The sequence below is a fragment of the uncultured Lacinutrix sp. genome (genome assembly GCF_947500325.1).
Lineage (GTDB): Bacteria > Bacteroidota > Bacteroidia > Flavobacteriales > Flavobacteriaceae > Lacinutrix.
Genome location: NZ_CANMRQ010000020.1, coordinates 1 through 57671, shown reverse-complemented (window position 1 = coordinate 57671; position 57671 = coordinate 1). Strand labels below are relative to the sequence as shown.

At 31.2% G+C, this 57671-nt stretch carries 38 protein-coding genes (1 of these 38 running past the window's edge); 14 read left to right on the top strand and 24 right to left on the bottom strand.

Features of this window, described 5'->3' with window-relative positions:
• From Q0997_RS17135 to Q0997_RS17055, 17 genes are all read right to left on the bottom strand, one after another.
• On the bottom strand, nucleotides 1–6781 hold the 5' portion of the coding sequence (locus Q0997_RS17135; protein ID WP_299891005.1) for a BspA family leucine-rich repeat surface protein. The gene continues 1928 nt to the left of window position 1, outside the view; only the first 6781 of its 8709 coding nucleotides appear in the window; it begins with the start codon at nucleotides 6779–6781; its stop codon lies beyond the left edge, outside the window.
• A 345-nt stretch (nucleotides 6782–7126) separates the two neighbouring features.
• Nucleotides 7127–7900: a T9SS type A sorting domain-containing protein gene (locus tag Q0997_RS17130; RefSeq protein WP_299891003.1), complete on the bottom strand. Its 774-nt coding sequence runs from the start codon at nucleotides 7898–7900 to the stop codon at nucleotides 7127–7129.
• A gap of 37 nt (nucleotides 7901–7937) precedes the next feature.
• Complete coding sequence (locus Q0997_RS17125; protein ID WP_299891001.1) at nucleotides 7938–15953, bottom strand: BspA family leucine-rich repeat surface protein; 8016 nt, start codon at nucleotides 15951–15953, stop codon at nucleotides 7938–7940.
• A 571-nt stretch (nucleotides 15954–16524) separates the two neighbouring features.
• Nucleotides 16525–17172 carry a response regulator transcription factor gene (locus Q0997_RS17120; protein WP_299890999.1) on the bottom strand — a complete coding sequence of 216 codons (648 nt, stop codon included), beginning with the start codon at nucleotides 17170–17172 and terminating at the stop codon, nucleotides 16525–16527.
• Between the two features lies 1 nt (nucleotide 17173).
• Entirely contained in the window at nucleotides 17174–18940 is a 1767-nt protein-coding gene (locus Q0997_RS17115; protein ID WP_299890997.1) for a sensor histidine kinase, read from the bottom strand.
• A gap of 17 nt (nucleotides 18941–18957) precedes the next feature.
• Nucleotides 18958–20796, bottom strand: coding sequence for a sensor histidine kinase (locus tag Q0997_RS17110; RefSeq protein WP_299890996.1), 1839 nt, complete (start codon nucleotides 20794–20796; stop codon nucleotides 18958–18960).
• Nucleotides 20797–21169: 373 nt separating this feature from the next.
• Nucleotides 21170–21760 carry a hypothetical protein gene (locus Q0997_RS17105; protein ID WP_299890994.1) on the bottom strand — a complete coding sequence of 197 codons (591 nt, stop codon included), beginning with the start codon at nucleotides 21758–21760 and terminating at the stop codon, nucleotides 21170–21172.
• A gap of 236 nt (nucleotides 21761–21996) precedes the next feature.
• Complete coding sequence (locus Q0997_RS17100) at nucleotides 21997–23418, bottom strand: TolC family protein (protein WP_299890992.1); 1422 nt, start codon at nucleotides 23416–23418, stop codon at nucleotides 21997–21999.
• Nucleotides 23419–23427: 9 nt separating this feature from the next.
• Nucleotides 23428–24096 (bottom strand): ABC transporter ATP-binding protein, encoded by a 669-nt coding sequence (locus Q0997_RS17095; protein ID WP_299890990.1) that lies wholly within the window; start codon nucleotides 24094–24096, stop codon nucleotides 23428–23430.
• A 46-nt stretch (nucleotides 24097–24142) separates the two neighbouring features.
• Entirely contained in the window at nucleotides 24143–24886 is a 744-nt protein-coding gene (locus Q0997_RS17090; RefSeq protein ID WP_299890988.1) for a DUF2807 domain-containing protein, read from the bottom strand.
• Between the two features lie 44 nt (nucleotides 24887–24930).
• Entirely contained in the window at nucleotides 24931–27288 is a 2358-nt protein-coding gene (locus tag Q0997_RS17085; protein ID WP_299890986.1) for an ABC transporter permease, read from the bottom strand.
• A gap of 48 nt (nucleotides 27289–27336) precedes the next feature.
• Entirely contained in the window at nucleotides 27337–29685 is a 2349-nt protein-coding gene (locus tag Q0997_RS17080; protein WP_299890984.1) for an ABC transporter permease, read from the bottom strand.
• Nucleotides 29686–29748: 63 nt separating this feature from the next.
• Nucleotides 29749–32175 (bottom strand): FtsX-like permease family protein, encoded by a 2427-nt coding sequence (locus Q0997_RS17075; protein ID WP_299890982.1) that lies wholly within the window; start codon nucleotides 32173–32175, stop codon nucleotides 29749–29751.
• Nucleotides 32176–32208: 33 nt separating this feature from the next.
• Entirely contained in the window at nucleotides 32209–34623 is a 2415-nt protein-coding gene (locus Q0997_RS17070; RefSeq protein WP_299890981.1) for an ABC transporter permease, read from the bottom strand.
• A 31-nt stretch (nucleotides 34624–34654) separates the two neighbouring features.
• A complete protein-coding gene (locus Q0997_RS17065; protein ID WP_299890979.1) occupies nucleotides 34655–37060 on the bottom strand; it encodes an ABC transporter permease in 2406 nt (801 codons plus the stop codon).
• A 43-nt stretch (nucleotides 37061–37103) separates the two neighbouring features.
• Nucleotides 37104–37781: an ABC transporter ATP-binding protein gene (locus tag Q0997_RS17060; RefSeq protein WP_299890977.1), complete on the bottom strand. Its 678-nt coding sequence runs from the start codon at nucleotides 37779–37781 to the stop codon at nucleotides 37104–37106.
• Between the two features lie 28 nt (nucleotides 37782–37809).
• On the bottom strand, nucleotides 37810–39060 hold the full coding sequence (locus Q0997_RS17055) for an efflux RND transporter periplasmic adaptor subunit (RefSeq protein ID WP_299890975.1): 1251 nt from the start codon (nucleotides 39058–39060) through the stop codon (nucleotides 37810–37812).
• Between the two features lie 208 nt (nucleotides 39061–39268).
• Here Q0997_RS17055 and Q0997_RS17050 point away from each other — a divergent pair, with 208 nt between their 5' ends.
• Nucleotides 39269–40618, top strand: a complete 1350-nt coding sequence (locus Q0997_RS17050; protein WP_299890974.1) for a sigma-54 dependent transcriptional regulator — start codon at nucleotides 39269–39271, stop codon at nucleotides 40616–40618.
• Complete coding sequence (locus Q0997_RS17045) at nucleotides 40608–41951, top strand: HAMP domain-containing sensor histidine kinase (RefSeq protein ID WP_299890973.1); 1344 nt, start codon at nucleotides 40608–40610, stop codon at nucleotides 41949–41951. Before Q0997_RS17050 ends, Q0997_RS17045 begins: the two co-directional genes overlap by 11 nt.
• 36 nt (nucleotides 41952–41987) lie before the next feature.
• Here the strand turns inward: Q0997_RS17045 and Q0997_RS17040 are convergent, their stop codons facing one another.
• The 4 genes from Q0997_RS17040 to Q0997_RS17025 all read right to left on the bottom strand — a co-directional run bounded on the left by Q0997_RS17040 (nucleotide 41988) and on the right by Q0997_RS17025 (nucleotide 43979).
• On the bottom strand, nucleotides 41988–42386 hold the full coding sequence (locus tag Q0997_RS17040; protein WP_299890971.1) for a rhodanese-like domain-containing protein: 399 nt from the start codon (nucleotides 42384–42386) through the stop codon (nucleotides 41988–41990).
• 32 nt (nucleotides 42387–42418) lie between these two features.
• Nucleotides 42419–42730, bottom strand: coding sequence for a rhodanese-like domain-containing protein (locus tag Q0997_RS17035; protein WP_299890969.1), 312 nt, complete (start codon nucleotides 42728–42730; stop codon nucleotides 42419–42421).
• Nucleotides 42731–42842: 112 nt separating this feature from the next.
• A complete protein-coding gene (locus Q0997_RS17030; RefSeq protein WP_299890968.1) occupies nucleotides 42843–43463 on the bottom strand; it encodes a thioredoxin family protein in 621 nt (206 codons plus the stop codon).
• Nucleotides 43464–43469: 6 nt separating this feature from the next.
• Nucleotides 43470–43979 (bottom strand): TlpA disulfide reductase family protein, encoded by a 510-nt coding sequence (locus Q0997_RS17025; RefSeq protein ID WP_299890967.1) that lies wholly within the window; start codon nucleotides 43977–43979, stop codon nucleotides 43470–43472.
• A 245-nt stretch (nucleotides 43980–44224) separates the two neighbouring features.
• On the opposite strand from Q0997_RS17025, the gene Q0997_RS17020 reads away from it, so the two are divergent.
• The 11 genes from Q0997_RS17020 (at nucleotide 44225) to Q0997_RS16970 (ending at nucleotide 54253) form a co-directional block, all read left to right on the top strand.
• Entirely contained in the window at nucleotides 44225–45622 is a 1398-nt protein-coding gene (locus Q0997_RS17020; RefSeq protein WP_299890966.1) for an anthranilate synthase component I family protein, read from the top strand.
• A 4-nt stretch (nucleotides 45623–45626) separates the two neighbouring features.
• Nucleotides 45627–46193, top strand: coding sequence for an aminodeoxychorismate/anthranilate synthase component II (locus tag Q0997_RS17015; RefSeq protein WP_299890964.1), 567 nt, complete (start codon nucleotides 45627–45629; stop codon nucleotides 46191–46193).
• A gap of 1 nt (nucleotide 46194) precedes the next feature.
• Nucleotides 46195–47187, top strand: a complete 993-nt coding sequence (gene trpD, locus Q0997_RS17010; RefSeq protein ID WP_299890962.1) for an anthranilate phosphoribosyltransferase — start codon at nucleotides 46195–46197, stop codon at nucleotides 47185–47187.
• Complete coding sequence (gene trpC / locus Q0997_RS17005) at nucleotides 47187–47972, top strand: indole-3-glycerol phosphate synthase TrpC (RefSeq protein ID WP_299890961.1); 786 nt, start codon at nucleotides 47187–47189, stop codon at nucleotides 47970–47972. The genes trpD and trpC overlap by 1 nt, the downstream gene beginning before the upstream one ends.
• Nucleotides 47969–48604 (top strand): phosphoribosylanthranilate isomerase, encoded by a 636-nt coding sequence (locus Q0997_RS17000; RefSeq protein WP_299890959.1) that lies wholly within the window; start codon nucleotides 47969–47971, stop codon nucleotides 48602–48604. Before trpC ends, Q0997_RS17000 begins: the two co-directional genes overlap by 4 nt.
• On the top strand, nucleotides 48594–49775 hold the full coding sequence (gene trpB / locus Q0997_RS16995; protein ID WP_299890957.1) for a tryptophan synthase subunit beta: 1182 nt from the start codon (nucleotides 48594–48596) through the stop codon (nucleotides 49773–49775). Before Q0997_RS17000 ends, trpB begins: the two co-directional genes overlap by 11 nt.
• 2 nt (nucleotides 49776–49777) lie before the next feature.
• Entirely contained in the window at nucleotides 49778–50545 is a 768-nt protein-coding gene (trpA, locus tag Q0997_RS16990) for a tryptophan synthase subunit alpha (RefSeq protein ID WP_299890956.1), read from the top strand.
• A 76-nt stretch (nucleotides 50546–50621) separates the two neighbouring features.
• Entirely contained in the window at nucleotides 50622–51812 is a 1191-nt protein-coding gene (locus tag Q0997_RS16985; RefSeq protein WP_299890955.1) for a glycosyl hydrolase family 8, read from the top strand.
• Between the two features lie 6 nt (nucleotides 51813–51818).
• Nucleotides 51819–52271 carry a tRNA (cytidine(34)-2'-O)-methyltransferase gene (locus Q0997_RS16980; RefSeq protein ID WP_299890953.1) on the top strand — a complete coding sequence of 151 codons (453 nt, stop codon included), beginning with the start codon at nucleotides 51819–51821 and terminating at the stop codon, nucleotides 52269–52271.
• A 6-nt stretch (nucleotides 52272–52277) separates the two neighbouring features.
• Nucleotides 52278–52946, top strand: a complete 669-nt coding sequence (locus tag Q0997_RS16975) for a DNA alkylation repair protein (RefSeq protein ID WP_299890951.1) — start codon at nucleotides 52278–52280, stop codon at nucleotides 52944–52946.
• Between the two features lie 47 nt (nucleotides 52947–52993).
• Nucleotides 52994–54253 (top strand): hypothetical protein, encoded by a 1260-nt coding sequence (locus Q0997_RS16970; protein WP_299890949.1) that lies wholly within the window; start codon nucleotides 52994–52996, stop codon nucleotides 54251–54253.
• A 1-nt stretch (nucleotide 54254) separates the two neighbouring features.
• Here the strand turns inward: Q0997_RS16970 and Q0997_RS16965 are convergent, their stop codons facing one another.
• From Q0997_RS16965 to Q0997_RS16955, 3 genes are read right to left on the bottom strand one after another with little or no spacing between them, the layout of a single operon-like run.
• Nucleotides 54255–54479: a VF530 family protein gene (locus Q0997_RS16965; protein ID WP_299890948.1), complete on the bottom strand. Its 225-nt coding sequence runs from the start codon at nucleotides 54477–54479 to the stop codon at nucleotides 54255–54257.
• A 2-nt stretch (nucleotides 54480–54481) separates the two neighbouring features.
• Nucleotides 54482–54691 (bottom strand): DUF6500 family protein, encoded by a 210-nt coding sequence (locus tag Q0997_RS16960; protein ID WP_299890946.1) that lies wholly within the window; start codon nucleotides 54689–54691, stop codon nucleotides 54482–54484.
• Between the two features lie 8 nt (nucleotides 54692–54699).
• On the bottom strand, nucleotides 54700–56004 hold the full coding sequence (locus tag Q0997_RS16955) for a DEAD/DEAH box helicase (RefSeq protein ID WP_299890945.1): 1305 nt from the start codon (nucleotides 56002–56004) through the stop codon (nucleotides 54700–54702).
• 286 nt (nucleotides 56005–56290) lie between these two features.
• On the opposite strand from Q0997_RS16955, the gene Q0997_RS16950 reads away from it, so the two are divergent.
• Nucleotides 56291–56995: a hypothetical protein gene (locus tag Q0997_RS16950; RefSeq protein ID WP_299890943.1), complete on the top strand. Its 705-nt coding sequence runs from the start codon at nucleotides 56291–56293 to the stop codon at nucleotides 56993–56995.
• Nucleotides 56996–57671 lie beyond the last annotated feature (676 nt).

Sequence of the window (57671 nt, the reverse complement as noted above, 5' to 3'; positions counted from 1 at the left end):
TATTGAATAATAGTGCTTCTTCAAACATACTCGTCATGTTCGTAACATTTGACAAATCTGGAACATCTGTTGCTGTGATATGCATGTTTTCACAACCCATAAATGCATTTCCCATAGATGACCACACATTTGTTCCCCATTGTTGAACGGTTTGTATTTTTAATTTGTCTCCTGTATTATTAAAATAAATTCTTGGGAAATTTCCAGTGATTAAAACTTCATGGTTTCCAGCAACGGTATAAGTGTGCGTAGCATCGCCAGTAAGTCCACTTTCAATAGTTCCATCTCCCCAATTTATACCATAATTATAGGTTTCTCCAGAGAACGTAGGAATTGTGATTGTTTCGTTATCTGTTGTCGTTTCCCAAGTCGTAATAAATCTGTTTGTACAATTAGCATTCAATCCATCATCTGTGAATGACCAATTAAACGTATCTATAATGTATTGTTTTGCTTCGGCTCCTAAACAATATTCTGAAGAAATACCAAATTGAAGGTTGTTTAATAGTGGTAGATTTGCCCAAGCAATTAATAAACGATCATAGTTATCAACAGACATGGAAGTATTCAATAACATTTCATCAAATGTTTGGTTAAGTGACACATCCCAATTGCTCAAGTCTTGATTAAAATTAGTTGCATTATAAAACATACGATACATGAATGACACATTAGATACATTCCAGTTGTCTAATGGTTGATTGAAAGATGAAGCGCCATTAAAGGTTTCTAGCATGTTTGTTACATTGGATACATTCCAATTATTTAAATCCGTATTAAAACTTGTAGCTCCGCTGAATGTATTCTGTAAAGACTGTATGTTTGAAACATTCCACTGACTTAAGTCACCATTAAAATTGGTAGCTTCTCGAAATAGATGATCTAAGTTTGTTAAACTTGTAATATTCCAATTACTTATATTTCCATTAAAAGCAGATGCGCCCCAAAATATAGACGTCATATCATTTACGTTAGCAACATTCCAGTTATTCAAATCTTGGTTGAATGCTTCTGCAAATCTAAACATGCCTCCCATTTTTTCAACCTTACTTACATTCCAATTGTTAAGTCCGCCTATTCCTTCAAATGCAGTAGCACTTGCAAACATGGAGAGCATGTTTATTACTTCTCCAGTATTCCAAGTACTAATATTTCCATTGAAAAGGTTTGCTGAATTAAATAAACCAGCCATATTAGTTACATTGGCTACGTTCCAATTATTTAGATCTGTGTTGAAATTCCTTGCTGCAGAAAACATATAACTCACAGTCTGTATAGTAGACATATCCCAAGTATTGAATACCGCATTTCCAAGTAAACTTGTGCAATTTGCAAACATACGACTCGTATCTGTCACATTAGATAAATCTGGTGCATCTGTAGCCGTAACATTTAAGTTTAAACAACCATTAAAAGCTCCTTCCATACTGCTCCATTGGATAGTACCCCATTGTGTAATTTCTTGAATTTTTTCAGCATTACCAGATTCATCAGAATTAAAATAAATTCTAGGGAAGTTTCCTGTAATTGACACTGTGTATGTTCCAGCAGTAGCGTAGGTATGTGTTGCATCTCCTGTCATTACTATTTCTAGAGTACCATCGCCCCAATCTACTAGATAATGATAACCAGCACCTATGGTAGGAATGGTAATACTTTCATTATCAGTTGTTGTTTGCCAAGTAGTTATAAATGGCGAAAAATCATTGAAATCCGAACAATTAGATTCTGCTCCAGCATCATTAATAGTCCAGGTATATAAATCTATTAATAGTTGTCGCTCTAATACCGCATCACAAAACTGGCTATTCCCTCCCGAAAAATTGATAGTAGTTGGTATATCATCACTATCATCATTAGGGGCACCACTTGTGTCTGTAGCCCAACCAATTAATGTAGCATCATAGTTTGCAGTTGATAGTGTCACATCATTAAACATATTCTGCATATTTGTTACACTACTTATATCCCAACTACCAAGATTTTGATCAAAATTAGTAGCTCCTCGAAACATACTACTCATGTTCTGAACTTTTGCTACATTCCAGTTACTGATATCTATATTAAAACTTGAGTTATTGAGAAACATATTCGCCATATTGAATACGTTGCTTACATCCCAATTACTTATATCGCCGTTAAAATTAGAGTCTCTAAACATACCCTGCATTTCCATAATGCTATTTGTATTCCAGTGCAAAATATTTTGTGTTGGAGCTAACGTACCTCTAAACATATTTCTAAAGCTTGTTAGAATTGTATAATCTGGCTCATCTATAGCAGTTACCACTAAATTTTCACATCCATAAAAAGCATTTTGAAAGGTCATCCAAGACGTTGGTCCCCATTGCATAATTTCTAAAATATTGAGTCTGTTTCCTCCATTGTTAAAACGGATTGACTCTATGTCTCCAGTAGCTGTTATTATATATTCACCAGCAGTTGCATAGGTATGCGAAGGATTATCTCCTCCAAAGGTACCAGTAGTACCATCACCCCAATTAATAGCTATTATACCATCTGCATTAGCGAAAGGGACCACAATAGTTTCATTGTTCGTAGTTGTTTCCCATTTTGTAATGAATTCATTTGGATTGAATCCATCAGAAATCACCAAGTTAATCGCAGTGCCTGGTTGCATAAAGTTACCAGCATCAGGATTTTGATCAATTACACTTCCTTCTGGAACTGTATTGCTATACATAGTTGTTATGGTACCTACGGTAAATCCAGTTGTTGTTATAGTTGTTTCTGCATTTGCCTGAAGTTCTCCAATAACCTGAGGGACTTCAATAGCAGGGATGAGTGCAGGATTAATTTGTCCAAACGTATTTGTACTTGAAGAAGGGACAGAAGTAAAGTTAGCTGAGGGAATTATATTTCCAGAAAGATCATAGATTTGATCTGTAGCATTGATTGCATAAAAATCTCCAGTACTTGCATCTCTAAATACTAAACGAGGACGGTCATCAATATTAGGTAAGTCAGTTCCGCCTAATGCTGAGGCATATCTTCGATTTTCATCAAAACTTTCATCAAGTACAGATATTGCATCAAATAGAATCCCAAGCGAACTTATATTTTCGGCAATTCCATCATCGTTTTCATCAATATTGGTAGTTCCAATAGTTCCGCTAAAAGAACTCGATAAAACTATTGTATGACTTGGCCCTACAAGGTTTGGTACTGTTGCAGTTAGTAAACCATTGGCATCAAAAGTTCCTGAGATAGGATAGCTATTCAAAACCAAACCAGGTTGCCCACTATCTATATCTCCTTCAATAATGGTAATAGCGCCGCCAAAAATTTCACCGGCACCACCAAAAATTTCTATAGTTTGTGTCGGGTCACCTTCATTTTGTAATTCAGGTTGATATTCACTTATTAAAATAGGAAATGTAGCATTTGAGGTGATTGTTATTGTAGCGTTGCATTGCGCCATATTTCCTGCTAAATCAAGTACGGTTAATGTTACCTCATTATCTCCTAAATTATCATATGTAAATGTAAGATCATTAGGTTCTTCATTTAGTAAATATGCACCTATCTGTACATTGTCTGAAGAACCGTTATCTATTTGACTTGCTGAGACCTGAACAAACTCGCCAGGGTTTAATGTAAATGTTAGGTTTTGACAGATAGCAATAGGGTTGATATTGTCATGAATTAAGGAAACATCATTACCATCTCCACCAGTGTAGGTGATTATTCCTGAAAATTGCCCAAAAGTAATACCACTTCCTTCAGGAAGATTATCAAACATTCCTTGTATAGCATCAGTTCCATCATTATCGATCAATATAACTTCATCACCTGTTTGTATTGTATAACCACCTATAGGGGCTAATACAGCGTCTGTTAATGTAACCGTGCCATTTACAGATAATCGATCATGATCAGAGGCTCCCGTTCCTTCTACTAGTGGCGCAAAAGTGGCCCCAGTATTCATTACTAGATCATTAAAAACATAAGCCAATCCAGAACCTGATACTCCACCACTTGGTGTAATGGTAGCATTATTTTGGATAACTGTTGGTCCACCCGTAATAAAAGGGAACCCTGTTAATAAAGTAGATGCACCAGAAAAATTAACGCCATCCAAAATGTTAAGTTGTATATCACCAATATCAATAGCGCCAACAGCATTTAAGATGCCAAATGTAAAACTTCTATCAGGCCCTCCTTGTGGGAAATTTGTAGTAGTACTATTAATATTTGTGGTGGTACCTGCTACGCCATTGTAGGTCAATTGACTTTTAAAATCATTAACCTGACCATTAAAGTTAATGATACCTGCATTGTGATTAATTAGAATCGTTCCACTACCATTATTTACATCCATATCAGCATTAAAACTACTTGTCCCAGTCCCTTCTTTTGTTATAACAGTGAAACTAGGTTCCAAATCGAATTGTGGTGCTGTAAGTGAAAATTCATTCACATGAATAACTTCCAAAAACATATTATTTACATTGGTAAAAGACAAAGATGCTAAGTCTACAGCATTGACATCGAATGGATTTGATGTACCTAATCCCTGAATGTTATTATCATTATCTAACGATACCGTCGTATTTCCATTTCCTCTTAGAATAAGGAAGGGTACTTGAATGATACCTGAAGTTTGAGAAATATTAGAATTTCCATAGATATACAGATTCGAGTTACTACCAGAAATAGAGACATTTCCGTCAAAAATGATATTACCTGGAGCTACAGTAAGTGAATGAGGAAAACTACTCCCAGAGTTAGTTGCTGTTAGATCTCCAAAAGTGGTATTTGCTCCTGCTGAGAAAATTAATTCATGAGATGTTAAACTTACTTCACCGCCAAAAGCGTGTCTTGATTGACCATTATTTATATCAATTGTGCCTACAGCTTGCAATTGTGTGACTCCCATTATAGTTATTGCCAATTCTTGATCAAGAATTTTGTCTACTCCGTTTATTGTAAAATTATTTGCAGTAATTTCACCTAAGGTCAAGTCAAAACCAAAACCAGATATCGTTAAATCACCTTCAGTATTAATGCTACCATTTTGTATATAGTTTTTTAAACCTAAAAGTGTAATATCATTATCAACACCAGTTAGTGTTAAATCATTGGCAAAAGTAATGGTATTGAATCCATTACCGCCAATGAATTCTATTCCATTAGTGATGTTTGCTAGCGGCACAGTTACGGTTGTTAAATCTGTCAATATAGGTCCGCCAACAACCGTTGGCAATACTAAATTGCTAATGGTTAATGTTGTTCCGTCATTTGATAACGTAATTTGATCGTCAGAATCTGTTTCAATATCAGTAATGGTTAGTTTTCCATTAGATAATTCAACCGATGTTTCATCTGGGTTTTCAAGTACCGTAACCGTAAAATAACAGAATCCTGTATTTCCAAATGCATCCGTAGCAGAAAAGGTGTTTACCGTTGTTCCTAACGGGAAAGTTCCTCCTGAGGGAATACCAAAAAAGTTTATAGTAGGTTCCGATTTTTCTAATATATAATTTCTTGCGGTATTGTTATTTATATCATTCCAAGTTCCATTAATTCTTAACTGGGTATAATCTTCATTTCCTCCAGAGTTATTTGGTTCACCAGTATTCCAATTTTCGTAGGTAGAAGTTGTATTGGGATTGTGCCATTCAAAAGTACCTTCATTGGCCACATCATTATATCCAATCATTACCGTTTCTGTAACACCTAAATTTTCTAATGCTCCCCTAAGCATTTCATTCTGTTCGGCATCAATAACAGTGGCTACATACCCTCCAAGAGATTCTGCATTTACAAAAGCCTCACTTGGTACTAAAGGGTTTTGTGATACAAAATAACTTTTACCATCGTGAGTACCTAAAAAATCAAAGCCATCGATCCATTCAAAAGTACAATCATCATAAAGAGGCTCATCAAAGTTTACTACTGCGTTAGCGTTCCCTGCAATATCAGCATATACGGTGATATTCTCTGGACACGTTAATATAGGAGCATTACCATCAGTAATCATTACTACAGATTGACAAGAACTTGAATTTCCATTTTGATCTGTTAAAAATAATGTCACCGAATTGTAACCAACATCATTACAATCAAAGGTGTTTTTTGAGATTCCAAAAAATGAAATACCAGAATCTGCATCCGTAGAGTTGTTATTGATATTTGCAACTGAGATACTCACGGTTCCGTCTGCTCCCAATGCACGTGTAATATTTCTACAGTTGGCTACTGGCGCTACATTGTCTTCATAATGAATTTGAAATCGTAAATCTCTTGTTGACCACGGACTGCTTTGATCAAAATTATTTACAAACATATTTCCGCCTGCCAATAGATTTCCTGTATGCAAATCCAGATCAATTAGCTGACCTGGTTCATTATTGATGAATCGCACACCGTATACAGTTCCAGCGACTAATGATGGTAAATTTTGAAATTCAAAGTATCGTTCAACCGATCCTTCGCTTTGAAATGAAATATCGGTTGTCACAGAAGACATCAATACGCGGCTGTTGCTAAAAGGATTTCTGTATAATTCTATCGTAACTGACGTTTGACCAATATTACCTGGAACATTATAAGTCCAAAAAGAAACACCTTCTATAACGCCTGAACAGGTAGCTGTAAACGAATTCCCCATTCCTACATTAATATTTGTAGTAGTCGTTAGTTCTAGGTTTCTACTATTCTGTATAATATCACTGGTTCCGTCACATTGTCCTAATGTGTGTTGTAGTCCAAAAAACAGAAAGGATACAATGATTAATATGTTCGTTGTTAGTTTCATTCGATTTTCATTTTTTAAATCGATTGCAAGATAGTTTGGGTATTAGCTTTATAAAATAAGAGACGGCTCGTAAATATTACGTACCAGTACGTAGATTGTATTTTTATATAAAAAACCTCCTAATCTTTTGATTAGAAGGTTTAAATGACTGTTTATTTGACCCCTTTACAAATAAAATATAACAGTCATATTTAATTGCTATTAATACTTAGATTTATATTTTTTTCTTTTTCATAGTTAGTTTAGATTATTCAAAAAATGTAAACCACTATTAATACAATAATCGTATAGAAGACACATAAAAAAACGTCTAGCATATTGTTTTTTTTTAAAATTGTATCATTTCTAATTCTTTATCAATCGTATTGTTTTTTCTGCATTTTCTGCAGATAGCTTCACTAAATACACAGCCGATTCTAATTGACTAATATCTATACGATCAAAACCACTATTTTGTACTAAGACAAGTTGTCCTGCAATATTGTATATCTCAACACGATTGAGTTTAGAGGTATCACCTTTTAAATACACCATATCTTTAGCTGGATTAGGATATATTGAAACACCAGTTAATTCTTCACTAGTTGTACTTAGTGTTGAAAAACTATAAGATATTATTCCTGTTTGACCTGCATAGTTATCTGTTGCTGAATCTATAAGATTCCCTGATAATGTTCCTATAAAAAAAGAACTAAAAATACTTGGTGCTGCCATTACTAATCCTGAAGTATTATCTAATAGACTTATTGCCCCAGATGTTGGTGAACCATCAACACTAAAGGTCGTTAATACAATTGGACTTCCTATTGTATGTACTGGCAACACTACATCTTGTACTAAATTAAATGCAATAGCATCTTCACCTGGATTAAATGCATCTATATCTGTAAATATTGGCACAGCATAACCTCCTGAAACTCCAGATACTGTAACTCCATCTGGTATTGTTATTGTAAAGTTTTGATCATTAATATAAGGATGCGGCGCTGTTGAATTAAAATCTGGAATAGCAACTACAGAATAATTATATGCACTATTTTGAATAAGAGTTAATTGGTAGGTTTGAGCTTGCAATGCACAACTCAAGACTAAAGCTAGTAATACTAATTTTGTTTTCATTTTTATATTATTTTATCTTAATAGTGTTAAACCAGTTTTAATTTGCCCCTTCCGGTAATTGTTGAATAAAGATATAAGTAGATGTTGGTGGGCCTCCAAAAACGGAATTAGATGAGTTATTAAAAATATTATTTCTAACATGTAATACGTCACTTGATCCTCCAGAATACACACTAACACCATCCATATTAATATCTGTTGAGTTATATCCTTCTGATGGATAACTAGCTACTGGCGGACCGCCAAATACAGAGTTATTAGGGTCATTAAACACCTGAGCTCTTATTCCTGACACATCTGATAAGGCACCTGAGTAATTTAAACGTCCATCGCCATTACTATCTCCGGCCCACATCCCAAGGATTCCGCTTGGCATTCCAAATGAAGTTTGGGCATTAGTACCATAAGTAGACACGCTACCATCTGTAAAATCTACTACTGTTGATGTGCTTGATAATGAAATAGCAGAAGCGCTCATTATTCCTAAATGGTTACGATGCTTAATAGCTACATAATAACCATCAAATAGTTGGCTAAAACTCAAAGCAGAGATTCCATCAACATCTACAACATCACCATCACGCTGTAATAAGGCAGATTGGCTATCTATAACTATTGTATTATCATTCTTATCTCTTAGTTCTACCCATACCCAATCTACGATATCATTATCAATAACACCAGAACCAGAAGTTCCTCCATCATTAAATACCGAAGCTTCACAAGTTAAAGCATCTGCATACGGGCTTGTAGTAGGTATTAATCCAGCAACGCGTAAATCATCACGCATTAAGTGTTCTTCTCCTGCATTTGGATTTAAACTTGCGCCTTGTAAATATACTTTTGGGGAAAGTTTAATAGGTTCTTCTACAGTAACATTAGACAAACAACTAGAAGAATTACCATTATCTTCATATGCAAATACATTAATTGGAATTGTAGTACCAACATCAGAGGAATCTACTGTTAATGAAGGTTTATTTATATAAATCATTTCGGAACTAAAAGTTAGCGTTCCATCAAGAAAACTATTTGAAACTGTATTAGCAGCAGTTAAATAATATGTTTTATCACTCTCTAAAGTAAATGTATTTGAACCTGGTCCGTTAGAAACAGTTCCATCCTGATTAAAAATAGCAATACCTAAATAACCAGGACGCGTATCAAAATTACCCCCATTTTCATTAAACTCTCCTTCCCAAATAATAACAAATGATTGACCAAATTCTGATATTATATTGAATGTATGGTCTCCTGTAGTAGGTGGTTTTAACTCAAACAACTCGTAAAAGTAAGATGAGCCAGCAGTAAGAGCATCACTTGGGTTTTCATCATCAATATTAACAGGAATTTCTAAACCTGTACCAAAAGCAAGGGTAGGTGTTGATAAATCACTAGTAGCACTTGCAAGTTCAGCAGGTGTTAAATCATATGTACCATCAGCAGATAAGGTAACTGTTGGCGATTCACATGTTATTACAATTGTATTACAAAGACTATCTCCATTAATTGTCCAACCATGGTCATCTATAAGTGTTTGTCTATCATTTTCTGATAAACAGTATATTAAACCATTTGCGCCCAAAGTAACACCTGATGGGATATCATCAATTCCATCATCTATTAAAGGACTAGTATCGTCTGCCCAACCTATGAGCAGAGCGTCATAATTTTCTATAGAAAGTGCTGCATTTTTGAACATATCAGTAGCAAAATCTAAACTTGTAATATCCCAATTACTTAAATCTTGGTCAAATGGTAATATAACAGAAGTATATTGACTATAAAACATCTTACCCATGTTTGTAACATTAGAGACATCCCAATTACCTATATCTTGATTAAAATTATAAGCATCAAAAAACATAAAGGCCATATTGGTAACATTAGAAACATTCCAATTACCTATATCTTGATTGAATATATCTGTAGCAGCAAACATACCTTCCATATTGGTAATGTTAGACACATCCCAATTGTTAAACGAACTATTTCCTGTGAGTGACCTACAAGTAGCAAACATACCATAAGCATTAGTTACTTGAGATAAATCTGGAATATCTGTTGCTGTTACATTTAAATGAGTACAACCCAAAAAAGCTTGCTCCATAGATGTCCACTCTATATCTCCCCATTGTGTAATCTCTCTTATCATTTGTCTATCACTAACTGAGCCCAAGTTCCCAAAAGTAATTCTTGGGAAGTCTCCATAGATTTTCACTTCATATTCCCCTGCATTGGCATAGGCATGAGAAGCATCACCTGTTAAGTTTTCTTCAATGTTACCATCTCCCCAATCTATATAATAATTATAGCCAGTTCCGGTAGTAGGTATGATTATACTTTGACCATTTTCTACAATCCATTTGGTAATAAAAGGTGAAAAATTACAACTAAAATAGAGACCATCATCATTAATACCCCAACCGTATGTGCTCATTAATTCGGTTCTTGCAGCTTCTCCATCACAATATCTGCTACCACCACCATCGAAATTTAAACCACTTGGTATTGGTCCTTCTCCTGTTTCTTGAGTTGCCCAGCCTATTAATAAAGCATCATAGTTTTCTGTAGAGAGTGTTACACCAGTGAACATATTATTTATAATATCTAAACTTGTAATATCCCAATCGCCTAGATTTTGATCAAAAGAAGTAGCGCCAGAAAACATATAACTCATATTGGTTACATTAGATACATCCCAAGAATTAATATCTTGATTAAATAATTCTGCTTCAAAAAACATTACACTCATATGGGTTACATTAGACACATCCCAAGAACTAATATCTTGATTAAATGATCTTGCTCCTAAAAACACTCCATCCATATAGGTTACATTAGAGACATCCCATGAATTGATATCAGTATTAAATAATTCGGCTTCATTGAACATATAAGACATGTTATCAACGTTAGATAAATCTGGTACATCTGTTGCGTTTACTGTTAAGTTTTTACATTTAGAAAAAGCATAATGCATAGAAGACCACTGTATATTTCCCCATTGGTTCACCTCAAGTATTTTTTCTGGACCTGATGGATCGATAAAAGCCTCAAAATAAATTCTAGGAAAATCACCATAAATTTTCACTTCGTAAACACCTGGTGTAGTATAATCATGAAAGGCGTTACCTGTTAAGCCTTCATCTAAGGTACCGTCTCCCCAAAGAACCGTATAATTATATACTTCTCCAGGAAATGTTGGTATTAGAATTGTAGAAGTGTTAGATGTTCCAGAAACATCTGTATTCCAAGTTGTTATAAAGGGTTCAGGATTAACACATGTTGGGTCTTGTTGACCATCATCAATAGACCAACTAAAATTTGTCATTAAACGAGCCCTTTCAATTTCTCCATTACAATAACGACTATTCCCCGCATTGAAATTAACGTTACTTGGTATTGGGCCTTCTCCTACTTCTTGAGTAGACCAACCTATTAACAAAGCATCGTAATTTTCTGTTGAAAGTGTTACACCTCCAAACATACTAGAAGCATTATCTAAACTTGTGATATCCCAATTATCTATATTTTGGTTAAAAGAGAATGCATTATTAAACATGTTTATCATATTAGAGACATTTGAGACATCCCAATTGTTAAACGAATCATTTCCTACTAGAAATGTGCATGAATTAAACATGCCTTGTAGGCTGGTTACATTAGACAAATCTGGCGTGTCAGAAGCGGTTATACTTAAATTATTACACTCTGTAAAAGCATTTAGCATAGTAGACCACTGTATATCTCCCCATTGGGTAACTTTTCTTATTTTACTTTTATTTACTCCAGTAGAACTACTGAAATCTATTCTTGGAAAATCGCCATAAATTTTAATTACGTATGTACCGGGTATGTCATACTGATGAGAAGCATCACCCGTTTGATCATATTCTACAGTAGCACCTTCAAAATCACTACCATCTCCCCAATCTATTACATAATCATATCCGCTACCAGTTGTTGGTATTTCTATAGTTTGGAAATCACCTGTAAGTTGCCATTCGGTAATAAAAGGCCTTCCTAAACCACAAAACTGATCTGGACCATCACCAAAAATGTTCCAAAAATTATTAAACAATAAATTTAATCTAGCATTTTCACCATTACAATATGTATAGCCATTGGCATTGAATGAAACGCTATTTGGTATTGAACCTTCTCCTGCTTCTTGTGTTGACCAACCAATTAAGAGCGCATCATAATTATCAGTAGAGAGTGCTGTATCTGTAAACATATTATTGGCGGTAACTAAACTTGCAATATTCCAATTACCAACGTTTTGATCGAGATTAGTTGCTGATTCAAACATATTATTCATGTTTGAAACATTAGACATATCCCAATTATTAAACATATCATTTTCTGTTAAAGAAGTACAATCTTTAAACATAGATGACGTATTTGTAACATTAGATAAATTTGGTATGTCAGTAGCTGTAACTTTTAAACTACTACATTCTATAAAAGCACCTTCCATTGAAGACCACTCTATAGCGCCCCATTGTTTAACTTCTCTTATTTTAGTTTTATTTGTAGATGTTGAGCTTCCAAAATGAATTCTTGGGAAATCTCCATATATTTTCACATCATATTGTCCAGTAGACGTATACTCATGAGAAACATTACCTGTTTGATTATAACTAAAAGTACCGTCACCCCAATCTATACTATAATTATAGCCATTTCCATTTGTAGGTATTTCTATAATTCTATTACCATTTGCATTCCATTCGGTAATAAATAATTCTTCTTCAGAAACACCACAAAATTGATCTCGGCCACCATCGCTAATAGCCCAACCGTATGTGCTCATTAATTCGGTTCTTGCAGCTTCTCCATTACAATAGCGACTCTGAGGTGCATCAAAAGCTAAACCTGTAGGTATCTGCGTTTCTCCTGCATCTAAATTTGCCCAACCTATTAATAAATTATCATAATTAGTAGTTGATAAGCTAGTATTACTAAACATTGCAAAAGCATTATTTAATAAGCTTATATCCCAAGTTCCAAGATTCTGATTAAATGATGATGCACTAGCAAACATACCATTAGCCCTAACTAAATTTGATGTATTCCAAGTAGTAATATCTCCATTAAACGCATATGCATCTAAAAACATTCCATCCATGTTAATTACATTAGATACATTCCAGTTATTAAGAGGTTGATTAAATTCTGTGGCGGATAAAAACATTCCTTCCATAGTAGTTACATTAGATACATTCCAGCCATTTAAGGGTTGATTAAATATTGTGGCAGCAAAAGTCCCTTCCATATCAGTCACATTAGATACATCCCAGTTACTTATATCTTGATTGAATATACTTGCCCTAGCGAACATATGATTCATATTTGTAACGTTAGACAAGTTTGGTGGCGTGACTGGCAAAGATTCTAGGTTACTACATCCATTAAATGCTTCGAGCATGGTTTCCCAAACATTATCTCCCCAACTTACTACACTTTTTAATATTGGAGCATTTGCATCATTTAGATCTACATCTGAGAATCTGAAATAGGAAATATTTCCATATACTTTTATAGTATACTCTGCTGCAAGAGCGTAAGTGTGGTTAGTATATCCTGTATGTCCTGTTGTAGATGTTCCATCGCCCCAATCTACAGTATATGTTTCACCTGTATATGGCATAAATGGCAACTGAAAATCCTGGTTTGCTGTAGGTAATATAATTAATTCTATTGGGCAACTAATATTAGATACTGATACTGATGCTGTACAAGTATCTGTATTACCTACTCCATCAATAGCAGTAATTGTAACATCATCAATATTTACAGTACTACAATCAATAAACATTGGTAAAGACGAACTTATGCTTGTATCTACAGACATTACTCCTGTTAAACTCTCAAAAGTTGCACCTGTACTTGTTGACTGATATACATGCATATAGTATTTTACACCTGCACTTAAGGTTGTGGTTGTATTTCCACTTACAACTTGACCTGTAGTAATATCAATTGTTGTATTGGCAATAAGACCATCTCCATTTTCTGTTGGCGGAATATTCCATATACTATAGCTAAATTGTGAAACTACATCGTTTGGAGTAAGGTCAAAATCAAACGTATACGCTCCATTAGATGGCACCATGAAAATTGAAGATTGATGGTGTAAATTTAAATGTACAGGACTTGTATTGTCTATATTGATGTAAAATTGATCATACTCTGCTAAAAAATCTAATTGACTAGAATTATCGGTAGAGCCATTGTCAAAATCTGAAGGTAAAATGGTATATCCAATATCTATTGTTGGAAGTTGTGGAACAGTAACATCTTGACAACTAATAATTGGTACCTCTGTATCTTCTACAGTTATAGTAAATGTACACTCATCTGTATTTCCACTAGCATCTGTAACTATAAACGTTTGGATGGTCTCACCAGTTGGGAACAATTCTCCACTACCCAATCCACTGGTTTGAGAAATTTGTAAATCTTGTGTCGCTGTACAATTATCAGTAGCGTTAAGCGTAAAATTAACGATAGCACCTGCACTGTTTGGATCTATATCAACAGTAATATCTGTTGGGCAATCTATAAATACTGGTGCTACATTCTCGGTAGCATTTATACTTGGTACACAACTAGTATTTTGCCCATTATCTTCATATGCATATACTCTATTAGTTGATATAATAGTTCCGGCGTCAGAACAATCTAAATCTAAGGTAATTGAAGAAGCCCCATTTACATAAATTAATTCTGAACTAAAAGCTAGTGTTCCTGTAAAAAATAGATCTTCTCCATCTTCTATCACAGACATGTAATAGGTTTTATCTCGTTGTAAGGTAAAGGTATTGTTGTTACTTCCTTGAGCTAGTGATCCATTTGCATTAAAACTTGCAAACCCCACATAGCCTGGTCTTGCAGCAAAATCTCCTGTGTTTGGATTAAAACTATCTTCCCAAATAAATAAATTACTCGAATTATTACCAGACAAAGTAAACGTATAACTTCCTGTAGTTGGCGGTATTAGCTCAAATAACTGATAATGAAAACCTGTTGGTATATTAAGAATTTGATCTGTAGGGCTATTATTATCTAATACAACCGAAACTTCTGTTCCTGTACCAAAAGCAAGATTAGCAGTTGCTGATAAATCGTTGGTAGCATTTGCAAGTTCATTTAGTGTAAACTCATATGTGCTTGTACTCTCATCAACTATAACAGAAGGCGATTGACAAGTAATTACGGGTACGTTGTCGATAACCACATTATAACTACAAATACTACTTTCATTTCCGCTAGTATCTACAATACGATACTGTACTGTAAAATCTGAAGTAGGTACTGTACCAAAAGCAGGACCAGCATCTAATCGTTCTATAACCAATTGACTGTTAGCATCATAATTATCACTACTACCTGTAAGACTAGGTTCTTGTAATGTTTCGCCTTCTAGTAACACAACATCTGTTGTTGGACATCCACCAAGTACAGGTGCTTCTGTATCATTTACAATGACATTGAAAGTGCACAATTGTTCTTCTCCGTAATTATTGGTATACGTATAAGTAACTTCTCTTGGTTGACCTATAAAATATGTAAAACCAAAACCAGAGGCACTATATGAACCTGTGAATGTATCAGTAGGGCAAGGCGCATTATCATTAATGGTTATGTTACTCCCATCAAAGTCTGCTGGAAGAATAGTGGTAAAACTCTGACCAGGATCGTTACCAATAATATAGTCGCTACATTGAAGGTCTGCATAATTACCGCTAATAACAGTTACTATAGCATTACAACTACTACTATTTCCTCCACCACTAACCGTAAGTTGTACAGTATTCTCTCCTAGATTAGAACAGTCAAAAGTACTCACATCTATAGAGTAAGTAATAGCAACTCCACCACTTGAGGAATTATCATTTATATCTTGCGCGTCTATAGAAGCTTGGCCGTTTATGTCAAGTGCAACAGTGATATCTTTGCATCGTGCAGTTTGTGCCTCGACACTTTGCAGACTAAAAAAGAAAATGAATAGTAATAGGGCAATTAAAGGGGTTTTTGCTTTCATGATTATTTAATTTTTAAATCATGTGCAAGGTAGTTTGGGTATTAGCTTTATAAAATAAGAGACGGCTCGTAAATATTACGTACTGGTACGTAGGTTTCTAGGTAATTGGAAGATTTAGCCAATGGAGTTAATGTCATTTACTAAAAAATTAAGAGCTAGCAATAAAATGTGCCTTTTAGGTGTATTGCCCTTTTTAATTATTAGATCTTCAATTTCATCGAAATTAAAGCTCTTATCTTTTATAATCACTAGTCTGGATTTTATGCCTTTGAAGATCAACGCTTTTTTTATATCAGAAGCATTTAAATTAGGAAGATTCTCCTCTATTATTATGAGCTTGCTGTGGTTCTTAATTATATGTGCCAGAGCATCGAAACCCTCATTAAACATATAAATGTTATTTAAATGCTTGTCAGTGAACTTCTCTTTTATCTTAAGTCTATATTTTTTGTCGCTGTCGCTAATACTATTTGCAATCGCTTAGGTCTTTTAGGAATTATTGCAATATCAAAATATTACCTTAACCTTGAAATAAGAACTAACACGTATTTATTACGTAGTGATACTTAGGCTATTGAGATAAAATGACACTTCTATTGACCAAAGCCCAATTGGTAAGTGTATTGTTTTCTTTTTTAAGGTTCAATTTATCTATAATATTACTGCGATGCTTTTCTATAGTTCTTATAGATAATGATAGAGAGTCTGCTATATCTTGATTAGAAATCTCTTGAGCAATAAGTTTTAGTATTTTCGCTTCAGAAAGCGTTAATAATTTTAAGCGTCTGAGTTCTTCAGTTGCTAAATTAATAGGCTGATCATCAATAGATTTACTGAAATATACATGACCACTTAAGACTTCTTTTATACAGTTTTCAATTTCAAAAAACGTATCTTCTTTAAGCAAATACCCATCAATTTGAAATGTTTTTGCTTGAACAATATAATAAGACTCTTTATGAAATGACAAAATAATAAATTTTGTTTTAGAGCCTTTTTCTCTAGCCATTTTGATGACTTCAAATCCTGTAAGCAAAGGCATATCAATATCTAACAGTGCTATTTGAGGCTGTAGCTTCAGAACAATTTCTAATGCTTGAATACCATCATTAGCTTGCCCAATTATACTATATCCATTTGATTGTAACTCATCATTCAATCCTTTTAACAGCATAGGGTGATCATCTGCGATAACCAGAGTAATGTTTTTTTTATTCATATTAAATGGGGATGGTTAATGTCATTTTTGTGCCTTTACTAATTTCACTATCTAAATTCATTTTAGCACCAATAATTTTAGCACGTTCAAATAAGGTTTTTAAGCCTAAACTTATATTTTTTTGTTTGGTTTCAAAGTCAAAACCTTTACCATTGTCACTAATAACTACACTTATTTCTTTTGATGTTTTATTAATGTACATTTTTACAGCCATTGCTTCAGAGTGCTTTACAATATTACTTAAAGTTTCTTGTATAATCCTATACAAATGTAATTCAGATTCTTTAGATAATATATTATCTAGGTTTTCTATCTCGTCTGTGAAAAACACATCTGTATTAGCATTAATACTATACACTAATACATTAATGGCTTGAGTCAATCCTAATCGTTCAAGGTTTGAAGGATGTAAGCCTCTAGAAATTGAACGAACTTCTTCTAAGGTATTGCTTGCCAACTTTTCTGCATTTTCATCACCCGAATTTTTAGTTGTTTTAGAAAGCAGCATCAATTTTTGGCCTACACTATCATGTAAATCTCTAGCCAAGCGAGAGCGTTCTTTTTCTTGTTGATTGATAAGCTCTTGTGAAAACTGTTCTTGCAGTGCTTGTTTTGACATAGCAAATTTTCGAGTCCGCGTTAAATAAATAATTAGAAATAGCGCCAATAAGCCTATTCCACCAAATAATATCCAATATTTTTTTATTCTATTCTGCACAGATAAAGTTTCTATTTTCGCTTCTGACAGTTTTTTTTCTTGTACAAATAATAAACTATCTTTTAATTTTTCTTTTTTATATTGATACTTGATATCTAATTCTGCAAATTCTCGGATACTCTTTACATTTAAATCTTTTATTTGCTGTCGTTTATATAACCTATAATATGAGAAGGCAGTTTCATGCTGTTTTAAATCACTATAAGCGTTACTTAAAGCCAAATATCTATTGGCTAACCTACCTGTTATTTCCATTTCCTGTAATAAATCCAAAGATTTTTTATAATAATAAATTGCAGTTTTTGGATTATTTAATTTTCTATACGCATACCCAGAATTTTTATAACTTCTTTCCATGCCTATTTTATCATTTATTAAACTGGAAACCTGCAAATTCTTTAATGAATAGCTTAAAGACTTTTTGTAGTTCTTTTTAGCTCTTTCATAGCGTGCCAAAAAAGATAAGGCATTTGCTTTACCTTTCAGATAATGAATTGAATCTGCATATGATAGTGCTTGTTCTGCATATAGTTTGGATAACTCATTATCTTTATAAACATTATAAAAACTACTATAATTATTAAGTAGATTTATTTTTTCTTTATCATTTGGATATATAGCTAATAAAGCGAAAGCTTTGTCATAATATTTTTTAGCTTTCAAACTATCTCGTTTACTTTGAAACAACCTTCCAAATTGGTTATAGCTAGTTATTAATGAACTTGAATCTTTTAAAATTTCTCCTATTCGTAAGTTTTCTTGTATGGCTTTTAAACCTGATACATACTCTTTATCTAGCCTATATTGTTCACATAAATGCTGTAAAATAGAAGCCTTTTTTAGTAAGAAGTACGAATTAGCGGGCTTTTTATTTAAAATAGTATTAACAATATCTAATGCTTCTATAAAATTTGATTGTGATGTATTAGGTTTAATAGATACATATTTGATTCCATTCTTATATAAGTTTTCAAGTTGAAGGCTGTCATTTTGAGCAAAAGTTGTACTCAAAAATAGTAAGCCAATGAAATATGATATGAAATTTTTCATTATCGTTTTTTATAAGTTTAATGTGTTATAGTTAGTGTTACTTTGGTTCCTTGATTTACAACACTATCTAAATTCATTTTAGCACCTAAAATTTTGGCGCGTTCAAAAAGTGTTTTTAAGCCTAAACTCATATTTTTATATTGCGATTCAAGATCAAAACCCTTTCCATTGTCGCTAATCATTACTTGAATGTCATTGGCTGTTTTTTGAATTTTCATTTTTACAGCTTTTGCTTCAGAATGTTTTACAATATTACTCAAACTTTCCTGAACAATTCTATAGAGATGTAGTTCAGATTCTTTAGATAATATATTATCAATATTATCAATATCATCTGTAAAGAACAAATCTGTATTTGCATTGATATCGTACACCAAGGCATTTATAGCTTCGGTTAGCCCTAGTCGCTCAAGGTTTGAAGGATGTAAGCCTCTTGAGATACTTCGTATTTCTTCTAATGTTGAACTTGCTAAGTTTTCTGCCTCAGAACTGCCAAGGTTTTTGGAGGTCTTAGATAGTAGCATTAATTTTTGCCCAACACTATCGTGTAATTCTCGTGCCAATCGTGAACGTTCATTTTCTTGTTCGTTTAAAATATCTTGAGTAAACTGTTCTTGTAATTCTTGTTTTGAAACTGCAAATTTACGAGAGCGGGTTAAATAGACCATTGAAAACAACGCCAGTAATCCTATTCCACCAAATAACATCCATTGTGATTTAATTTTGCTTTCCGACTTCAATAATTGAGCTTTAGTTTCAGCAATTTCCTTCTGCTTGACCAATTGCATACTATCTTTCACCTTTTCTTTTCGAAACTGATAGGTTAACTCCAATTCCTGGATTTTCTTGACGTTTTTTTTATTGAAAATGGAATCTGAAAATTGTTTATGAAGTCGTGCACTTTTATAGGCTTCTTTATAATTCCCCAAAGCCTCTTCTATTTCACTTTTTTGTAAATATCCATTTACAATCCATTGTTTATGATCATCCCTAAGTGCTAAGTCCAGTGATTGGTTATTATATTTTAAGGCATTTTTATATTCCTTAGCTTCCTTATATGCCCAAGCTAGTTTATTGGTATAAATAATTTGATAAACAATAAAATCATTTTTAATACCAAAATCAACACACTCTTTAAATAGAATAATACTTTTTTTATAATCTCCTATACCCAAATAAAATTTAGCTAAATGAGATTTTAAATTATTTAATCCATTTTGATCATTCAATGCTGTAAATAATACTTTTGATTTATTAAAAAATAACATTGCTGAATCTGGTTTTTCAACCATACCATAATGCTCTCCAAGAGTTGAATAATTATGAGCCAAACTAAGTGTATCTTTATAAATAGTATTAATATGAATGGCTTTATGTAATTTTTTTTTAGCTAATTCAAAATCTCCTTGAAAATTGTGAAGTATTGCCATATTATAAAACAAATTAGCAATTCGTAGCGAGTCGTTTACTATTTCAAATTCTTGTTTAGATTTTATAAACTGCGCCATTGCTTTGGGATAGTTTCCCTGATCGTTATTTATGGCTGCTAGATATTGGTATATTTTCCCTCTTAAACTATTATTATATGATGCTTCCGGCAATAATTCGACAGCTTCATTTAAAAGTTTTTTAGCACGTGTATTATCTTTTCCAAATAATCGACTTCCAATATTAAATAGAATACCTGCTCTTGCGGTATCAATTTTAATTTCTTTTAACTTCTTTTCTAAGCGCAGTATAGTTGTATCTTTTGCTTTTATTTCCTTTATAATATTATCTTGCTTTTGTATCGAATCTTCTTGTGACCAAGCGAAAACAGAAAACACTAAAAAAACACAAACTATAATTTTATTCATTATATACTTAAATTATACTACTTAATTTCCTTACTGTAAATTTAAAATAAACCTTATAAGTAGCCTATAAGAGCCAGTACTCATTTTATACGTACTACCACTTAGCTTATTTTAAAGTAACACCAATATGGAAATGCAAAGTTGGGTAACATTTTAAATAAGTAAGGTGATAAAGAATAGCTACTAAGTTAAAAACTTAAAATACATTTTAAATCTTTACTTATTCATTTGTTACGAAAAACACTAAATAATCGCCTCTAAAAATTTTATAATCTATAAAATTACGCATTAAAAACCTTGTTTTTTGTCTCGCTATTATCCAAACAAAAAAGCCCATTACATAATGAGCTTTTTTATTATAGATATGATAATACTAATTATTACAATTTGAGACATCTAATATTTGTATTCTAGGTTCATTTGAATTAATTGTAGGAATAGAAGTTGTATTATTTGAAAAATCGTTTGTAGCAGTTTCTAAAACTAATGCAGATCCAGCTCCGCTTACTTCAAAGGCTAATATTTGTGCCGTTTTAGGTTCATCGAAGGTTACCGAGATTCTTACATCGTTGGCATTACGTATTATATTAGGTGTTACATTAGATGTATTTAATATGCGAATATTATCTACTTGATTATGTAATATATTAACAAACATATATTTTACGCCGCCTTGGTCACTTGCAGTAATCCTAAAATCTACAGTGTTGTTTACAATATTGGTAACATAACTAACACGAGAATCTCCTGCATTATCTGTTCCAGAAGGACAAACAAAATCTGCTAAACTAATACTTGGATCTGTAGAAGCTATAACTTTACTGCCAGAATTTGGTTCTATAACAGAAACTAAAATTTCTGGATTAATATTATCATTTAATGGTACTATAGTTTTACAAGCGACTAATAAAAATAGAAAAGAAAAAAGTAAATAGACTGGTTTAGAAAGTTTTAAATAATTCATAGTTTAATGGTTTAAAAATTTCCTCAAAAGTAAATTGCTTTATTTTGAAGTAACCTATGAAAAACCTCCTTATTACATAGGTAAAACACCCTAAATCATTTTATTTTAGTTATAACAACTATGTACTATGAAGTTATACAACTCTAATACTTAAGAAAAATTAAATTTTTTGTTTTTTGTTAAGAAACAAATTCATAATAACTTTAAGATTTAAACAATATATATTTATGAAGTTACTAAAAAATATTGCCTCTATAAAATTCTAAAACCTTAACTCTCAACAAGTATTCATATTTAGCGTTAGTCAGATTAGTTTTAGCATTTTCAAGATTGTTTTTACTAGTTATATATGCTAAAAAATTTGAAGCACCATTATTGAATCGTATTTCGTTTACGCGAAATGATTCTTGAAAAGCGTCTACTTGATTTTTTAAACTAATATGCCTCTTATAGGCCGTTTCCATGTCAAAATGTACTTGTTCAATCGCGTTTTTAATTTGCTGCTCTGTACGCTCTAATTCAATTATAGATTCCTTAACCTTAATTTTTTCTAATGCTACATTATTTTTTGCTCTAAAACCATTAAATAATGGAATTTGAACAGATAATCCTACTACTGTATTTAAATTATTATCAAATTGATCTGCAAAATCAATACGTTTACCTTCAAATTGTGCTTGATTAGTTAAAACAGGACTATTTTGCCCATTAATGGTGACAAAATCACCCGTTTCTATAATACTTGTGCCTGTGGCTGTAAAAGTTTCTGCTATACTAGAATAGTTGGTATTTAATTGACCAAAAAAAGAAATCTCTGGAGTAAATTGAGCTTTAGCAATACTTATTCCTTTTTTTGAAGCTTCAAGTCTTAATTCTTTTGCTTTAAAAGTTGCTAAATTTTTTATGGCATCGTTAAACACCTCTTTTGAAGATAATTTATAACTTTCAAAATCTAACAGAATATCTGTAGTCTCAATATCAATATCTTCTTTTAAGTTAAGTAATTGAATTAAGTTTAATTTTGCGTTTTTTAATGCACTTTCAGACATTAAAATAGCGGTTTCGTCCATTGTCTTTTGCCCTTTTATATCAGCAAAATCTGCAGGATTACCTACTTCTTCTTTAAATAGGTCTTCTTGTCTTTTATATTGTTTATTTGTTGTTTCTATTCTTTTTTTTGCTAGCGCAAGCACATCTTGACTATTTAAAACTTGCAAATACGCTAAAGTAACATTTAAAGTTAATGTTTGTTTAGCATCTTCTATTTCCATTTCTGAAGCTTGTTTATTTAAACGTTGTTGCTTAGCTGTATTTAACATTCTAAAACCATTAAAAATAGTAGCATCTAAATTTAATCGTGCATTAGAGAATGTTAGTTCTTGATTAATAAAATCATTAGTAAATGGATCAATACTTCTTCCATTGTTTACACCAATATTATAATTACCATTTAAAGAAGGTAAAATATTTGCTTTAGATTGTTGATAGTTAACCTTTGCTGTTTTAGCATTTAATATTGAAGATTTTAAATCTAAATTATTTTCTAAAGCGATCGTAATACAATCATCTAAAGTATAACTTTTTAAAGTTTTAGATTGTGAAAAAGCTAATGAAAACAGTAAATAAAAACCGATATATAGAGTTGCTTTTATAGACATAATAACAAATTATTCAACGACAATATTGCCATCTAAAAGGTTAATAATTCTTGAACCGTAGCTTGCATTTTTCTCGGAATGTGTGGCTTGAATAATGGTAACTCCTTCTTTATTTAACGCTGTAAATAACTCCATAATTTCTTCGCTTTGCTTAGAGTTTAAATTGCCTGTAGGCTCATCTGCTAAAATTAGTTTTGGGCTACCTATTAAAGCTCTTGCTATACCAACCAATTGCTGTTGTCCACCGCTTAACTGTACTGGAAACAGATCTTTTTTCCCAACTATGTTAAAACGATCTAAAATATCTGCTACTAGCGCTTTTCTTTCTGAAGACTTCACGTTTTTATATAATAATGGTGTTTCTATATTTTCGTAAACTGTTAATTCATCAATTAAATGATAAGCTTGAAAAACAAAGCCGATGTATTCTTTATACAACTTAGATCTTTGTCTTTCTTTCATTGTATGCACTGACTCATCTAAAAAAGCATAGGTGCCTTCGGTAAAATTATCTAGCATACCAATACAATTTAAAAGTGTCGATTTACCAGATCCTGAAGGTCCCATTAATGAAATAAATTCACCTTCTTCAACATTTAAATTAATATTATCTAATAATGCTATTTTGTTGCTACCTGAGTTAACTATTTTAGATGCGTTGTTAAGTTTTAGTATCATATATGATTTGTTTTATTTGATGATTGACAATTGATTATATCTTGAATTAATCTATTTGAGAAATATCAATATCGCCTATAGCAATTCCTCTTTTTATAGATGCATTCCCTTTATGTTCTAATGTTGCATCACCATAAGCTGTTATTTTTATTTCTTCTGAAGCATTTATTTTAAATTCTGCTTCACCATATGCTCTTAATTTTGATGTTTTATTTTCTACATTTAATAGATTGACATTACTTTCTCCATAGGCTATTATTTTTTGCTTATTAGTAGTTCCTTTTTTAATCATCAATTGACTTTCGCCATAAATAACTATATCTAAATCACTTAATACTACATCATCTAATACAACTTGAGATTCGCCATAAATTTTAAGGCTAAAATCGTCTTGCTTTATAGAACTTTTACATTGTGTTTTTTGCTCTCCTCTAATTGATAAAACTTCTAACGTTTTATATGTTATTTCAACTGTTAACACTTTATTTTTATAAATAGGAACTTGCTGTTTAATTCCATTTTTTATAACTGTTTCTGTTTTAGTAACTTCTTTTGCATCATCTAGATATACTCTTAATGTCTTTCCTTTTACTTCAATATTTACTATATCGTCTGTTAGTGTATTATCTTTTATTAAAACAGATTCTGTATTACCTTCAACTAGAACTGCTTCTATATGTGGACTAATAACAACTTTATTAAAAGAGTTTACAGCTTTTTCTGTTTGAGAAGCAACTAGTTGCATAGCACTTATTAAAAAAGCTACTAAACAGTATTTTAAATTTTTCATGATTTCTTATTTTTTAATTAATGATGCTTTTTATGTATTTAATTTTATTCTGTTTTTAAGCTATTAACTGGGTTTGCAATTGCAGATTTAATTGCCTGAAAACTAACTGTAGCCATTGCAATTAATATTGCTATAGTACCAGCAATAACAAAAATCCACCAATTAATTTCTATACGATAGGCGAAATCTTGGAGCCAGTTACTCATTAATAGCCAAGCTATTGGAACTGCTATTATTATTGATATAACTACCAGTCTTAAAAAATCTTTAGATAACAGTTTAACAATCCCTGAAATACTTGAACCTAATACCTTACGTACTCCTATTTCTTTTCGGCGTTGCTCTGCAGTATAAGCAGATAAACCAAACAAACCTAAACAAGAAATTAAAATAGCTAACAGTGCAAATATTTGAGAAAGTTCACCTACTAACTGTTCATTTTTAAACTTTGCGTTAAAACCTTCATCTACAAATGCATATTCAAAAGGATAAGCTGGGTTATGCTTTTTAAAAACACTTTCTATTTTAGAAAGCACTTCGTTTACAGGTTTCCCTGCTATAGTTTTAATAAACATAAAACGTGCAAAATTGGGGTTATTAATAAACATAACAGGGTCACTGGTTTTACTATACATATTTCCATATTGATAATCATTTGTAACTCCTATTACAGTGTAATTTTCGTTTCCTCTAGAAATCGTTTTTCCAATAACATTATCTTTTCCCATAAGATTAGCTAAAGATTGAGATATTATAAGACTAATACTATCTAGATCTACATTCTCCTTAAAATTCCGTCCTTCTTTTAGCTTAATTCCTGTAGTTTCAAAAAAGGATGAATTAATATTCCTAAATGAAATTAAAATATCTTCTGTATTTGTGCCTCCATCCCATTCAAAGCCAGAACCATTATTACCTCCATCTAATAGTCTAGAATTACTTAAAGCACTATTAACAACCATTCCTGTATTTTTTAAATCTTGAGAAATAACATTAAACTTATCTTTTATTTCTTCATTAGCTCTAATTCTTATAAGTTGCTCTTTATTATACCCAAGATCTCGGTTTTTAGCGTATTGAATTTGCTGATATACTATAATAGTACTTATAATAAATACAATAGAAACGGTAAATTGCCCAACCACTAATCCTTTACGAATAAAAGACGCCGAAGTATTTGTTGATTTAATTCCTTTTAAAACATCAACAGGCTTAAAAGATGACAAATAAAAAGCAGGATATAAACCAGCAAACAAACCACAAAACACTGTAATTGTTAATAAAAGGCCTAAATGAAGTGGTTCTGTTAAGCCTAACGTTAAATCTTTACCAATTAATAAATTAAATTGTGGCAACAAAATAAATAAGAATAAGACACTTACTATTGACGCTATAAAAGACATTATTAAGGCTTCTGCTACAAACTGAAACATTAATCGAGGGCGACTAGAACCCATAGCTTTTCTTACTCCAACTTCGTTCGCCCGTTTTTCACTTCTAGCAGTAGACAGGTTCATAAAATTAATGCATGCAATAAATAAAATTATCAATGCAATTATGGTAAATAGCCGTACGTATGTTATACGACCTCCAACAATTTTACCGCCTTCAAAACGCGAACGCAAATGCCAATCTTTAACACTATGTAGCCATGCATAAGTGTCTGGACTTTCAGCTTTTTCAGGAATTATTGCGCGAACACGCTCATCTACAGTCTCAAAATTTGCTTCAGGAGATAACTCTACAAAAGTATCTGAGAAATTACTACCATATTCGGTCATCCATTCTGCACCATCACTATAACGTTCAAATGGTGCTATCCAATTAAATGGAAACGATACATTTTTTGGTAAATTTTCAATAACTCCTGTAATTAAATAAGTATCTTTATTACTCATTTTTATTGTTTTACCAAGCACTTTTTCATTTTTCCCAAAAAGTTCTTCTGCAGTATCTTGGGTTAATACAATAGCCTCAGGATTATTAAAAGCTTCTTCCCTATTTCCTTCAATAAACTTTAAGTTAAAAATGTGTAAAAAATCCACATCTGCATAACGACCTCTTCTACTTATAGCATTATCACCTACCGTAAACAAACGTTCTTCATTACTAGATCTTGTAGCTCTTATAATGCCTGGGACTTCATTTTTCATATCCTGAGCCAATGGTCCTGGAGTTGAATAGAATGTTCGCCACTCGCCTTCATAATTTTGATTAGTTGGTAAATAAAAGACTTGGTCTTGGTTTTCAAAAGATGAATTAAAACTCATTTCATCTTCTACCCATAAAAAAATTAAACTAGCACAAGTAATACCTATAGCTAAGCCAAAAATATTTAAAAAACTGTAGCCTTTATTTTTACGTAAACTACGGAAGGCTATTTTTATATAATTTAAAATCATAATATTCGATTTTTTGATTGATATTTCTTTTTTACTTTAATGACAGCTTTACTCAGTCTTCAAACTTTTAGTTGGGTTAACAGTTGCCGATTTTAATGCTTGAATTCCTACAGTAAAAGATGCTATAAGTAGAGCTATGAATCCACTAAGTCCAAACATCCACCATTTTAGAGAAATACTATAAGCAAAATCCATTAACCAAGCATTCATAGAATACCATGCTATTGGAAAAGCTATAACAGAAGCTATACCAACAAGTAAAATGTAATCTTTAGATAGTAGTATTACAATTTTTACAACGCCTGCACCTAGAACTTTTCGAATTCCTATTTCTTTTATACGTCGTTTAGCCATAAAAGAAATAAGACCAAACATACCCAAACACGAAATAAATATTGTTAAAAGTGCTACCACATTTACCGTTTTCAACATGCCTTCAATTAATCGATATTGAGCACTAACCTTATCTGTTAAATATTGCTGTTCATATTGCCTTCTGGAACTTATATTATCAAATCTATTGGCAATAAATTCTTGAACATCACTCTCATGTCCTTTTGTAACTCTTACCGAAAGAAATTTATGGTAAGCTAAAGCATCTTTACCTCTATAAAAATGTATTAATGGTTCTATTTCATTTTGCATATCCTGATAATGAAAATCATCCATTACTCCAACTACAGAATAACCTACACCACTACTACCTTTCCCTTTTAATCGTTTTCCTTCAATAGATTCCCACCCTAAAACTTTCAACGCTGTCTTATTGATTATTACTGGGTAACTATCTGCTTTATCCAGATTTTCATCAAAATCTCTTCCCATTACCAATGGAATTTCTAAGGTTTTTAAATACCCATCGTCTGTACGTGCATACCTAGTACGCATTTCTGTATCTGTTTCAGGATCATAAAACTGAGTATAGGAAAAATTATAATTAGAAGGAACTACTTCACTAATCGAGTAATTTTTAACGTAAGGGTTTGATTCGAGTTTACTATATAGGTCATTAAGCTTTGATGTAGCAAATGCTTCATTTTTAAATTCTAAATCAATGTTTCCCACAATAACATTTTCTTTATTAAAACCTAAAGAAGCATTTTTCATAAAACCGATTTGGTTATTTAATATAATCGCAACACATATGAATAGAATAGCTATAGAGAACTGCAGAACAATAAATGAATTACGAACTAAAAAATTACTTTTAATTGTATTTAGCTTCCCTTTAATTCCAGTAGATATTGGTATTGAGATAAGCCTTAGTGTCGGAAGTATACCAACTATTAAAGTAACTACTATTCCCAACAAAACAGTAAATAAAATTACAGGATAATCATTTATTATATTAAAAGAAATTTTACCAAAATCTGCACCGTATATATTGTTCAGTTTGGGTAACAAAAAGCCTAAAAACAATAGTCCTGAAATAAAGATAGATACCAATACCAAGATTCCATTTTCAATACAAAATTGTACTATTATATGTTTCTTACTACTACCCAATATTTTGCGAACACTTATATCTTTAGTACGACGATGCATTGTAGAAGTATTTAAGTTGAGTAAATTGATAAGCACAATAAGTAATATAAATACCGATGCGGCAATACATCCGCTAATAATGGTATCAACTACCGGAATAGAATCGGTTCTCATACCTGCAAATGGCATTAGTTTTATCGATGCTATTAGATCTGGATCTTTATAATTTTTTTTGATTAATTCTTCGACACGACTTTCAAACTGTTCTATATTAGTGGTAGATCTTAGGTGTAAATAATTAAGTGAAAAACTATCGTTCCAGTTAGCTCGGGCTACGAAATCTGGATTATCTTCCAACAGTTCTGTAGGCATAAGAACACCAAGACGAAATGCAGAATAAGGACTTATAGACTCTAGAACTCCTGTCACATTTAGATTTAAACTATCATTTACCTTAAGGGTTTTTCCAACAGGATTTTTGTCTCCAAATATTTTCTGACTAACGTTATTTGTAAGGACTATAGAATACTTTTCTTTCAAAGCTGTCTGTGGATTACCATGTTTTAATGGCAAAGAAAAAACTTGAAAAAACTCAGGTTCTACATAATTTGTCCTTTCTTGAAATTCAGATTCATTATATTCTAGCCAAGGTTGGTTCCAGTTTTGCAAATGAGTAGCAGCAATAACTTCTGGTGATGATTTAATTATTTCTTTTAGCAACGGATATGGCGTTTGCTTATAGGCATCACCTGCAGTGGTTGTTGTTTTCAGGTAGTATATATTTTCTTGATCCTCAATATTAGAGTCTGCATTATAATATGCATATACCGAAAAAAACAAAGTTAAAACACTACCTATTCCTATACTTAAACCCAAGAGATTAAGTGTAGATAGCAGTTTGTTCTTTGACAAATTACGAAGGGATATTTTTATGTGGTTTTTAATCATTATGTTTTGATTGATTGATTGATTGATCTATTCTGTGCGTAAAGAATTTACAGGATTAGCTGTTGAAGCTTTAAAAGCCTGAATACTTACTGTTAGCATTGTTATAAACATAGTTAGTAAACCTGCTATTATAAAAACCCACCAGTTAATAGATATTCTATAAGTGTAGTTTGCCAACCAATTATCCATTAAATAATACGCTAATGGTGTTGCTATTATTAACGCTACAATTAGAAGAATAAAAAAATCTTTAGTTAGCATTTTCATAACGGTACTTACTTTAGCTCCCAACACTTTTCGAATGCCTATTTCTTTCTTTTTTTGTTCTGCCATAAAAGAAATTAACCCAAATAAACCTAGGCAGCTAATTAATATTGCTAGCGTTGTAAATACAACCGAAATATTTGCTAAACGTTTCTCTTCTGCGATTAGTTTTTCTGTTTCTTTATCTACAAATGTGTGTACAAAAGGCGTTGTTTTATTAGTTTGTTTCCAAACAGTTTCCATTTGATTAAGAATATTTTCAAAATCTTTGGTTTCTGTTTTAACTACTAACCATTCTAAGCTATTATCTAAATACATCATTAATGGCTCTACCGCTTCTTTTAAAGAAGCAAAATGAAAGTTTTCTGTTACTCCTACAATTTCATAGGTATCAGTTTCATTTTCATAAGCAGATAAAATATTAGATCCAATAGCATTTTCTAGTTTAATACCCAAAGCATCTAATGTTGCTTTATTAACTATTATCTGATTTGTATCTTCACTCTTTAATTCTCTCCCTGCTAAAAGTTTAGTCCCTACAGTTTTTAGATAATCTGAATTAACACCATTGTGTTTTACTAAGATTTGATTCTTAGAATCTCCTCCTGGCAAATGCGCTCCTAAATCGCCTCGAACAAATTGAGAAGGATATAAATTACAACCAGACACCGATTTTACTCCAGAAATCTGACTAATATTTGCTTTTAAAGTTTCGTATTGCGTAAAAGCTTCTTCTGTTCCTAAACGAATTGCTATTAAATTGTCTTTATTATAACCCATATCTTTATTTTGAGCAAAACGTACTTGCTCCGTAATAATAGATACAGTAGCTATTAAACCAATAGAAATAATAAACTGAAAAACAACTAATGCTTTACGAAATAATGTTCCGCCTGGTTTAAAAGCCATAGAACTTTTTAATATTCGTATTGGTTTTATTGAAGATAAAATTAATGCTGGATATATACCTGCTATTAATCCAGTAACCACGCCTAGAATCAATAAAATAACTAAAATTCTCCAATCTAATAATGCCGTATAATTTACATTACCCTGAGTTAATTGATTTACCAAAGGCAATAATAATACTGTAACTGGAATACTTATAAGTGTTGCAAATAGTGATAATAATACAGATTCTCCTAAAAACTGACCTATTAATGACTTTTTATCTGCTCCTATAGTTTTTCTAACACCTATTTCTTTAGCGCGTTTATTGGCTCTTGCTGTACTTAAATTAATAAAATTCACACAAGCTACCAGTTGTATAAATAAGGCTAGTGTAATTAATAAATATAAATAACTAATATCTGAAACCGGACCAATTTGTCTTGATATTCCTTTTGAATGCAAGTGAATGTCACTAACTTTTTGTAAAACAAGTTGTTTTTTAAAACCAACTGTAGCAAAATCTTTAGCACCTCTAGTATTTAAAAATGCTGGTAATTTACGCTCTACTAATGTCTCATTATCTGCTGTATTTAGCTTAACATAGCTATAAATAAAATTTTGAGTTGCAAAATTTTGATTTGTCCTAACAAATTCAGCTAGACCAGGAGTGTTCATTGTCACTAAATAGTTTGGGTTTATATGTGACTTTTCATGATTATCATCATCAAAAACACCTGTAACAGTTAATGTTAATTGTGCCTCACCACTACCTGAGATAATAGTCTTGTTTAAAGCAGGGACACTACCAAAGAGTTTTTTTGCTAAAGAAGAAGACAAAACTACTGTATTAGGCTTTACTAAAGCATTACTAGAGTTGCCTTCAATAAAATTGAACTTAAAGATATTGAAAACTGTAGCATCGGCTAAATAGCCTCTTGGTTCATAAAAACCATTGTTACTATCTGTTGCTCTAATTAATTCTTCTGTCCCTTCACCCATGTATACAAGTCTTGCAGCCTCTACCACCTCTGGAAAATCTTCTTTCATTGCAAACGCAATTGGTGGTCCACTTGATGCTGCATTAAATTGAGGTGTACTAGGATCGTCGATAATAGTTCTTACTCTATATATAGTATCTGCATTATCATGATGATTATCATAACCCAATTGTGCAAAAACATATATTAGAATACTCAAACAACATACAGTACCAATAGTTAATCCTAATAGATTAATTCCAGTTTGGAGTTTGTTTTTTTGAAGACTTCTCCAAGCAATTTTTAAATAATTCCTGATCATAATGCTTCGTTTTTTGATTGATTTTTGATTGATTTATTCTACTCTTAATGATTCTACTGGGTTTTGTAATGCGGCTCTTATAGTTTTATACCCTATAGTAAGTAAAGCTATAACTAAAGTGATTAGGCCAGCAGTTATAAAAAAACCTATATTAAGTGAAATTTTAAAGGAATATTCCTCTAACCATTTAGAGCTTGTCCACCATGCAATTGGTGTAGCAATTAAGAAAGCTAATAGTACAAGCTTTATAAAATCTGAAAGTAATAGTTTTAATAAACCAGTAACACTAGCGCCTACTATTTTTCGTACACCTATCTCTTTAGTTCTTTGATTTACCATAATCATAGAAATAGCAAATAAGCCTATACAACTAAGAATTATTGCGACAATTGAACCACTAGTTATAATAGTTGTTAATATTTTCTCTCTTTTTAATGTTCTATCTATATTTTCATTTAAAAAAGAGCCTAAAAATGGAGCATTAGGTTCTAAGTTTTTCCATACTTTTTCAATTTTATCAAAAGCAGAAACGGCATTAGCTGGATCAACCTCGACAAAAGCATAATAGTAATCAAATTTATTATCCATAAACATGGTTATAGGTTCAACCTGTCTTTTTAATCCTCTAAAATTGTAATCTTTTACAACTCCAATAACACTGTAATGTATACTATCATCAAAGGTTATTCTAACGTCTAAAGGGTTCTCTTTTCCGTATTCTTTAGCCATAGTTTCATTAATAACCATTGAAAGACTATCCATAGAAAAATTTCTATTAAAATCTCTACCAGCAACTAACTCCATTCCTAATGTTTTGGTATAATCATAGTCTACTGTTAAGTGATGTGTTTTAATTCTTTTACCTTCATAATCAAAACCAGAAATACTTGTATAGCCACTTCCATCTCTACCATAACCAAGATTATTATCGGCAGCGGTTATATTCAAAATTTCAGGGTCGTCTAATAAACTATTTCGTAATCTATTTAAAGCTGCATGACTATTTAAACTTCCATTGAATGGAAATGAGATAACATTATTTTTATCAAACCCTAAATCTTTATGCCTTAAAAAATCAAGTTGACTACTAAGTACTAATGTTCCACTTATTAGAAGTATTGCAATACTAAATTGTACTACCATTAAGGTATTTCGAAGACGATTGCCAGATCTAGCTTCCATTTTCCCTTTCAAAGCTTTTAAAGTTCCTAGCTTGCTTAATAATAATGCAGGATAACCACCAGCAATAATTGTAATTAATAAAATAACTGCTGATAGTAGGAAAAGTGTTTCTACCTTCATTATTGTATCAAATGATCCTGTAGTTCTAAAAAGAGTTTGAAAATCTCCCAGTAGCCCATAACTAATTAATAATCCTAATATTAAAGACACTGAAAATATAAAAACACTTTCTATCCATAATTGTATAAAAAGCTGAGATTTTGAAGCACCTAATGTCTTTCGCATACCTATTTCTCGAAGGCGTTGTGCGCTTTTAGCAATACTCATATTTATAAAATTAACACAGGCGATAAATAAAATTAGAAATGCAATACCTAAAATCATATATGGCATTGTATGCGAAACTTTTGCAAGTCCACCTTTAAAGGTTACAAATGCTTTATCTGAATATGGATATAATCTAAATTGGTAATACTGTCCATTTATATCTTCTTTAAGCCCGTCTCGTTTTGCATCGTCTATAGTTTCTTTATAATGAGTAGATACATAAGCCCTTGTACGTTCTTCAAATTGTTTTACTGTAACACCTTCTGCAAGCTCTAAGTACACATTATGATCGCGACTATTCCAAGAATCTATACTTTCCAGATAATCAGGTTTATTCTCAAAAGGTAATAGCATATTAAAGTTCATTGAACTCCCTTTAGGTATATCTTTCAAGATTGCTGTAATAGTAAATGGTTCTTTAACTTCAGTGTTTTGAATCATTATTGTCTTACCGACAACATCGTCTGTTCCAAATAGCATATTTGCTGATTCTTTAGTCAATACTACTGATGCTTTTTTTGCTAAAGGAGATTTAAATTCCCCTTTTAAAACAGGATATGTAAATAGTTTCAAAAAATCTTGATCTACATATGACACGTCTAATACAAGCTCTTTATTTTCTACAGCAACCAAAGTATTTGTTTCTAAATGCCTTGTAATTTTATTTATGCCTGGCACTTCGCTTTTTAAAGTATTAGCAAACGGTGTAGGATGAGATAGAGATGCTTTTGCTCCTTTAGAAGTTTGCTCTGTTGCATATACATGGTAAAGGTTATCCTTATTTTCATGAAATTGATCTTGTCCTAAATCATCAAGAGAAGCAATTGTTAAAAGTATTGCTACACAAAACGCCACTAAAAGACCTAAAACATTAAGAAATGTAAACACTTTATCTTTCCAAAGATTACGTATCGCTATTTTAATATATGTATTTATCATAATATTTGTTTTTCGATTGATGAGATGATGATTATTCTGTTCTTAATGAATTTGTGGGATTAGACATTGCAGCTTTAATTGCTTGAAAACTTACTGTAATTAATGTTACTATTAATGCTCCAAAACAAGCAATTGCAATAACATCCCAAGACACAGAAGTTCTATAACTAAACTTCTGCAACCATTGTCCCATTACATAATATGCTATAGGAGATGCTATAATAAGTGCTATAACTACAAGCTTAATAAAATCTTTAGATAGTAAACCCCATAATTGACTAATTGATGCTCCAAGTACTTTTCTAACACCTATTTCCTTTGTACGTTGTTCTGCAACAAATGATGCCAATCCAAAAAGGCCTAAACAACTTATAAAAATTGCCAAAGCTGTAAATACTTTAGCTAAACTAGCAATACGCTCTTCTGACCTAAACTTTGCATCATACTCAGCATCGACAAATTGATAATCAAATGGTGTTTCAGGAAAATTCTTATTAAAGACACTTTCAATACGTTCTAAATTTTCGCTAATACTATTTTGTGGATTTAATCTTAAATTATAGAATGCAATATTTCCATATTTTTCAAAGACATACATCGCTTGTTTCACAGGGCTATAAGGTGATTGAACTATCATATCCTCTACTACACCAATAATTTTTAAAGGTGGTTCTGGATTAGGGTCACCTATATCAGAATCTCTAATAAATTTACCTATAGGATTAATTAACCCCATATATTTAACGGCAGTTGAATTAAGAATTACTGCATTTGAATCTGTAGCAAATTCGCGAGAAAATCCTCTTCCTTCTTTTATTTTTAAACCTAAAGTCTTTACAAAATCATAGGTAACCGACGTATGCGCTAAATCTTCTTGAAAATTAACAGATTTTCCTTCCCAAGTGTAACCACTTCTATTAGACCATACTTCTGTTGTAGGGCTACTCAAAGTAGTCATACTCACAGCACCACCAGATGCAATAAATTGCGTTCGCATTATTTCATGTTTACCTAGAAATTCAGAACTCATTACTGGAATTTGTAATAGACCTTCTCTATCATACCCAACTGGTCTATTTTTACTAAACTGGATTTGATTCATTACAACCAGTGTTCCTATAATTAAAGTTATTGATACTGTAAATTGGGTTACAACTAATATTTTTCGAGGTAATGAAGAATAACGACCAGCTTTAAAAGTTCCTTTTAAAACGACTACTGGATTAAATGATGATAAGTATAATGCAGGATAACTACCAGCAAGAAATGCTGTAATTATTATAAAAGCGAATGAAAGAAGCCAAAATTGAACATTAGTCCATGGAAAGACTATTGCCTTGCTTGCTAAATTATTAAACCCATTTAAAAATAATAATACTATGCATAAAGCGAATACAAATGATAGAATAACAATCAAAAACGATTCGCTTAAAAACTGAGAAATAAGTTGCCCTCGTTTTGAACCAATTGATTTTCTAATACCAACTTCTATTGCACGTTTCTCAGAACGTGCTGTACTTAAATTAACAAAATTGATACAAGCTAACAACAATATAAACAGGCCTATAATTCCAAACAACCATACATTTTCAATACGTCCTCCTGTTTGCACTCCATTTTCAAAATCACTTCTTAAATACCAATCTTTCATTGGAAACAAGAACATTTCAGGATTGAATTCTGCTTCACCTGGAGCGCCAATTTTCTTTACGTCTTTTATTTTAGCAGAAACAGCTTCTATTGTTGTGTTTTCATTTATCTGTGCGTAACATTGAAATGAACTATTTCCCCATGCAGTTTTAGCTCTTTCTAACCATGGTTGGGTAGTGATATAATGTTTCCACGGCATTATATAATCCATCTCACTAAATGAATTATTTTCTGGTATATCCTTGTAAACTGCAGTTACAATTAAATCATCTTGATTATTTACTTTTACAATTTTCCCTATGGCTGTTTCTTTTCCAAATAATGCAGTAGCAGCAGACTTAGATAGCATAATTGAATTCTTCTCTTTTAAACCATGTCTAACTCCTTCAATAATTTTTAAATTCAGCATTTCTGTTATACCTTCTTGCATTGCATTTCCAAAACGATAAATATTTGTCTCTCCAAATTTTAGATACCTTGGTTGCTCCCAAGACGACATTATTATATGTTTAAAATTATCTGCATGATCCTGACGCAATGAAAATTCTAATGGTCGAGGAATTGCTGGTCCAGTATCTGTTTCCCCATTATTTGTTTCATTTTGATATACTTGTACAATTGTTGCTTTATTATCAAAGTAATTATTATAACTAAGCTCATCAAATATCCAAAGCCCTATAAGTATAGTAGCAGCCATACCAATGGCTAAACCAGAAATATTAATAATAGAATACACCTTATTTTTAAAAAGGTTTCTAAATGCGATTTTAATATAGTTCTTAAACATGATGATTGATTTACTATTCGTTTATTGATTGATTGATTAATAACTATACTAAGACGTTTTCTGTTACTTTTTGCCCATCTAGCATTCTTATAATACGATGACTATATTTCGCATCATGCTCACTGTGTGTTACCATGATAATAGTAGTTCCTGCTTCATTTAATTCTATAAGCAAATCCATCACTTCATTACCATTAGTACTATCTAAATTTCCTGTTGGTTCATCTGCAAGAATTAATTTGGGGTTATTAACTACTGCTCTTGCGACCGCAACTCGTTGCTGTTGACCTCCAGATAATTGTTGTGGAAAGTGATTACGTCTATGCATAATTTGCATTTTTTCTAACACCTCTTCTACTCTTTTTTTACGTTCTGCTGGCTTAACTCCTGTATAAATTAGTGGCAATTCTACGTTTTCAAAAACGGTTAATTCATCAATTAAATTAAAGCTCTGAAATACAAAACCTACATTATGCTTACGTAAATCTGAACGCTTACGTTCATTATATCCAGCAACTTCTTCTCCATTAAACTTGAAGCTTCCTCCATCTGGATCATCTAATAATCCTAAAATGTTTAACAAAGTCGATTTCCCACAGCCTGATGGTCCCATTATAGCTACAAACTCTCCATCTTTAACATTAAACGACAACTTGTTTAATGCTATAGTTTGTACTTCTTCTGTTCTATAAAATTTTTCTAAGTCAGTTATCTGTATCATTATGTTTATATCTTTTATTGATTGATTTTTATTTTAATATTAATTCTTCTGTATCACCAAAACTGTCATAACTAGAAGTCACTACTTTATCACCTGTACTTAAACCTTCTACAACTTCATAGTATTCTGTATTTTGACTACCTAAACGAATATTTACTTTATATGCAGAGCTTCCATCTTCGCTTATTTTAAAGATCCAGTTTCCTCCAGTTTTTTGAAAGAATCCGCCTTTATCAACTAATAAGGCTTGCTTTTCTGCACTTAAAGCTACTCTTATTTGTAAATTTTGACCACGGCGTATACCTTCAGGAACGTTGCCTTCAAATTGCATATCAACTTGAAAACGTCCACTATTAACTTGTGTGAATACTTTTTTAATTATCAAAGTATATGGCTTATTGTTTATAGTTACTGTTCCTGTCTGGCCATTATAAATTCTAGAAATGTAATGTTCATCTATATCTACACGTACTTTATAACCACTTAATACATCTACTTGTCCTAAACGCTCTCCTTTAGTTTTAGACTGTCCGATTTCTGCATCAAGCGCAGTAAGTTGTCCATCAACTGGTGCACGCACAACCAAATCGCCTACCTTCCTTCTCATTAACTCTAAAGCACTTTGAGTTCTAGCGTAAGAACTTCTTGCCTGATTTAATTCTTGCTTAGTAGATGTAGAGTCTTGACTTAATACTTGCTCTGCCAGTTTCATACGTTCTTTTTGATAATCGTAGTTATTTTTAGACGACTCATAATCTTGGCGCCCAATAGCATCCTTCTCATACAATCTCTTGTTCAATTCATAAACTCGTTTCGCTTCAATTAAACTGTTTTCTACATCTGTAAATTGATTACGCCTATTTATAGTATTTTGTCTAGCAGAGTTTTGAGAAATCTGCATTTGTGTTAATAAATTGTATACCGAAGTTTCTTGGTTGATTAAACTTAATTCTAAATCTGTATTAGATAACCTTAAAATTGGCTCTCCCTTTTTCATAATGGCTCCATCTTCTACAAATTTTTCTTCAACACGACCGCCTTCTAAAGCATCTAAATAAATAGTTGTTATTGGCAATACAATACCATTAACTGGAATATTCTCTTGAAACACATCTTGCTTAATTGTATTAATAGTAATACGCTCTTTTTCAACGTTTAATTTTGAACCTCCTGAAGATTTTATAAGCACAAAAATTATTAGTGTTAAAATGAGTAAACCACCAATAAAAATAGCTATTCGTGATTTTGAAAATTGTTTCTTTTGAATTGGTACGTCCATTATTAGTTTTTTAAATACACTAATTACATAGTCAAGATGATGCCAAAACATCAATTAATTGATTATCAGATAGTTATTCTTTTTCTTTAAAATAGAAGTGTCCGATTTTGATACACTTTCTGTTCGAAAACGATCACTTTTATTAGCATGCTATTTTTCCTATTTCTAATTTTTTTAAGCTGAAATTAATTATGTATTATTGTATAATATGGTACTAAAAAATGCTAGAATATTAGTAATTGATGATGATATTGATGTGCTTACTGCACTAAGATTATTATTAAAGCCTATTATTAAAGAGGTTGTTATAGAAAAGAACCCAAGTAATATAGGTGCTCAAATTGAAGGTTCTAAATTTGATCTTATCATTCTGGATATGAATTTTAATGGACTCGTTAATACTGGGAATGAGGGTATTTTTTATTTAAACAAAATAAAGCAACAACAACCAGATACTGCAGTCGTTCTAATTACTGCATATGCAGATATTGATTTGGCCATTAGAGCTTTAAAAGAAGGTGCTTCAGATTTTTTAGTAAAACCATGGAAGAATGAGAAAATTATTCAAACTATTACAACCATATTAGAAAGTAAAAAATCTAATATTTCTAAGAAAAATATTTTACAATCTAGTAGCAATACTATAATTGGAGAAAGCAAGGCTTTAAAAGATGTATTTCTTAAACTAAAAAAAGTAGCACCAACTGATGCTAATGTTCTTATTCTAGGAGAAAATGGCACTGGAAAAGATTTAATAGCCAAAGCTATACACAATAACTCAAATCGTAAAAACCAACCATTTGTAAAAGTAGATGTTGGAGCTTTAACATCTAATCTTTTTGAAAGCGAGTTATTTGGCTATAAAAAAGGTGCTTTTACAGATGCAAAAGAAGATAGAAAAGGCCGTTTTGAAGTCGCAAATGGTGGTACACTTTTTTTAGATGAAATTGGTAATATAAGTATAGGGCAGCAAGTAAGATTACTTACCGTCCTTCAAAATAGACTTGTTACACCTTTAGGAAGTAACGAAGCCATTCCAATTGATATTAGATTAATTTGTGCGACTAATATAGATCCTAAAATTTTAGCAGATGAACAAAAATTTAGAAAGGATTTAATATATAGAATTAATACTGTAGATATTATAATGCCACCGCTTAGAGATCGCGGAACGGACATTACATTATTAGCCAAACATTTTATTGCTATTTATTCAGAAAAATATAATAAAAACTCTTTTTCTCTAGATTCTAGTTTTATTTCTAAATTAAAGAAACACGATTTCCCTGGTAACGTTAGAGAACTTCAATATGTTTTAGAACGAGCAGTAATTATGGCAGATAGTTTTGAATTAAAAGCTGAAGATTTAGTCTTTTCTTCTATAGAACGCAAAACAAACACAGTATCTACAGTAAAAGACATGAACCTAGATACTATAGAAAAAAATGCTATTCTAAGTGTCCTTGAAAAAAATAAAGGAAATGTTTCTAAATCGGCTAAAGAACTAGGTATCACTCGAGCGTCTTTATACCGTAGACTGGATAAGTATGAACTATAACGGCTACTTTTTAAGACTTTCCATTAGAATAGTATTGATAGTGCTATCGATATTAGCATTAATATATGCCATATATATTGAGAAACCATTATATATAGCACTTTTGGTAATACTTCTTTTATACATTAGTTATAATTGCTATGGTTTTATAAAGCGTCGATTTACAGTTATGGATGATTTTTTTGAAGCTGTAAAGTATCGTGATTTTTCAAGATGGTTTCCAGAAGATCGCGGACCTAAAGACATAAGAAAACTCTACGCCGGTTTTAATGAGGTAAACCGCACCATTAAAGATATTAACACTAAAAATGAAGCGCAATATGTTTATCTCCAAAAAATATTAGAGATGGTAGACATAGGTATTATTGCTTATAATATAGAAACTGGAGCTGTATTATGGAGTAATGATTCCTTTAGAGAAACATTAGATTTCCCTTCATTTAAAAATGTACGCTTTGTTGAAAAACGAAAACCAGAATTATATGATGTCATTTTTGATTCTTTTCATCGAGAACCAGACTCAATTAGTATAGCTGTTCAAAATGAAAAGATAAAAGTATTAATTTCGGACACAGTATTTCATGTTGATGATGATGCCTTTAAATTAATTGTGCTTCAAAATATAGACAATACATTAAACAAGAATGAATCTGAAGCCTGGAAAAAATTATTAAGTGTTATGACGCATGAAATAATGAATTCTATTGCCCCAATCTCATCTCTTGCAGATACACTTCAAACCCATTTACAGTTGGCTTTAGACAAACCTAAAGCACACAATATAGATTTAGAAGATTTAAATGCTGGCGTAAAAACTATAAAAAATAGAAGTGAAGGATTATTAAAATTTGCAAAAACCTATCGCAGTCTAAGTAAAATCACACATTTAAATTTAGAAAAGAAACGTATTGCAGATCTTTTTGATTCTATTAAATTACTAATGAAACCATCTATTAGTGCTAAGAATATAGTAATAGATTTTAATATAAAAACACCAAAATTAGAATTAGATATCGATAGTCATCTAATTGAGCAGGTACTTATAAACCTTATTTTAAATGCTGTAGATGCTTGTAAAGGAAATTTAGATGCTGAAATAAAAGTAATAGCAGAGCAAACTCCAAACCGTAATATTATTATTAAGGTTTATGATAATGGATCTGGTATTCCTCCTGAAATAATGGAAAATATATTTGTTCCATTCTTTACAAGTAAAGCAACTGGTAGCGGTATTGGTTTAAGTTTATGCAAACAAATTATGTTACTACATAAAGGTAAAATAATAGTAAATAGTAAAGAAGGAGAAGGCACAGTTTTTAGCCTAGTTTTCTAAATATAAAAGCCTCGTAATACGAGGCTTTTATATGTGTTATGACTTTAGCTTTAAGTCTAATTTTTCAAATTGCCATTTAGAAAAACCGCCTTTTAAATCATATATTTTTTTAAAACCAGCTTTCTGCATTTTCTCTGCACATTTTGCACTTCGCCCTCCTTTTTGGCAATATAATATAACTGGTTTTTCTTTATCCAATTTTATAATATCATCACCAAAAGTTGGAGAATTATAATCTATATTTTGAGAATTATCTAAATGTCCGTTTTTATATTCCATAGAAGTGCGTACATCTATTAATTGTACATCTTCTAATTCTAATAGCGTTTGCATTTCTTCAGTAGAAACAACTGTGATTTCTTTTGAAGATTCCTTTTTACAACTAAACATAGCTATACTTAAAAAAAGTGTGATTACTACTATTTTTGTTTTCATATTAATTGATTTTGATTGATTGACTAATTATATTATTGTTCAACAGCACCTGCCCACTCTTGAAATCCACCTATTAAATTATATGCGTTTTCAAATCCCATCTGGTTCATGATAGCACAAGCTTGTCCACTTCTACCACCAGATCTACAGTAGACATAATAATTTTTATTTTTGTCTAATGCTTCTAATTCATATATAAAAGCCTGTCCTTTAAATATGTTTAGGTTTTTCATATTCGGGATGTAACCATCTTCAACTTCTTCTTCTGTTCTAACATCTAGAATAAATGCGTTTTCGTCTGCTTCAAGTTGTTGAGCCCATTGCTCTTGAGATAAATCTGCCATTATATTTTTATTGTACTACAAAGTTACACAATTTAACGTTTCCTTAAGATATAGACGAAAAAAAACCTAAAGTGTTACAACTTCAGGTCAATTTTATTTAGAATTTTCTAAATTATACTTTAATAGAGCAACCTATAGCTTTAGTTTCTTTCGTTTCTACTTCTTTGCCTTTTAAAAGTGCATTAACTGCATTTTCAACATATTTAACTTTTACTTTATTTGCATCTTGATAATTATCATCAATAGCGCCAATATATTTAACAACATTTCCTCTGTTCGTTTTTTCTAAAATATAAATGTGAGGTGTTTTTGTTGCTCCAAATTGTGGGTATACTCTTTGACCTTCGTCCATTAAATAAGGAAAAGTAAACCCTTTTTCTTTAGCTCGTTCTTGCATAGCCTCCATATTATCTCCAGGTTTAACAGCTATATTATTAGGCATAATAGCAATTACTGGGTACCCTTTTTTTGCATACATTTTATTTAATGCTTCAATTCTATCCTCATAAGCAACAGCATATGGGCAAGTATTACAGGTAAACGTAACAATAAAACCTTTGGCATCTTTAAAATCTGAAAGTGAAACCATTTTACCATTAACGTTCTTTAATTTAAAATCGGTAGCAATATCACCAATTTTATAACCATCCTTTATTTCTTTTTTACCATTAGTAAAAGCACTCAATCCTGCAATTACAATAGCTACAAATAATAATTTTACTAAGTTTTTCATTGTACTTTAATTTAAAAATTTATCGACTTCTGTTTTTAATTCACTGTAGTTAAATGATTGCTCATAAAACTGACGTTTACTTTTATTATAAATTATAGTTGCAGGTATTGCACCTGTCCATTCTTCGCTTATTTTAGGAATCCAAGAATTTGAATCAACATCATTTAAAGCAACAACTTTAGATCTTAATTCATGCTTAGCAATAAAAGGCTTTAATCTTTTATCATATTGATTAGGAAAATCTAAACTTACTAAAAGTACTTCAACATCTTTAGATTTATACTCTTTGTTTAATGTTTCAAAATAAGGCAATTCTTTTACACATGGAGCGCACCAAGTTGCCCAAAAATTAACCACATATGTTTTATCGTCTTGTATATTTAAAAGCGGCTCTAGCTCATTAAAATCATATACTATAAGTTCTTTTTGATTTTCTACTTTTATGTCCTTTTTAATTTCTTGTTCATTTTTACAAGAAGAAAACATTATAATAAAGAATAAAACATATACTTTCATTTTATAAAAATAATAACAGAAAGTCATCCATAGTTTTTTTTTAACATATAATTACGTTAAAATTAATTTGTTAAATAAAATTTCATTTATATATTTGAACTTTATAACAAAAATGAACACAAATTTAAATCATACTTGGTGGTGGAATTCTCGAAACACAATTCGTGAATAAACTCCTACGTATATTTAATTAACATACAAAAGGCTTGTCATTCACGACAAGCCTTTTTTTTATATCAAAATTTATGAAGACTTTTAGTCTATACACACATTACAAAAAAATTCTTGCAGATACTATTACACCTGTGAGCATTTATTTAAAAATTAGAGATAAATTCCCTAATAGTATTCTATTAGAGAGTAGCGATTATCATGCTAACGATAATAGTTTTTCTTATATCTGCTTTAACCCTATTGCCTCTATCAAGGTTGAAAACGATAATGTTTCTCAAAAATTTCCAGATGGCAGTATTCTGAATAATAAAACAACTAATGTTGTTGATCATATTCAAAAATTCACAAAACGTTTTAAAGTAAAATCTAAGGAGGATTTCAAGTTTATAAACAATGGAATTTTTGGGTATACAGCTTATGATGCCGTAAAGTATTTTGAAGACATTACAATTTCTAAAAAACCAGATTCGTTAGACATACCAGATATTTATTACGCTGTTTACAAAAATATAATAGCTATTAATCACTTTAAAAACGAAGCATATATTTTTGCACATTGTTTTAATGATAATGAAAATAATATAGACGAAATATTACAACTTATAAAATCAAAAAACTTTGCTTCTTACAAGTTTTCTACCAATTCTGAAATAGCATCAAATTTAACAGATGATGAATATAAAGCGCATGTAGATTTAGCTAAAAAACACTGTGCTCGTGGAGATGTATTTCAATTAGTGCTATCAAAAAAATTCTCTCAAAGCTTTAAAGGTGATGAATTCAACGTATATCGTGCTTTACGTAGTATCAATCCATCACCCTATTTATTTTATTTCGACTACGGGAATTTTAAAATTTTTGGTAGTTCTCCAGAAGCGCAATTAGTAGTAAATAAAGGCATAGCAGAAATTCATCCTATTGCAGGTACTTTTAAACGTACTGGAAATGATGAGAAAGATGCCGAGTTAGCAAAACAATTAGCACAAGACGAAAAAGAGAATGCAGAACATGTTATGTTAGTCGATCTAGCTAGAAATGATTTAAGCAGACATGGTAGTCAAGTTAAAGTGGTTAACTATAGGGAAGCGCAATTTTTCTCGCATGTTATACACTTAGTAAGTAAAGTTACAGGTAAAGTGCATGATAACACACCTACTCTTCAAATAGTTGCAGATACATTTCCTGCAGGAACTTTAAGCGGTGCGCCAAAACATAAAGCAATGCAACTTATTGAAAAATATGAAAAAACGAGTCGCGCTTTCTATGGTGGCGCTATTGGCTTTATGGATTTTAATGGTAACTATAATCATGCTATTATGATTAGAACCTTTGTGAGTAAAAATCATGAATTACATTGGCAAGCTGGCGCTGGATTAGTTACAAAATCTAATCCTAATAATGAATTACAAGAAGTATATAACAAATTAGGTGCTTTAACCAAAGCTATAGAACTAGCAAAAGAGATTTAAAGACATGAAAAAAGTATTAGTAATAGATAACTACGATAGTTTTACTTATAATTTAGTCCATTATTTAGAGGATTTAAATTGTATGGTAACCGTAAAAAGAAATGACAAACTAGCTCTTGAAGACGTTGATCTTTTTGAAAAAATAGTATTATCTCCAGGCCCTGGAATTCCAGAAGAAGCAGGTTTATTAAAGGCTATTATAAAAAAATATGCTCCTACTAAAAGTATTTTAGGTGTTTGTTTAGGACAACAAGCTATAGGAGAAGTTTTTGGAGGTGAGTTAATAAACTTAGACACTGTTTTTCATGGTGTTGCTACTAAAGTTAAATTATCTGTAAATGATGAATCCCTTTTTAATGGACTTGGTAACACATTTGATGTTGGGAGGTATCATTCTTGGGTGGTAAGTACTAACCTACCAGAAGTTTTAGAAGCAACTTCTTTTGACGAAAACGGGCAGATTATGTCTTTAAGACATAGAATATATGATGTAAAAGGGGTACAATATCATCCTGAATCGGTGTTAACTCCTAACGGGAAACAAATTTTAGAAAACTGGGTAAACAATTAAAATGAAACATTTATTAAATAGACTTATTAATCATGAAAACATTTCTAGTGAAGAAGCTAAAAGTGTTTTAGTTAATATTTCAAAAGGAGAATATAACCAAAGCCAGATAGCATCATTTCTAACAGTTTTCATGATGCGTAGTATTACGCTTGAAGAATTACAAGGCTTTCGAGATGCCTTATTAGAACTTTGTATTCCTATAGATTTATCTGAATTTAATGCAATTGATTTATGTGGCACTGGTGGCGATGGAAAAGACACATTTAATATATCAACATTATCTTCTTTTGTTACAGCTGGTGCAGGTGTTAAAGTTGCAAAGCATGGTAATTATGGTGTTTCTTCTGCTTGCGGATCGTCTAATGTCATGGAACATTTAGGTATTAAATTTACTAGTAACAAAAGTTTTTTACAAAAAAGTATAGACCAAGCTGGTATATGTGTTTTACATGCGCCTTTATTTCACCCTGCAATGAAAAATGTTGCACCAATAAGAAGAGAATTAGGAGTAAAAACCTTTTTTAATATGCTAGGTCCAATGGTTAATCCATCATTTCCAAAAAATCAAATGGTAGGTGTTTTTAATTTAGAACTACAACGATTATACGGTTATTTATATCAAAATACAGATAAAAATTATAGTATTATTCATGCTCTGGATGGCTATGACGAAATATCACTAACTGGCAACACAAAAATTATTTCCAATACTTCCGAAACGATGTTAACTCCAAAAGATTTAGATGTGGAGCAAATTGAACAAAATGCCATTTTTGGTGGTAATACTATTAAATCTTCTGCAAAAATATTTTTAAAAGTTATAAGTGGAAAAGGTACAGAAGCTCAAAACAATGTTGTTTGTGCAAATGCAGGATTGGCTATTGCAACTGTTAAACAAATAGATCATATTCAAGGCTTTGAGATAGCAAAAGACTCTTTATTGTCGGGAAAAGCGAAATCGAGTTTAGATAAACTAATAGAATTAAGTAAATAATGGATATACTAGACCGTATAGTTATAGATAAATATAAAGAGGTTACGCTACGTAAATCACTTATTCCAATAAGTCAATTAGAACAATCCATTTTGTTTGAAAGACAAACCATGTCATTATCGCAAAACTTGCGAAAAAGTAATACAGGTATTATTGCAGAACACAAAAGGCGTTCTCCTTCAAAAGCAGTTATAAATCAATCTTTTAATGTGTTTGATGTAGCAAAAGGTTATGAAGAAGCAAAAGTATCTGGTATGTCTGTTTTAACAGATGCTAAATATTTTGGAGGTGCTTTAGACGATTTATTAACAGCTCGCGCTAGTTGTAATTTACCTTTACTAAGAAAAGAATTTATTATTGACGACTATCAAATTATTGAAGCAAAAGCGTATGGCGCAGATGTAATTTTACTAATTGCTGCCATACTTACTAGAGAAGAAATAAAACAATTTTCTGAGTTAGCAAAAAGTTTAAACTTAGATGTTCTTTTAGAAGTACATAATGAAGCAGAACTTAACAAGTCTATAATGCCAAGTATAGATATGTTAGGTGTAAATAATAGAAACTTAAAAACGTTTGAAGTTAGTCTAGAAACCAGTAAATCATTAAGTACTCTTATTCCTAATGACTTTGTAAAAGTATCAGAGAGTGGAATTAGTAGTGTTGCTGCAATAAAAGAACTTAAACTATATGGATATCAAGGTTTTCTAATTGGAGAAAACTTTATGAAAACAGATAATGCAGGAGAAAGTGCAAAACAATTTATAAAAGACTTAGAATTATGAAATTAAAAATATGCGGAATGAAAAATGAGAGTAACATTTTAAATGTTGCTGATTTAAATCCCAGTTATATGGGTTTCATTTTTTATGAAAAATCACCACGATATTTCAATAGTATAATTCCTGAAGTACCAGAACATATTAAAAAAATAGGTGTTTTTGTTAATGCTACTTACGACTTTATTAGAGGTAAAGTTGAAAAGCATAACCTTCAAGGCGTACAATTACATGGAGAAGAATCTCCTGAGTTATGTAAAAGATTACAAGATTTAGATATTATTGTTTTAAAAGTTTTTTCTATAAAGAATCAATTCGATTTTAAGGTTTTAGATCAATACGAAACGGTTTGTGATTACTATTTATTTGACACTAAAGGAAAAGAACCTGGAGGAAATGGGTATACGTTTAATTGGAATGTTTTAAAAAAATATCCATCATCCAAACCTTATTTTTTAAGCGGAGGTATTGGCCCCAAAGAGATAGAATCTTTACTATTATTTTTTAAAAGACCAGAATCTGATTTGTGTTGTGCTTTAGATTTAAACAGCAAATTTGAAACGGCTGCAGGCATTAAAGACATAACAAAACTAAAAGCATTTAAGCAAAAACTTATAGCAAACAACTATGACGTATAACATTAACGACAAAGGGTATTATGGAGAGTTTGGAGGTGCTTACATACCAGAAATGCTCTATCCTAATGTAGAAGAACTACGCCAAAACTATCTAAAAATAATGGAGCAACCTTCTTTTAAAAGAGAGTTTGATCTATTACTAAAAGATTATGTTGGTCGTCCTTCTCCACTCTACTTTGCAAAAAGACTTAGTAAAAAATACAATACAAAAATCTACTTAAAACGTGAAGATTTAAACCATACAGGAGCACACAAAGTAAATAATACTATTGGGCAAATTTTAATGGCACAACGTTTAGGCAAAAAAAGAATTATTGCAGAAACTGGTGCTGGACAACACGGTGTAGCTACGGCAACAGTTTGCGCATTAATGGGAATGGAATGTATTGTTTATATGGGAGAAATTGACATTGCAAGACAGGCACCTAACGTAGCTAGAATGAAAATGCTTGGTGCTAAAGTTGTACCTGCTTTGTCTGGAAGTCGCACGTTAAAAGATGCTACAAATGAGGCTATTAGAGATTGGATTAACAATCCTTTAGATACACATTATATTATTGGTAGTGTTGTTGGCCCACATCCATACCCAGATATGGTAGCTCGTTTTCAAGCTGTTGTATCCGAAGAAATACAATGGCAACTACAAGATAAAGAAGGTAAAGCTACTCCAGATTATGTTATAGCTTGCGTTGGTGGCGGTAGTAATGCTGCTGGTGCTTTTTATCATTATTTAGATAATACCAATGTTAAACTAATAGCGGTAGAAGCTGCAGGAAAAGGTATTCATTCAGGTGAAAGCGCAGCAACTTCAATATTAGGAAAAGAAGGCATTATTCATGGTAGTAAAACATTATTAATGCAAACTGATGATGGACAAATTACTGAACCTTATTCTATTTCAGCAGGGTTAGACTATCCTGGTGTTGGACCAATGCATGCGCATTTATATAAATCTGGCCGTGCAGAATTTGTTTCTATTACAGATGATGAAGCCATGACTGCTGGTCTAGAATTAAGCCAACTAGAAGGCATTATTCCTGCTATAGAAACCTCTCACGCTTTAGCTATTTTTAATCAGAAAAAATTTAAAGAAGATAATATTGTAGTCATTAATCTATCTGGTCGCGGAGATAAAGATTTACAAAATTATATTGATCATTTTAAACTTTAATAATGAATCGCATACAAACAAAATTACAAGAAGATAAAAAGCTTTTATCAATATATTTTTCAGCAGGTTACCCTAGTTTAAATGATACTGTAAAGATTATTCAAAACCTTGAAAAAAGTGGTGTAGATATGATTGAAATAGGGTTACCATTTAGTGATCCTTTAGCAGATGGACCTACAATACAAGCAAGTTCTACACAAGCGCTTAAAAATGGAATGACTACAGATGTGCTTTTCAAACAATTAAAAGGCATAAGAAAAACAGTATCTATTCCATTAATAATCATGGGCTATTTTAACCCAATGTTACAATACGGCGTTGAAGCATTTTGCAAAACATGCCAAGAAATTGGTATTGATGGATTAATTATTCCAGATTTACCTGTAGACGTATACAACCAAGAATACAAAACTATATTTGAAAAATATGGATTGATTAACGTTTTTTTAATCACTCCGCAAACAAGTATAGACCGTATTAATTTTATAGATTCTATTTCTAATGGTTTTATTTATATGGTAAGTAGCGCTAGTGTTACAGGTAATAGCTCTGGTTTTGGCAAAGAACAAACCGATTATTTTAAACGTATTGCAAGTATGAATTTAAAGAACCCACAAATAGTAGGTTTTGGTATTAATAATCATACAACCTTTACTCAAGCCACAGAATATGCTAAAGGCGCCATTATTGGTAGTGCTTTTATTAAACACTTAACCAATGGAAACATAGATACTATTAATGCATTTACTGATAATATTTTAAAGGTATAAGCTTTTAAGCTCCAATAAAATTTCATTTTAATCTTAAAACAAATAACTTAGATTTTTTTAATTGAAACTAGCAATTATGAAATCGAACATCTCTAAGCAATTATTAATCTGCATTTTAATAAGTTTTATTTTTTTTGCTTCCTGTAAAGAAGAAGAAAAAAAAGTAGCAATAGAAACTACAGCTGTAAAAAAATCGCAGCCTTACCCTTATGGTCTGTTACCAGAGAAAATTAACTTAACAGCTTTAGACACCTTTTATTCTAAATGGAAAACTAAATATATTACTTCTAATGGTTGCCCTGTAGGTAAGCGCGTTTTATTTGATGATAGAAAACACACCGTATCTGAAGGTATTGCTTATGGTTTATTAGCATCTGTCTATATGAAAGACGAAGCTTTATTTGATGATCTATTATTATACTATCAAAATTATCTTGATAGCAATGGCTTAATGCATTGGAAAATTGACGAAAACGGAACCGTAGTAGGAGAAAATGCTGCTACTGATGCAGATGAAGATGTAGCGTTTGCTCTCTTGGTTGCGCATTCTAAAATAAATAAAAGCAAAGGTTATAAAAAAGAAGCTATTAGAGTTATTAATGCCATGTATAAAACAATGGTAAGAAAAGACACTTATATCTTAAAAGCTGGAGATGATTGGAAAGATGAAAATGGCAGAGATTACGATGTAACTAATCCTTCTTATTTTGCACCTGGATACTTTAAATTATTTGCAAAAGTAACTGGCAATAATGGTTGGATTAAAGTTGCAGATGAATGTTACATTACACTTTTTAAATCTATGAATCAAGATACTGGTTTAGTTCCAGATTGGTGTAAAGCCAATGGCGAAACTCCTGGAGAAAAAGTAGAATGGGCAAAAAATCATGGCAAAACATTTTTTTATGATGCTATTAGAACACCATGGCGTATTAGCATGGATTATTTATGGACTGGAGACGAACGTGCCTATAAATATTGTAATACAATAGCAGGTTTCGTTGATAAGGTTGGTGTAACAAACATTAAAGATGGTTACAAATTAAATGGCGATGTTTTTAGCGAGAGACACACTAGTACTTTTATAGGTTGTTTTGGATTTGGAATACTAGCTTCTAATACTAAAAATCAAGACCTTGTTAATGCTATTTATTCTGAAAACTTAAAAATAGACAACGATAATTATTTTAATGAAACTTTAAAAGTAATTACACTAATAGGTCAATCTGGTCTCTTTACAATGCCAGAAGACTTTTATAAAGATTAATATTATATGCCTTTAAATATTGTTTTAATAGAGCCAGAAATTCCAAATAATACAGGAAATATTGGCCGTTTGGCTTTAGCCTCTGGTTCAAACTTACATTTAGTAAAACCTTTTGGCTTCGAAATAAGCGACTCGCGCTTAAAACGTGCTGGTTTAGATTATTGGCAGCACCTCAACTTACATTACTATGATAGTATCGATGATTTTTTTGCCAAAAACAAAGATTCAAAAATGGTGTTTTTATCTAGTCATGGCACTAAAGACCATTGGGATATAGACTATGAAGACAATCTCTTTTTAGTTTTTGGAAAAGAGTCTGTTGGGTTACCAAAATCTATTACAGAAAACCATATAGACAAATTATTCAAAATTCCATTATATAGCGAACATGTTCGTAGTCTAAATTTAGCCAATGCAGTAAGTATTATTGTTTATGAAGGCTTGAGGCAATTACACTAATTTATAATGACTAGTTTTATAGAGACTTTAGAAACTGAATTTAATAAAAATGCAAACCCTGAAATTGCATTACAACAGGAAGCTTATTTACGTAACCAGTTTAAATGTTATGGTATAAAAACCAATGACAGACGTAGTATTCAAAAGCCATTTTTAGTTTCTCAATTTCTACCTCCAAAAACTGAGTTAGAATCTATTATTAAAACACTTTGGAAAAAACCACAACGCGAGTTTCAATACTTTGCACAAGAACTATCTTTTAAATATGTAAAAAAAATAGAACAAAACGATATCGCTCTATTTGAATATATGGTGATTAATAAGTCTTGGTGGGATACAGTAGATTTTATTGCTAATAAACTAATGGGAGCTTATTTTAAAGCTTTTCCAAAATTACAAAAAGCATACGTAGATAAGTGGTTAAAATCTAAAAATATTTGGTTACAACGCGCTGCAATACTATTTCAACTTAAATACAAAGAGGCTATAAATACAGAATTATTAACCTATACTATTAACAAGTTATTAGGCTCTAAAGAATTTTTCATTAATAAAGCTATAGGTTGGATTTTAAGAGAATATAGTCGTACAAACCCCAAATGGGTTTTAGATTTTGTAGAAAATACTGCATTAAACAACTTAAGTAAAAAAGAAGCTTTGAGATTAATTAAATGAAAACTGTAACAATTTATTTTTGGTTATGTCTTTAAAAAAAACCAATTATGAAAAACATATTTTTTATTTCAGTTTTCCTTTTATCATGTCTTCTTTCAGCACAATCAAAAAAAGACTATTTAACTAAAAATAGATTTAATTTAGAATCTTCAAATTTTAATTTCCCAGAAAAAAACTTTAAAATTATTGGTTTTGGAGCTTATCATGGTAGTGTTAAAACAGAAATCGTAGAGCATAAACTTTTAAAATCTTTAACAAAAGATGGTATTATAAAATACTATTTACCAGAAACCGATTTTAGTCTTGGGCATTATTTCAATAAATTTCTTAAAACTGGAGACACTACATTATTAAAAGATTTAGTCATACATAGCGGTACAAGAGTACCTCAAGAAAGAACTATAGAAACATTTAATAAATGGAAAACCTTAAAAGCTCTAAACGATACATTAAAAGAAGCTAACAAACTTAAAGTTGTTGGTATTGATTTATTAGTAACCTACAAATACACTATTAAACATCTTTTAGAGCTTGTAGAGAGTAAAGACAAATTTAAATCTCCTCTAAATAGTTTAAAACAAATAATAGAGTTAGACACAACAGATTACTCAATTAGGTATGAAAGTTATTCTAAAAAAACACTTAAGGCTTTTGTTAATGACTATGAAAAAAACGCAAAGAACTATATAATTTTAGATGAGAATAAGACAATTATAGATCATTTAATAAATAATATAAAAGTCACTTTTACAGATTTTAGCAGAAAAAGAGAGCCAACCATTTATAACAATTATATCTCATTAAACGATTTATATGATTTTAAAAACAACGCTCAATTTTTGAGATTTGGGTTTTCACATATTGAAAAATCTCGAGAAGGGAAAGATGATTATCCTTATTTTTTCACATTACTTATTGAAAATAATATATATAAAAGAGAAGATGTCATTTCTATAATTGGATACTTAACAAAAAGCCGAGTACTATGGGATGAATTATATGATAATGAAGGACATTACAAAAATTATACAACCGAAGGAGGTTTTGGCATTGGCGATTATGAAAAAGAATATTTTAGAGGCATCGATAATTTAAAAGCTTCAAAACTATCGTCTATAACTTTGTTTAAATTAAACTCAAAAAACACACCATATTCTGATGGTTTCCCAGATTTAATTGATGTTATTATGGAAGATGAAGCATCAAACAGTAATGCTGTTAAGGGGATGTCTACAACAGAATTTATAGATTATGCCATTTTAATCTCTAATTCAAAAGCAAGTAAACCAATATTTGAAAAGCAATAACCTACTTTACATTTTTCTTTAAATATTCTAAATACATATTTTCAACCTTAGTACGAGCCCAAGGCGTTCTACGTAAAAACTTTAAACTAGACTTTACAGAAGGATCTTGAGTAAAGCAACGAATATTTATTTTGTAGCCCATATACTCCCAACCATAATGTGCTTGCAAATCGCTAATAATTTGCTCTAGCTTAATACCATGAAGAGGATTATTAGGTTGTGACATAATTATTCAATCATTTTTTTAATTTTCACTGCTTTTTCAAAATGATCTAATTGATGTGTTTTAATCCACCATGTAGCAGCTTCCATTAACAACTCTGGATTATCATTTTTATTCTTAAAAAAAGCGTAAAATGAAATACCAACTGCATCTCCTTTTTGAGCTATTTTTTTATTGCAAACTGCTATAATTTTATCTCTTAAACTAGGTGTCATTTTTAATGCTAGTTATTAGACCGTCTATTTCTATTTCGCGAACGACTTTTGTTTCTATTATTACTTCTGCTAGAATTACCATCTGCTTTTTTCCTATCAGTTTTAGGCTTTCTATTTTGAGATTGCCCACGGCGATTATTTCTTCCTTGACCTGGTTTTATAGGCTCGGTAGACGCATTAGGATCTGGCTCAAAACCTTCTATAATCTCAACTGGTAATTTCTCCCCAATTAGTTTTTGAATAGCTTTTAAATAAACGGTCTCATCTGCAGATACTAATGAAATAGCTTCTCCTTTTGCTCCTGCTCTACCAGTTCTTCCAATACGATGAACATAATCTTCAGAGATATTGGGTATCTCATAGTTTATAACATGTGGTAATAATGGAATATCTAATCCTCTAGCAGCAATATCTGTTGCAACCATTACACGAATGCTACCATCTTTAAACCCTTTTAAAGCTTTAGTTCTTGCGCCTTGGCTTTTATTACCATGAATAGCAGCTGCAGTAATACCAGCACTAATCATTTTTTTAGTTAGTTTATTAGCACCATGTTTTGTTCTTGTAAACACTAGTACTTGTTGCCAATTACCTTCAGAAATAAGTTTAATAACTAATCCTGTTTTTAAGCCCTTAGCAACACGATATACTTTTTGAGAAATAGCCTCAACAGCAGTATTTTCTGGAGTTGCTTCAACTTGTACAGGATTCTTTAAAATATTAAAGGCTAACTTTTTTATATCCTTAGAAAACGTTGCCGAAAACATTAAGTTTTGCCTTTTATCTGGCATTAATTTCATGACACGTTCTATATCACGTAAAAAACCCATATCCAACATACGGTCTGCTTCATCTAAAACAAATATCTCTACACGTTTAAGCGATAATAAACCTTGACTTTGTAAGTCTAATAATCGTCCAGGAGTTGCTACCAAAACATCTACTCCTTTTCTAATATTTGCCGCTTGTGGTTTTTGGTTTACACCTCCAAAAATCACTGCACTTCTTATATTTAAAAACTCACTATATTCTCTAACATTTGCATATACTTGAGCCGCTAATTCACGAGTTGGTGTTAATACCAAAGCGCGAATAGGTCTAAATTTCTCTTTTTTTGTTTCAGATAGTATATGTAACATTGGCAAGGTAAACCCTGCGGTTTTCCCTGTTCCAGTTTGTGCAGAAGCTAACACATCGTAGCCATCTAAAACTGGTGGAATTGCTTTTGCTTGTATAGGTGATGGTGTTTCGTATCCTTTTTTACTAATTGCTTTTAGTAAAGGCTCAGACAAGCCTAATAATTTAAATGACATAAATAGTATTTCCTTGAGATAAACACTATTTATTTAGGCTACCTCTTTTAATGAAATGCAAAGGTAGTACTAATTTACACGATGCCATTGAAGATACTAGACTTTGTAATAAAAATAGTAAAACTTTGTTTAGCGTACTGCAATAGTAATAGCTCTAAAATTATTTTATTATTGAAACGTTTTTCATTAGAAAATCATCTATCAATACATTCTATAATACCCTTTACTAGGTATTGTATAGGGATTTTCAAAAAGTAAATTTGATTAACTAAAACAACATACAATTATGAAAAATTTATTTAAACTATTTCTTGCATTAGTATTACTAATCTCTTGCGCTAATAATGAGAACAAAAAAATGAGTATTCCTAATGGAATAGAAGCAAGTGCAAAAAAAAATCAAGTAACAAAAAATACGGCACATTTTCTATCAGACTTAAATGAAGGGTTTTATAAAAACCCAATATTAAAGATTGAAAATAATAAAGAATACAATTATGATAAAAATTCTATTGAAGACAATTCAATAAAAGAATCTTCTAATATTTTCTATTTATCTGAAAATGCAATTACCAGTGATTTAAGCTCATCAATCATGTATAATTTTAAAACACCAGGAAACAGAATAAGTGGAAAGTCATTTAGGTGTCATGGTAATTTTGTTATTAGACATGATGGTAGTTTAAGAGCAACAATAACGACTAGTTCAAATAGGTATCAAGGCTTTACTGGAGCAGTACAACTAAATTTTTATGATAGAAATCAAAATCACGTATTTTCAATATACTCACCAAGTTATGGTGTAAATGGATTAGAATATAGAAATGATGTATGGGAATATCAATTTAGCGAATGGGAAACAGAACTATTAAAAGCATCTTCTTATGCTGATGGTTATGGTATACACACTCCTAAAGGATTAGATTGGGGAGAAATATATTATTTCAGCAAAAAAGTATTCGAAGATTTTAAAAGTGGTAGTGGTTCATAAAACAAATATTTATAAGACTTGACTTTGCAAAAAAATAGTCGAATTTCGTTTAACGTCTGATAAAAAACAGACGAACATTAAACATTCTGTAAAAAAGAAATTACAGAATAAGCGACATCCTATTTTGACCGATACGTAGTTGGCTATAAAAAAATTGCTGAGAAATGCAAGCATAAAGAATACCTTATGAATCAACTTCAATTAACTATAAAGAAGCGTGAGAAAATAATTGATGGTTCATATTGACCACTATTTTTAAGTTTTCAGACATACTACTGTTAAAATGGTTAATTTTTATTTTATTAGATTGTATCATTATTAACTTTAAACTCATTTATTATGTTAGAAAAATTAAAAAAATACAGGATCTTAAATACTCAAGTAATTTATGGAGGTAGAGATCATGCAAACAGTGAAGGTATTCCTCCAGATAACGCCAAATAATCAATTTTTATTCATTAGCGAACTAAGGTTCGCTTTTTTCATCTCTTATTTCCATACCTACTGTTATTTGTTAATAATTCTGTACAACTAAACTCTTATTTTAATTTATATTTTTTTACTTTTATATGAGATGTAATAGCAATTGCTATTATAACATTGTTGTATGCAATAGTCCATTTCGATAGGACAATTTTTTCGGAGGAGTGCGCTGGAATGATGGAGTTATCATTCT

Bases quoted from the DNA above. Each gene is read 5' to 3' on its own strand.
- Q0997_RS17130 (WP_299891003.1), bottom strand. From the start codon at position 7,900: ATGAAAACAAAATTAGTATTACTAGCTTTAGTCTTGAGTTGTGCATTG.
- Q0997_RS17125 (WP_299891001.1), bottom strand. From the start codon at position 15,953: ATGAAAGCAAAAACCCCTTTAATTGCCCTATTACTATTCATTTTCTTT.
- Q0997_RS17120 (WP_299890999.1), bottom strand. From the start codon at position 17,172: ATGAATAAAAAAAACATTACTCTGGTTATCGCAGATGATCACCCTATG.
- Q0997_RS17115 (WP_299890997.1), bottom strand. From the start codon at position 18,940: ATGAAAAATTTCATATCATATTTCATTGGCTTACTATTTTTGAGTACA.
- Q0997_RS17110 (WP_299890996.1), bottom strand. From the start codon at position 20,796: ATGAATAAAATTATAGTTTGTGTTTTTTTAGTGTTTTCTGTTTTCGCT.
- Q0997_RS17105 (WP_299890994.1), bottom strand. From the start codon at position 21,760: ATGAATTATTTAAAACTTTCTAAACCAGTCTATTTACTTTTTTCTTTT.
- Q0997_RS17100 (WP_299890992.1), bottom strand. From the start codon at position 23,418: ATGTCTATAAAAGCAACTCTATATATCGGTTTTTATTTACTGTTTTCA.
- Q0997_RS17095 (WP_299890990.1), bottom strand. From the start codon at position 24,096: ATGATACTAAAACTTAACAACGCATCTAAAATAGTTAACTCAGGTAGC.
- Q0997_RS17090 (WP_299890988.1), bottom strand. From the start codon at position 24,886: ATGAAAAATTTAAAATACTGTTTAGTAGCTTTTTTAATAAGTGCTATG.
- Q0997_RS17085 (WP_299890986.1), bottom strand. From the start codon at position 27,288: ATGATTTTAAATTATATAAAAATAGCCTTCCGTAGTTTACGTAAAAAT.
- Q0997_RS17075 (WP_299890982.1), bottom strand. From the start codon at position 32,175: ATGATCAGGAATTATTTAAAAATTGCTTGGAGAAGTCTTCAAAAAAAC.
- Q0997_RS17070 (WP_299890981.1), bottom strand. From the start codon at position 34,623: ATGATAAATACATATATTAAAATAGCGATACGTAATCTTTGGAAAGAT.
- Q0997_RS17065 (WP_299890979.1), bottom strand. From the start codon at position 37,060: ATGTTTAAGAACTATATTAAAATCGCATTTAGAAACCTTTTTAAAAAT.
- Q0997_RS17060 (WP_299890977.1), bottom strand. From the start codon at position 37,781: ATGATACAGATAACTGACTTAGAAAAATTTTATAGAACAGAAGAAGTA.
- Q0997_RS17055 (WP_299890975.1), bottom strand. From the start codon at position 39,060: ATGGACGTACCAATTCAAAAGAAACAATTTTCAAAATCACGAATAGCT.
- Q0997_RS17050 (WP_299890974.1), top strand. From the start codon at position 39,269: ATGGTACTAAAAAATGCTAGAATATTAGTAATTGATGATGATATTGAT.
- Q0997_RS17045 (WP_299890973.1), top strand. From the start codon at position 40,608: ATGAACTATAACGGCTACTTTTTAAGACTTTCCATTAGAATAGTATTG.
- Q0997_RS17040 (WP_299890971.1), bottom strand. From the start codon at position 42,386: ATGAAAACAAAAATAGTAGTAATCACACTTTTTTTAAGTATAGCTATG.
- Q0997_RS17035 (WP_299890969.1), bottom strand. From the start codon at position 42,730: ATGGCAGATTTATCTCAAGAGCAATGGGCTCAACAACTTGAAGCAGAC.
- Q0997_RS17030 (WP_299890968.1), bottom strand. From the start codon at position 43,463: ATGAAAAACTTAGTAAAATTATTATTTGTAGCTATTGTAATTGCAGGA.
- Q0997_RS17025 (WP_299890967.1), bottom strand. From the start codon at position 43,979: ATGAAAGTATATGTTTTATTCTTTATTATAATGTTTTCTTCTTGTAAA.
- Q0997_RS17020 (WP_299890966.1), top strand. From the start codon at position 44,225: ATGAAGACTTTTAGTCTATACACACATTACAAAAAAATTCTTGCAGAT.
- Q0997_RS17015 (WP_299890964.1), top strand. From the start codon at position 45,627: ATGAAAAAAGTATTAGTAATAGATAACTACGATAGTTTTACTTATAAT.
- trpD (WP_299890962.1), top strand. From the start codon at position 46,195: ATGAAACATTTATTAAATAGACTTATTAATCATGAAAACATTTCTAGT.
- trpC (WP_299890961.1), top strand. From the start codon at position 47,187: ATGGATATACTAGACCGTATAGTTATAGATAAATATAAAGAGGTTACG.
- Q0997_RS17000 (WP_299890959.1), top strand. From the start codon at position 47,969: ATGAAATTAAAAATATGCGGAATGAAAAATGAGAGTAACATTTTAAAT.
- trpB (WP_299890957.1), top strand. From the start codon at position 48,594: ATGACGTATAACATTAACGACAAAGGGTATTATGGAGAGTTTGGAGGT.
- trpA (WP_299890956.1), top strand. From the start codon at position 49,778: ATGAATCGCATACAAACAAAATTACAAGAAGATAAAAAGCTTTTATCA.
- Q0997_RS16985 (WP_299890955.1), top strand. From the start codon at position 50,622: ATGAAATCGAACATCTCTAAGCAATTATTAATCTGCATTTTAATAAGT.
- Q0997_RS16980 (WP_299890953.1), top strand. From the start codon at position 51,819: ATGCCTTTAAATATTGTTTTAATAGAGCCAGAAATTCCAAATAATACA.
- Q0997_RS16975 (WP_299890951.1), top strand. From the start codon at position 52,278: ATGACTAGTTTTATAGAGACTTTAGAAACTGAATTTAATAAAAATGCA.
- Q0997_RS16970 (WP_299890949.1), top strand. From the start codon at position 52,994: ATGAAAAACATATTTTTTATTTCAGTTTTCCTTTTATCATGTCTTCTT.
- Q0997_RS16965 (WP_299890948.1), bottom strand. From the start codon at position 54,479: ATGTCACAACCTAATAATCCTCTTCATGGTATTAAGCTAGAGCAAATT.
- Q0997_RS16960 (WP_299890946.1), bottom strand. From the start codon at position 54,691: ATGACACCTAGTTTAAGAGATAAAATTATAGCAGTTTGCAATAAAAAA.
- Q0997_RS16955 (WP_299890945.1), bottom strand. From the start codon at position 56,004: ATGTCATTTAAATTATTAGGCTTGTCTGAGCCTTTACTAAAAGCAATT.
- Q0997_RS16950 (WP_299890943.1), top strand. From the start codon at position 56,291: ATGAAAAATTTATTTAAACTATTTCTTGCATTAGTATTACTAATCTCT.